This window comes from Pseudomonas sp. 31 R 17, from assembly GCF_900004915.1.
Lineage (GTDB): Bacteria > Pseudomonadota > Gammaproteobacteria > Pseudomonadales > Pseudomonadaceae > Aquipseudomonas > Aquipseudomonas orientalis_A.
Window position 1 is genome coordinate 8,121 of the sequence record NZ_CVTN01000088.1, and the last position, 54,220, is coordinate 62,340.

A 54,220-nucleotide genomic window follows, 5' to 3' on the forward strand; every position below is an offset into this window, starting at 1 on the left:
TTCAAAAGTGAGCCGCTGTAAAAGCGGAACCCATAGCAGCCGTTACCGCAGAAACGGATATGTACTCGGTCCAATCCAGCATCCTGGTCGGCCCCGAGGCCGCCATCGGGGGCAAGCCCCCTCCCACATTTGAAATGCATTCCCCTGTGAGAGCTGGCCTGCCATAGCGATGTCAGAGGCTAGGCGCAATCACCTGACACAACCGCGCCACCGCTTCCAGCATCTGCCCACTGGGCCGCTCCAGGCCCTTGTCCGGTACCAACCGCACGCGCTCGAACAGGCTCGGCCAGACCTTCCAGGCCTCCCGCTGCGCCTGATCGCCCACCAGGATCAGCTGCGGATCACGCTGCAACACTGACTCGATACTGACTTGGGGCGCCGGCAGCGTGAGGTCGTCGAACACATTGCGCGCCCCGCACACCTTCAACGCATCACTGATGATCTGCTCGCCGCCCACGGTGTACAGCGGCTGGTTCCAAACCTGGTAAAACACGCGCAACGGCTCGGCGCGCCGATAACGCTGGCGCAGTTCGGCGAGGCGCTGGCGCAGTTGATCGGCCAAGGCCAGGCCGGCGTCGGCACGCCCCAATTGCTCGGCAATGGCCTGGACCTGACGGGTCAATTGTTCAAGGTCATGGGGTTCGGCAACGTACACCGGGATATTCAGGCGCTGCAATTGCTCGCGCTGAGCCGGGCCGACGCTGCCGGGCCAGAGCAGGATCAGGTCGGGATTGAGGCTGAGCAAGCGCTCCATGTCCAACTGGCCGTAACGCCCGACCGATGGCACCTGCGCAAGGGCCGACGGCCGCTCGCCGCCATCGAGCACACCCACCAAGAGATCGGCAGCGCCCAGTTCGACGACGATTTCAGAAAGCGACGGCGCCAGACTGACAACGCGCTCGACCGCCAACACCTGAACGCTGAACCCGAGCAACAACGCCAGCCAGTAGCGTTTCATCCCAATTGGCGCGGAATGCGATAGAGGTAAAACAGCACCGTCGTCGACAGCGCCAGCAAGCACAGCGGCACCGCTTCCAGACCGACGAACACCGCCAACGCACCGATCCAGGCCGGCAGCGCAGCCACCAGCAAGGCTGTACGTCGACGCGCCGCCAGGGTGATCCAGGCGGCAGGTTCTTCGGCAGTATCGAGGGCCTTGGAGGTGGCGATCAACGCATGTTTATAGCCGTGAAAATAACGCAGGCTGAGAAACATCGAGGCCACGCCGGCGATAAACAACGGCATGGCCAGTACGGGAAGCAAGGACTCGGCGCGGCCGAACACCAGGTTGATCACAAACAACGGGAGCAATGCCAGGGCCAGGTACTGCCACCAGTTGAAGGACAGTCGCCGTTTCACCTGGCCGCGGGTCACGCGCGGTCGACCTCGCCCTGATGCTCGTTGCCCATCATGTGGTCGAGCTTGCTGGCTTTGGTGGCCAGGTACAGTTTGTTGTGCGGGTTGTGCCCGGTGTGCAGCGGCACACGCTCGGCCACGGTGATGCCCATTTCGGTCAAGGCTTTGACCTTGCGCGGGTTGTTGGTCATCAGGCGCAGCGACTTCACGCCCAGATGCTCAAGCATCGGCAGGCAGATGGCGTAGTCACGCTGGTCGGCAGCGAAGCCCAGGCGCTCGTTGGCTTCCACGGTGTCGGCACCGCCATCCTGCAATTCATAGGCGCGGATCTTGTTCAAAAGGCCAATGCCACGGCCTTCCTGACGCAAATACAGCAGCACGCCACGGCCCTCGCGAGCGATAGCCTGCAGCGCAGCTTCCAATTGCGAACCGCAGTCGCAGCGCTGGCTGAACAGCGCGTCGCCGGTCAGGCATTCGGAATGCACGCGGCCCAGCACCGGCGCACCATCAGCGATATCGCCCAGGCTGAGCACAACGTGCTCGCGCCCGGTGGCTTCTTCGAGAAAGCCATGCATGGTGAACGTGGCAAAGGGAGTAGGCAGCTTGGAAGCGGCGACGAAAACGACGGGCACCGTGTGCTCCTGATTTCAGATTTCACAGAGGCGGCCATTGTAACAGCCTGTTCCTACAGACGCTTAAGCTGAATGATCGCTGATAAAGATCAATAGGTTCGATTGGCCTTCGGCTTGGTTCTATGCAGGTCAGAACGGATACGGCTGCTTCCAGCGTTGAAAAATCGGCTTCAAGTCGCCGGTTTTCACCAGCACGGCCATGCGCTGGTCGTACAAGGTTCTCAGTGCACGCCCACGTTCGTTATCGGCAAAGCCCACGTAGAGCGGCAGTTCCGTGAGGTGGGTGAGTGTGAACCGCGACGGATCGTCGGCTTGACTGAGCACATACTCGGCTTCGGTGAGCGACTCGATGTAGAGGTCTGCATGGCCATGCTGCAGCATCGACAGGATACCGTCGCGGCGCTCGACCTGGTTGAACCGACGCACGTTCGGCAGGTATTTCTCGTATTTGTAGCCACGCACCCAGGCCAGGCGGTAATCACCGAGCGTCGCCAGGCTCGGCGTGGGCATCGTTGCCAGACCGAGGGCGTAGATATGATCGGAGTCAAAGTGCCAGTGCGGATAAAGCACGTGCTCGGCTTCGTCGCGGTAGGAACCGACCCAACCGTCCACCTCGCCACGCTGGGCCAGGCCGACCGAGCGGGTATAGGGCGCGCTGCGGACTTGCAGGGCGACGCCGGCCGGTTCGAACACCTGGCGTAACACGTCCCAGGCCAGGCCGCTGCCATCCCTGTTGGTGTAGTTGCTCCACTCCTCGCTGGCCAGGACGATCTTGCCGGGCAACCGGGCTTCGTCCGCCTCAAGCGCAGGGGTCATGACGCACAGCATGATCAGCAGCCAGCAGCGCACACTCATAAGGATGACTTCCTACGTGGAGATATTCATATGAAGGGTAACGCAGCAGCGCCGACTACGGCAGCTGATGAAAATGCTGATAGCCGTGCACGGCCGGAGTGATGTCTTGTCCGTTGGCGTCGAGCAGTGTCACGCCCTGCCCCGCTTGGACCCGACCGATTACATGGACCGGCCAGCCGCCCGCCCGCAACGGCGCCAGTTCGGCCGGCGGCAAGGTGAACACCAACACATAGTCATCGCCGCCGCTCAACGCGGCTACGTGCGCCTCGTCGCGACCGACAAACGCCAGCAACGCCGCCGACAACGGCAAGGTGTCGCGCTCGATCAACAGGCTGACAGCCGATGCCCTGGCGATATGCCCGCAATCGGCCAGCAGCCCGTCGGAGATATCCATGGCTGACGTCGCTTTGCCACGCAGCGCCAGCCCCAGGGCCAGTTGTGGTTGCGGTGACCAGTAGTGGGCGAGCAGCGGTTCTGCGATGGCCGCCTGCGCGCTGCGCTGGCCCAACACCAGCGGCAAGGCCCCGGCCGCGTTGCCCAATTCGCCACCGACACACAGCAGATCACCGGGCCGTGCACCGCCGCGCGTCAAGGCCAGCCCGGCGGGCACGCGTCCGAACACGGTCAAGGTCAGGCTCAGCGGCCCGCGCGTGGTATCGCCGCCCACCAGGCCCACGCCGCAGCGTTGCGCCATGGCGTTCAAACCCTGGGCATAGCGTTGCAACCAGTCGGCATCGACGGTCGGCGTGGTCAGGGCGAGGGTAAACGCGAGGGGATGGGCGCCCATGGCAGCCAGGTCGCTCACCGCCACGGCCAGCGAGCGCTGGCCGAGCAGGAACGGGTCACACGGGTCGGCAAAGTGTACGCCGGCCACTAAGGTGTCAGTGGAGACTGCCAGTTGCTCCCCGGCGGGGAGCGCCAGCAAGGCGCAGTCGTCGCCGATCCCCAGGGCAATGCCTTCGCCGCCTTGCGCGCAGGGCGCGGCGGCGAAATAGTTGCGGATCAGCTCGAACTCACCCATCAAGGCCCCAAGCGCGACTTAGCGCTTGTGTTCCTTCACTTCGGCTTCCCGCAGGCGCGGGGCCAGCTTGTCGAGCACGCCATTGACGAACTTGTGGCCGTCGGTCGAACCGTAGACTTTCGCCAGTTCGATGCCTTCGTTGATCACCACGCGGTACGGCACGTCGACGCGCTTGAGCAGTTCCCAGGTGGACAGGCGCAGCACGGCCAGTTCAACCGGGTCCAGCTCTTCGAGGGTCAGGTCCAGGCAGGGCGCCAAGGCCTTGTCGATCTCGTCCAGGTTGGCCGGAACACCGTGCAGGATGTCGTGGAAGTAGCTCTGGTCGGCGAAGGTGAAATCGTTATCGACGCGAAATTGCGCTTCGATTTCGTTCAGCGCAGTGCCGGCCATGTGGCGCTGGTACAGCGCCTGGGTGGCCAGTTGGCGCGCAGCACGACGCTTTTCGCTTTTCGAAGGCTTGCCGGCGTCGGCTGGACGCTCGTCGCGTGGGTTGAAACGATCGCTTTCGTCGGAAATCACTTGGCCTCCAACTGCGACAGCAGGCTGACCATTTCCAGGGCGGACAGGGCAGCTTCAGCGCCTTTGTTACCGGCCTTGGTGCCGGAGCGCTCGATGGCTTGCTCGATGGAGTCAACGGTCAGCACGCCGAAAGCGACGGGCACGCCGAACTCCATGGACACCTGGGCCAGGCCCTTGGTGCATTCGCCGGCCACGTATTCGAAGTGCGGGGTACCGCCACGAATGACCGCGCCCAGGGCGATGATTGCCGCGTATTCACCCTGCTGGGCAACCTTTTGCGCAACCAGTGGAATTTCGAAGGCGCCAGGGGCACGGATAATGGTGATGTCGCTCTCGCTCACACCGTGGCGAACCAGGGCGTCAACGGCACCGCTTACCAGGCTTTCAACCACGAAGCTGTTGAAGCGGCCAACCACCAGGGCATAGCGGCCTTTGGGGGCGATGAAGGTACCTTCGATGGTCTTCAGGGTCATTCGACAAATCTCTTAAAGAGCCGGGACGCGAAAAGTGCGTCCCTCAGTGATGATTTAACCGCGAACAAGGGGCAGCAATCGCCGGCCTTTATTCGGAGGGCACGTATTCTACAACTTCCAGATCGAAACCGGATATCGCATTAAATTTCATCGGTGCGCTCATCAAGCGCATTTTGCGCACACCGAGGTCGCGCAGGATCTGCGAACCGGCGCCGACGATGCTGTAGGTGGTCGGTTTTTTCACCGGCACGTGGTCGGCCGTTTCGCGGATATGCGCCAGCAGTACATCGCCATCCAGCGGGTGGCCAAGCAACAGCACCACGCCACTGCCCGCCTCGGAAACCGCAGCCATGGCCGCGCGCAGGCTCCAGCGGCCGGGCTGCTTGACCATCAGCAGGTCGCGCAGCGGGTCCATGTTGTGCACCCGCACCAGGGTCGGCTCTTCGGCGCAAATGGTGCCCAGGGTCAGCGCCATGTGCACGTCGCCTTCCACTGAATCACGGTAGGTCACCAGATTGAACTGGCCCAGTTCGCTGTCCAGCGGCTGCTCGGCAATCCGCTGAACGGTACGTTCGTGGATCATGCGGTAGTGAATCAGGTCGGCAATGGTGCCGATCTTGAGGTTGTGCTCGGCGGCAAACGCTTCGAGTTCACTGCGACGGGCCATGGTGCCGTCGTCGTTCATCACCTCGCAGATCACCCCGCTCGGCTCGAAACCGGCCATGCGCGCCAGGTCGCAGGCAGCTTCGGTATGACCGGCGCGCGCCAGGGTGCCGCCCGGCTGGGCCATCAGCGGGAAGATGTGGCCGGGGCTGACGATGTCTTCGGCCTTGGCGTCTTTCGCAGCAGCGGCCTGCACGGTGCGCGCACGGTCGGCGGCGGAGATGCCGGTGGTGACGCCGGTGGTGGCTTCAATCGATACGGTGAACTTGGTGCCGAAGCCCGAGCCATTACGCGGCGCCATCAACGGCAGCTTGAGCAATTCGCAGCGTTCACGGCTCATGGGCATGCAGATCAACCCACGGGCGTGCTTGGCCATGAAGTTGATGTGCTCGGCCTTGCACGCCTCGGCGGCCATGATGATGTCGCCTTCGTTCTCGCGATCTTCGTCATCCATCAGGATGACCATCTTGCCTTGGCGGATGTCTTCAACCAGTTCTTCGATGCTATTGAGCGCCACGCGGCACCCCCTTGGTCAGGATTTCAGGTAGCCGTTAGCGGCCAGAAAACTTTCGGTGATGGTGCCTGATGCAGGCTCTGCGGCCTTTTCGCCCAGCAGCAGGCGCTCCAGGTAACGGGCAAGCAAGTCCACTTCCAGGTTCACCCGCCGGCCTGGCTGGTAGGAGGCCATGATGGTTTCGCTGAGGGTGTGGGGAATGATGGTCAGTTCGAATTCGGCGCCATTCACGGCGTTCACGGTCAGGCTGGTGCCGTCGACGGTGATCGAGCCTTTATGGGCGATGTACTTGGCCAGCTCTTTCGGCGCGCGGATACGAAACTCCACGGCGCGCGCGTTCTCGCTGCGGGCCACGACTTCGCCGACGCCGTCGACATGCCCGCTGACCAAGTGGCCGCCCAGGCGCGTGGTCGGCGTCAGGGCTTTTTCCAGGTTGACCGGGCTGCCGGCCGCAAGATCGTTCATCGCGGTGCAGTCCAGGGTCTCGCGGCTCACATCGGCAGCGAAGCCGTTGCCCGGCAACTCGACGACGGTCAGGCACACACCGCTGACGGCGATGCTGTCGCCCAGCTTGACGTCGCCCAGATCCAGCTTGCCGGTTTCAACCAGCAGGCGAATATCGCCGCCTTTGGGGGTCATTGCACGGATGCTGCCGATGGACTCGATAATGCCGGTGAACATGTCGTTCTCCTGAAAACGGGGGCCTGACGCTCAAGCGCGGGCCGGGAATTATACGCTCGCCGCAGGCACGGGAATGGCAGTGACTCGCCAGTCGTCGCCCACGGCACGCATGTCAGTGATCTTGAGGTGGGGAGCGTCGGCCAGCTTCTCAAGCGGCCAGTCCAGCAAGGGTCGGGCAGCGGAACCGAGGAACTTGCCGGCGACGAAAATCACGTACTCGTCGACCAGCCCCTGCTGGGCAAACGCGCCCGCCAGGCTCGGGCCGGCTTCCACCAGCACTTCGTTGACGCCACGGTTGGCAAGCGCCACCAGCGCCGATCGCAGGTCGACCTGGCCCTCCACACCCGGTACCACCAGGCACTCGGGGCCACGGGGGAACTGGTTTTCCGGGGTTACGCAGGTGATGACCAAAGCCGGGCCCGCCTTGAAGAACGGCGCATCGAGCGGCACCCGCAGACGGCCGTCGATCAACACGCGCAACGGCGGGCGCGACATGGCCAGGGCGGTGGTTTCTGCATCCAGGCCCAGCTCGGCGGCGCGCACGGTCAGGCGGGCGCCGTCGGCCAGTACCGTATCGGCGCCGGTCAGTACCACGCTCGCTTCGGCGCGCAGGCGCTGCACGGCGGCACGGGCGGCAGGGCCGGTAATCCATTGGCTTTCGCCGCTGGCCATCGCGGTGCGTCCGTCCAGGCTCATCGCCAACTTGACCCGCACAAATGGCAGGCCGTGTTCCATACGCTTGAGAAAGCCCGGGTTCAGCGCACGCGCTTGAGCTTCCAGCACGCCGCTGCGAACCTCGATGCCGGCCTGGGCCAGGCGCTGCATGCCGCGCCCGGCCACTTCCGGGTTGGGGTCCTGCATGCCGGCCACCACGCGCGCCACACCGGCTGTCACCAGCGCATCGGCGCACGGCGGCGTACGGCCATGGTGGCTGCAGGGTTCGAGGGTGACGTAGACCGTAGCGCCACGGGCCTTGTCACCGGCGGCGCGCAAGGCGTTGGGTTCGGCATGGGGCTCGCCGGTGCGTTCGTGCCAGCCTTCGCCGACAATCTGCCCGTCACGCACAATCACGCAGCCTACCCGTGGGTTGGGGTGGGTGGTGTACAGGCCCTTGCGTGCCAATTCGAGGGCGCGCGCCATGTAGTGGGCGTCGAGGACTGCCTGTTCAGACGTCATTGTTTGGAGGGCTCACGGGCCAGGCGGTCGATCTCTTCGCGGAACTCATTGAGGTCCTGGAAGCGTCGGTACACCGAGGCAAAACGGATATAGGCGACTTCGTCGAGCTTTTGCAGCTCGCCCATCACCAGTTCGCCGACCACGAGGCTCTTGACCTCGCGCTCGCCGGTCGCGCGCAGCTTGTGCTTAATATGCGCCAGCGCCGCCTCCAGACGCTCGACACTCACCGGGCGTTTTTCCAGGGCGCGCTGCATACCCGCGCGCAGTTTTTCTTCGTCGAAGGGCTGGCGGCTGCCGTCGGACTTGATCAGGCGCGGCAATACCAGTTCGGCGGTTTCGAAGGTGGTGAAACGTTCACCGCAGCCAGAGGCCAGGCATTCGCGCCGGCGACGCACTTGATCGCCCTCGGCGACCAGACGCGAGTCAATGACCTTGGTGTCGTTGGCACCGCAGAAGGGACAGTGCATGGTTGGCAGGCAACAAATAATAGGGAGGGCCATGGTAGCGCATCCCCGTCGCAAGACAAGCCATAGCCTTTACGGTATATAGGCAGGCTTATATGTTTCTATTTTTTAAGCCACGGATTTTGTCCTTTCTGGAGCCGTACATGCAGTTACGACCACTCGTTCTACTCAGCCTGTTCAGTTTTCTGGTCGCCTGCAGCAGCGAAGCCCCCAAGCCGGCCGCACCTCAGCCAACGCCGGCACAAGAGAAAAAAGTCCCCGGCATCGAAGACCTCGGCCCCCTGCCCGCCTACCAGCGGGAAATCAGCGGCAACCTGACCAATGTGCCGGCCGGCGCCGAAGTCGAGTTGGCGCTGCTGGTGATCGACGAGCGCTCGCGCCCGCAGCAACTGCTCGCCAGCAGCGTATTGACCGGCAACGGCAAGCCCCTGGCCTTTCGCCTGCGCTTCAACCCCGAAGCGTTCCCGGCCGGTGCGCGAGTTGAATTGCGCGGTCGCGCCAGCCAGTCCGGCCAGTTGATCCTGCACCTGCCCGCCGTGCGCATTACCCAGGCGATTACCCAGACCACCGGTCCCCTGCAACTCGTCAAGGCGCCATGACACCACCGCTGCACCTGCAACGCGCCCTGAGCGAACTGATTGGCGACGCACACCTGGTGCCCTGCCCGCTGCCGGGCACCGAGCTGTGGTTGTGGTTGCTCGACGCCGACAATATGGACCGTGCCTTCAGCCAGGAAGAAACCCGGCGCATCCTACATGAGCCTCCCTACTGGAGCTTCTGCTGGGCCAGCGGCCTGGCGCTGGCGCGCTATCTGGCGGCGAACCCGGCGTGGGTAGCGGGCAAGCGCGTGCTGGATTTCGGCGCCGGTTCCGGCGTGGCCGCGATTGCGGCCGCCAAGGCGGGGGCCTTGGAGGTGGTGGCGTGCGACCTTGATCCGCTGGCACTGGCGGCTTGCCGGGCAAATGCCGAACTCAACGACGTGCAGCTGGGTTATTCAACCGACTTCTTTGCAGAGGCCGATCGTTTCGACCTGATCCTGGTGGCCGACGTGCTTTACGATCGCGCCAACCTGCCACTGCTGGATCAGTTCCTGACCCGAGCCCGCGAAGCGCTGGTGGCGGACTCGCGGGTGCGCGACTTCCATCATCCGGATTATCAGCGGCTGGACATCCTCGAGGCGCTGACCCTGCCGGACCTGGCCGAGCCGTGGGAGTTTCGCAAGGTGAGCCTGTACCATTCGCGGCGATAACCGTCCACGTTACAAATTCCCGGCAATATATTGATTGAGACAAGAAAAGCCGCGGTATGGAAAATGCCAGTCCTCGCCCGCAGCTCTGGCAATCGACTGCAATGTCTTCGTATTCAAACTCACTGATGTCCAACGAAGCGCAGGCCTTGCCAAACGCTGGGCATCTGCCTAACCTTTGCGCTAATACACCCGCCATGCCTCTGGTTACTTCAGTAACCAAGCACAAATTGTGCGGGTTTTTTATGCCCGGCGCTTTTGGGGCATGAGGTCATTCAGCAAGCCAGCCATAGATGTTCCCGCTCAACTGGAACTGCTCAAGCTACGCGGACTGATCATTCACAATGAAGCTCGCGCTGAGCGCTTCCTGCAGGCCGTCAGTTTCTTTCGACTTAGCCCTTATATGCGACCCTTCCAGCAGCCGGAAGATATCGATCATCGCTTTCGTGAAGGCAGCCAGTTTGGTCAGTTGACCCGCCTTTACGACTTCGACCGGCGGCTTCGTTTACTGACTATGGATGCCATCGAACGCGTCGAAATTGCCTCGCGTTGCGTTATCAGCAACCACATGGGACCCACGCATGGCAGTCATTGGTATACCAACCCGCTGCTGTTTCACCCCACCTTTGATCATCAGCGCCTGCTGACAACACTCTGCGGCAAACAAGACACGGCAACGCGTGAGTACATGCGCGAATGTGACCGGATCGACAGGTCGCACGCGAGCGATGCGAGAAAGGCGCTGCTCAAACGCCAACGGTCAAAAGAGAGCTACGCCCGCCATTACCCCGCGACCTATGACCACCCAACGCTGATGCCTGGCTGGGCGATGCTCGAAGAACTTACGCTGGGGGACCTGTCCCACCTGTACAAAGGCTTGGCCAGGGACGCCGATAAAAAAGCCGTCGCCAAGCGCTTGCTGCTCCCGGCGCCACTGATGCAGTCCTGGCTGCACACGCTGACCACCATCCGAAATATGTGCGCCCACCATTCGCGAATGTGGAACCGGCAATTGGGTGTTCGACCCGAATTACCCAGGAAGGCCACCTTTGCATGGCCCGGACATTTGCTTGAACCAGGGCCACATAGTCGAATGTTCGCGGTTCTTTGCATGCTCAATCATCTGATGCGCCAAGTGAGTCCACAGACTCCCTGGGGCCACAGCCTGCATGTGCTTATCCGTGAATTTCCCGAGGTCAGTCTCAAAGCAATGGGTTTTCCTCAAGACTGGTACCTCGATCCGTTTTGGCATGCGCCTGAACACTAATCCCCATACGGCTTCCGATAGCCAGCGCCAGCCCTTATAGTTGCCCCCATTCCCGCTTTATTCGAGACGCCTCATGAGTGAGCCCACGCCGTACATCTTCGACGTCACTGCCGCCAACTTCGAGCAGGCAGTGATTCAGAACTCTTTCGAAAAACCTGTGCTGGTGGACTTCTGGGCCGAGTGGTGCGCGCCGTGCAAGGCGCTGATGCCGATGCTGGCGCAGATTGCCGAGAGTTATCGCGGTGAGTTGCTGCTGGCCAAGGTCGATTGCGAAGCCGAGCAGGACATCGTTGCGCGTTTCGGTATCCAGAGCCTGCCGACGGTGGTGTTGTTCAAGGACGGTCAGCCGGTGGATGGGTTTGCCGGGGCGCAGCCGGAGTCGGCGGTGCGGGCGATGCTCGAGCCCCATGTGCAGATGCCGCCACCGGCTGCGGCCGATCCGCTGGAGCAGGCACAAGCGTTGTTTGCCGAGGGCCGCATCAGCGATGCCGAGGCCATGTTGGTTGCGCTGCTGGGCGAAGACAACACCAACGCCGCCGCGCTGATCCTGTACGCGCGTTGCCTGGCCGAGCGCGGTGAACTGGATGAAGCCCAAACCGTGCTGGACGCCGTAAAAGGCGATGAGCACAAGGCCGCCCTCGCCGGGGCCAAGGCGCAAATCACCTTCCTGCGCCAGGCTGCCGACCTGCCGGACAGCGCCGACCTGAAAAGCCGCCTGGCGCAGAACCCGCAGGATGACGAAGCGGCCTATCAGTTGAGCATTCAACAACTGGCGCGCCAGCAATACGACGCCGCCCTGGAAGGCCTGCTCAAGCTGTTCGTGCGCAATCGCAGCTACAGCGAAGGCTTGCCACACAAGACCTTGCTGCAGGTGTTCGAACTGCTGGGCAACGATCACCCGCTGGTCACGGTGTATCGCCGCAAATTGTTTGCCGCGCTGTACTGACCCTCACCCTGTAGGAGCGAGCTTGCTCGCGAAGGCCGTCAACGATAACGCGGGCATCCTGAATGAACGCGGCGCCTATGCGTTTTTCGCGAGCGAGCTCGCTCCTACGAAGCGTCGATCCAGGTGTACAGCGGCGTGTCTGCGCCGCTGGTCACTTTCACTTTGGCGCTGTGGCGCAGGCGCACCAGCAGGCGCTTGCCCGCGGCGGCATCGCCGGCCAACCCTTCCAGTTGATCGAGCAATTCCAGGCCGCTGAGCTGCCCGGCGTTGCGCAACAGATCCTGGGCGTTCTGCCATAGATCCTCACTTTGCCTGACCGGTACCGCCGTCGACTCGGCCGGCACCGGGGCGGCCTGCAAGTGTGCGCCCAGCCGCGCCCAATCGCCGTCGTCCAGTTCCAGGGTCAAGTCCACCGGCAGGTCGCCGACGGTTCCACGAATTCGCAACATCGTCTTTACTCCCGCATTTTTCTGACGGACATGCTCCCATGCAGCTTGCGCAACGCCAAGCGGACGGTCAAACTCTCGGCACTATTGTTATAAGATCACATAACAAAACTTTCATCTGTGGAGTCCTGTCATGCGCCGTCTGCTGCTTGCTTTGCCGTTTGCCCTGCTGCCTCTGGCTGTCGCTCACGCCCATGAAGATCACGATCATGAGCATGGCAGCCTCGGCGCTCACGAACACGGTGTGGGCCGTCTCAATGCAGTGCTGGACGGCCAGAGCCTGGAGCTTGAGCTGGACAGCCCGGCGATGAACCTGGTGGGTTTCGAACACGTCGCGACCAGTGCCGCCGACAAAGCCAAAGTCGCCGCCGCGCGCAAACAGCTGGAAAGTCCGCTGGCGCTGTTCAACGTACCCAAGGCCGCCGGTTGCGTCGTCAGCACCCAGGAACTCAACAGCCCGCTGTTCGGTGACAAGCCCGAAGCCGATCACGATGATGACGATGACGATGACGATGACAATGACCACGCCACCGACGGCAAAGGCGCTGCCGCCCATGAGCATCATCATGACCACAGCGAAATCCATGCCCACTACCAGTTCACCTGCGCCAAGCCAGAGGCACTGAGCAACCTGGATCTGAGCCAAGTATTCAAGACCTTCCCCGCCACCCGGAAAATTCAGGTACAACTGATCGGCCCGAGCGGCCAGCAAGGTGCTGACGCGACCGCCACTGCAGCCACCCTGAAGTTCTGAGTTCACATGACCCCTGCATTGATCGAACTGTCCGACCTGGGCTTCAACTGGCCCGGTCACCCCCAGTTGCTGGACATCCCCGCGTTCCGCCTGGAGCCGGGGCAAACCCTGTTCCTCAAGGGCCCCAGCGGCAGTGGCAAAACCACCTTGCTCGGGTTGCTTGGCGGTGTGCACAAACCCAGCCGAGGCAGTATCCGCCTGCTCGGCCAGGAGCTGACCGAACTGTCTGCCGGTGCACGCGACCGTTTTCGTGTGGACCACACCGGCTACATCTTCCAGCAGTTCAACCTGCTGCCGTTTTTGTCGGTACGTGAAAACGTCGAGCTGCCTTGTCACTTTTCCAAGCTGCGGGCCCGGCGCGCGGCCCAGCGTCACGGCAGCGTCGACCAGGCCGCAGCGGCCTTGCTCGCGCACCTGGGTCTGAACGACCCGGACTTGCTCGAGCGCCGTGCCGACGCGCTGTCCATCGGCCAGCAACAACGGGTGGCCGCCGCCCGTGCGCTGATCGGTCAACCGGAACTGGTGATCGCCGACGAGCCCACCTCGGCCCTCGACTACGACGCCCGCGAAGCATTCATTCAGCTGCTGTTCGCCGAATGCCGCGAAGCGGGCGCCAGCCTGTTGTTTGTCAGCCACGACCAAAGCCTGGCCCCGCTGTTCGACCGCAACCTGTCGCTGGCCGAACTCAATCGCGCCGCCACGCCCGCAGAGGTTTGAGATGTATTTGTTTCGTCTGGCCATGGCCAGCCTGGCCAACCGCCGCTTTACCGCGATCCTCACCGCCTTCGCCATCGCGCTTTCCGTCTGCCTGTTGCTGGCGGTGGAGCGCGTGCGCGTTGAAGCGCGCAACAGCTTCGCCAGTACCATCAGCGGCACCGATCTGATCGTCGGGGCGCGCTCGGGCTCGGTGAACCTGCTGCTGTACTCGGTGTTTCGCATCGGCAACGCCACCAATAACATCCGCTGGGACAGCTACGAGCACTTCGCCGCCAACCCCCAGGTGAAATGGGCGATTCCGATTTCCCTCGGCGATTCCCATCGCGGTTACCGGGTGATGGGCACCAACGAATCCTACTTCGAGCATTACCAGTACGGCCGCAAACAGAACCTTGAACTGGCCAGCGGCCGCGCCTTTGCCACCGACCCGTTCGAAGTGGTGCTCGGCGCCGAGGTCGCCGATGCCCTGCACTACAAGCTCGGCGACAAGCTGGTGCTGGCCCATGGCGTGGCGGTGGTCAGCCTGGTCAAGCACGATGACAAGCCCTTCACCGTGGTCGGCATCCTCAAGCGCACCGGCACGCCGGTAGACCGCACGCTGCATATCAGCCTCGGCGGCATGGAGGCGATCCACATCGACTGGCACAACGGTGTCCCGGCCCAGGGCAAAGGCCGTATCAGCGCCGATCAGGCGCGCAATATGGACCTGACCCCGCAAGCCATCACCGCGTTCATGCTCGGTTTGAACAACAAGATTTCCACCTTCGCCCTGCAACGGGAAATCAATGAGTTCCGTGGCGAGCCGATGCTGGCGATCCTGCCGGGCGTGGCGTTGCAAGAACTGTGGAGCATGATGGGCACGGCCGAGAAAGCCTTGTTCGTGATCTCGTTGTTCGTGGTGCTGACCGGGTTGATCGGCATGCTCACGGCGATCCTCACCAGCCTCAACGAACGCCGCCGCGAGATGGCGATCCTGCGCTCGGTGGGCGCACGCCCGTGGCATATCGCCACGCTTTTGATTTTCGAGGCCTTCGCGCTGGCCCTGTCCGGCGTGGTGGCAGGTCTTGGTTTGCTGTACCTGTGCATCGGCGCATCGCGCGGTTATTTGCAGGCCAACTACGGGCTGGACCTGCCGATGGCATGGCCGAGCGAATATGAATGGACGTTGCTCGCCGGTATCCTGGCGGCGGCACTGTTGATGGGCAGCGTGCCGGCCTGGCGTGCCTATCGCCAGTCGTTGGCCGATGGCCTGTCCATTCGTTTATGAGGAAGCTGTCGATGCGTCGTGCCCTGTTTGCCCTGTTGCTGCTGGTGGCCGTACCTGCCTGGGCCGAGGAGCAGCCCCGGGATTTGTCGTGGCAGGAAATGATCCCACCGGATGCGCCACCGGAAGTGCCCAATATGAAACCGCTGCACGACCTGTCGAACATGGCCGATGCCTTGTCCGTCGAGGCCGCGCCCGCCGCCAAACAGGACTTGCCCAACGCGCCGGTGGTGCAGAGCCTCAACGGCCGGCACATTCGTTTGCCGGGGTACATCGTGCCGCTGGAAGTGAGCGAAGAGGGCCGCACCACCGAGTTCCTGCTGGTGCCGTATTTCGGCGCGTGCATCCATGTGCCGCCACCGCCGTCGAACCAGATCGTGCATGTGAAAAGCGAAGTCGGGGTGAAACTCGACGAGCTGTACCAGCCGTACTGGATCGAAGGCGCGATGCAGGTCAAGCCGTCGTCCAGTGAGTTGGCTGACGCCGGTTACCAGATGGATGCCGAAAAGATCTACATGTACGAGCTGGAAGAATAATCACCGCCTGCGAACACACCGAAGATCAAATGTGGGAGGGGGCTTGCCCCCGATAGCGGTGGACCAGTCAATAAATCTTTGACTGACACTCTGCTATCGGGAGCAAGCCCCCTCCCACAGTTTTTTGCGGCGTGGTTAGCCTTTCATTGAGCTGAGTCAAAAGATCGTGCGGAACGATCTTTACCATTGGACGTACAACTTTTAACGTCCTTTTGGAGCTCCCATGAACAAGTCTCTGCTCGGCGCGTCCCTCTTCGCGCTCGCCCTCGTCGTCCCTGTCGCTCACGCCCACCAGGCGGGCGACATTCTGGTTCGCGCCGGTGCAATCACCGTGAACCCGAAGGCCGACAGCAGCAGCGTCAAGGTTGACCAGGGCCCATTGGCCGGCGCCAACCTGGGCGGCAAGGCGACCATGAGCAGCGACACCCAACTGGGCTTGAACTTCGCCTACATGATCACCGATCACGTCGGTATCGAACTGCTGGCCGCCACGCCGTTCGAGCACGATGTAAAGATCAAGAACACCGCCCTCGGCGCCGCCAACGGCAAGCTCGGCACACTCAAACACTTGCCGCCGACCCTGAGCGTCGTGTACTACCCGCTGGACCACCAGTCCGCGTTTCAACCCTATGTGGGCGCCGGTATCAACTACACCTGGATCTACGACGAGCACGTCGGCAGCCGCGCCGAGCAAGCCGGCTTCAGCAACTTCAAGGCCGAGAACTCCTGGGGCTGGGCCGCGCAGATCGGCGCCGACTATATGATCAACGACAAATGGATGATCAACGCCCAGGCGCGCTACATCGACATCAGCACCAAGGCGACTGTGGATAACAACGCCTTGGGCCAGGGCACTCGGGCCAAGGTCAATGTGGATGTCGACCCGATGGTCTACATGGTGGGTATTGGCTACAAGTTCTAAATAACACGGCATAACAATGTGGGAGGGGGCTTGCCCACGATGGCGGTGGACCAGTCAATAAATCTTTGACTGACACTCTGCTATCGGGGGCAAGCCCCCTCCCACATTGGGTTCTGTGTTGTTTTCAGAAGTGGCGGTAGAACCGGTCTAGCAACGCCGGCAAGCCTGCCCGCCATGCCCGTGGCTTGATGCCAAAGGTATGCAGGATTTTCTTGCAGGCCAGCACCGCGTGCTGTGGCTCGTCCGCCGCATCCGGCCGCGCGGCGTGGGCCTGGGCGGTGGGCGACTCGATGACCAGGGCGTGGAAGTTGCGGGCTTCGGTGATGATCGCCTGGCCCAGCGCCAGCGGTGTGGTCGCCTCGTGACCGGCGTAGTGGTAGGTGCCCCACAGCGGCGCGGCGCAATCGAGTTGCTTGAGCACGGAAATAATCACCCGCGCCGCATCGTCCACCGGCGTCGGGTTGCCGCGACGGTCGTCAGCCATCAACAACTCATCCGGCTGTTCGGCCCGGGCCAGGAAGCGCCCGAGGGTACCGTCGACGCTGTCATCCAGCAGCCAGCCAAACCGCAGCAGCACATGCTGCGGGCAGGTGGCGCGTACGCTTTGCTCGATACGCCACAACGCCTGGCCGCGCAGGCCCAGGGGCACCGGCTCGTCCTTTTCGCTGTAGGCGGTGGCACGTGAACCGTCGAACACGCGGTAGCTGGACGGTTGCACCAGGGTAATGCTGTGGTGCTGGCACAGTTCGGCCAGGCGTTCGATGGCGAATTCCTGGGAAGCCAGGCGGGTTTCGCTGACGGCTTCGGCCTGGAACCAGTCGAAATAGTAGGCGAGGTTGATCAAAGCATCGGGACGAGTGTCGTCGAGCAATTGGGTGAGGCTCGCGGCATCCCAGCCGTCTTGGGGGGGTTTGGGGGCGAGGAAACCGATGTCTTCCTCTGCACCGAGGCGAATCAGCGCCTGCCCGAGGGCATTCCCGCCGCCCAGTAACATAAGGCGCATTCGCATAGATTGAGCAGGCCCGGTCTGTTTGGAACGATGGTTGTTGTCGGCAGGCGCGTGAGCCTTGCCGTAGGTTTATTCCAGAATCGTTGCATTTTGCGGGTTTGTAGCGCAACCGTCACGGACAAAGTAGGTGTTTGCAACTTGTTGGAGCGGCGGGTATCAATCACTACATGAACCTTCCCGACTCAACAGACGAGGCATTGGACGGCTTCCACCCCGCCGTCAGTACCTGGTTTCGCAACACCTTCCCCTCGGTGACCGACGCGCAGGCGCGGGCGTGGCCGCTGATCCGTCAACGCCGCTCGACGCTGATCGCCGCGCCGACCGGTTCGGGCAAGACCCTGACTGCCTTTCTCGCGGTGCTGGACGACCTGGTCCACCAGGGTCTGGCCAACGGCGGCCAACTGCCCGATGAAACCCTGGTGGTCTACATTTCGCCGCTCAAGGCGCTGTCCAACGACATTCAACTCAACCTGCAAAACCCGCTGGCCGGCATCACCGAGCATCTTGAAAAATCCGGCCTGCCGCCGTTGGTGATCCGCACCGCAGTGCGCACCGGCGACACTCCGCAAAAAGACCGCGCGCAGATGCGCAAGCGTGCGCCGCACATCCTGGTCACCACCCCGGAATCGCTGTATGTGCTGCTGGGCTCGGACTCGGGCAGGCAGATGCTCGCCAGCACGCGCACGGTGATCGTCGATGAGATCCACGCGATTGCCGCCGGCAAGCGCGGCAGCCACCTGGCGTTAAGCCTGGAGCGCCTGCAAGCCTTGTGCGCCGAGGCGCTGACGCGCATCGGCCTGTCGGCCACGCAAAAGCCTATCGATGCGGTGTCGCGGTTTTTGGTCGGTAGCGGCCGCGAGTGCGCCATTGTCGACATCGGCCACGCCCGCCCGCGCGACCTGGCTATCGAAGTGCCGCCAGTGCCGCTCTCGGCGGTGATGGCCAATGATGTGTGGGAGCTGGTCTACGACCGCCTCGCCGAGCTGGCACGCGAACACCGCACCACGCTGATATTCGTGAACACCCGGCGCCTGGCCGAACGCCTGGCGCGGCATCTGAGCGAGCGTTTGGGCAAGACGGCGGTGGCCGCCCACCACGGCAGCCTGGCCAAGGAAATGCGCCTGGACGCCGAGCAACGCCTCAAGGCCGGTGCGCTGCAGGTGCTGATCGCTACCGCGTCGCTGGAGCTGGGCATTGATATCGGCGATGTGGACCTGGTCTGCCAGATCGGCTCGCCCGGCTCGATCAACGGGTTTCTGCAACGGGTCGGACGCTCCGGGCACCAGGTCGGCGGCACGCCCAAGGGCCGCCTGTTCGCCACCACCCGCGACGACCTGATCGAATGCGCCGCCCTCCTCGACTGCGTGCGCCGTGGCGAGCTCGACACCCTGCATATCCCCGTGGCGCCGCTGGACGTGCTGGCCCAGCAGATCATCGCCGAAGTCAGCGCGCGCGAATGGTCGGAAGCTGCCCTGCTGACGCTTATCCGCCGCGCCGCCCCTTATGCCGCGCTGGACGAGCGCCATTACCAGGCGCTGTTGCACATGCTCGCCGACGGCTACAACGGCCGCCAGGGCATGCGCAGCGCTTATCTGCATCGGGACGCCGTGACTCACACCCTGCGCGGCCGCCGTGGCGCTCGGCTCACGGCCGTGACCAGCGGCGGCACCATCCCCGACAACGCCGACTACAGCGTGCTGCTCGAGCCCCAGAGCCTGAACATCGGCAGCGTCAACGAAGACTTTGCGGTGGAAAGCATCGCCGGCGATATTTTCCAGCTCGGCAATACGTCCTACCGCATCCTGCGGGTGGACGCCGGCAAGGTGCGCGTCGAGGACGCCCACGGTCAGCCGCCGACCATTCCGTTCTGGATGGGCGAAGCGCCGGGGCGCAGCAACGAGTTATCGGCGGCCGTGGCCCGTTTGCAGGGGCAGTTGGATCACCTGCTCGGCGCCAGCCCCGGTGACCTGCAGCCGGCGCAGGCGTGGCTCACCGACACCCTCGGCCTGAGCCGCGCCAGCGCCGAGCAACTGCTGGATTACCTGGCCCGCACGCGCCTGGCCCTCAGCGCCTTGCCGTCGCAGGACACCTTGATCATGGAGCGGTTTTTCGACGCGTCCGGCGGCACCCAGTTGATCATCCACACGCCCTTTGGCAGCCGCATCAACCGCGCCTGGGGCCTGGCCCTGCGCAAACGCTTTTGCCGCACCTTCAACTTCGAGCTGCAAGCGGCGGCCAGCGAAAATGCGATTGTGCTGTCGCTGTCCACCAGCCACAGCTTTGCGCTGGATGACGTGTGGCGCTACCTCAACAGCAACAGCGCCGAACACCTGCTGATCCAGGCCGTGCTGGATGCGCCGCTGTTCGGCGTGCGCTGGCGCTGGAACGCCGGTGTGGCCCTGGCATTGCCGCGCTACACCGGCGGGCGCAAGGTGGCGCCGCAGATCCAGCGCATGAAAAGCGAAGACCTGATCGCCAGTGTGTTTCCCGACCAGATTGCCTGCCTGGAAAACCTCGCCGGCGAACGCGAAGTGCCCGACCACCCGCTGGTGGAACAAACCCTCGATGACTGCCTGCACGAAGCCATGGACAGCGAAGGCTGGCTGGCCCTGTTGCGACGCATGGAAGCAGGCGACGTGCGCATGGTCAGCCGCGACCTACCCGCACCCTCGCCGATGGCCGCCGAAATTCTCAGCGCGCGCCCCTACACCTTTCTCGATGACGCGCCACTGGAAGAACGCCGCACCCAGGCGGTGCTCAACCGCCGCTGGAGCGACCCGCAGAGTACCGACGACCTCGGCGCACTGGATGCCGAGGCGATCGCCGGGGTACGCGAGGAGGCCTGGCCCGCGCCCCAGGGGCCGGATGAAATGCACGAAGCGCTGATGAGCCTGGCCTGTATTGCAGAGCAGGAGGTCACGCCAGAATGGGCCAAGTGGTTGCGGGCTTTGCACAAGGCCGGACGCGCCTATCCGTTGCCCAACGGCCTGTGGGTGGCCGTGGAACGCTTGAGCTGTTTGCAGGCAATCTACCCGCACAACCTGCCGCTGCTGCCCGGTTTCGATGAGCCGTGGACATCCGATGAGGCCTTGGTGGAAGTGCTGCGCGCGCGCCTGGGCGGTTTCGGCCCATTGACGCTGCCCGAGATTGCCGCGCCCCTGGCGCTGCCGCCCGCTACCGTGGCCCAGGGGTTGGCGCGGCTGGAGCAGGAAGGCTACGTGCTGCGCGGGCACTTCAGCCCAGGCTGTAGCGCTGAGCAATGGTGCGAACGGCACCTGCTGGCGCGTATTCATCGCTACACGGTCAAGCGCCTGCGCCGGGAAATCGAACCGGTGGCGCTGCAGGATTTCATGCGTTTTCTGTTCGACTGGCAGCACTTGTCCGACAGCACGCGCGGCCAGGGCAGCGCGGTGTTGCCGCAGATAGTCGCCCAGTTCGAAGGCTACGCCGCCGCCACGTCGGCCTGGGACAGTGACCTGCTCAGTGCGCGTATCAAGGATTACGCCTCGACCTGGCTCGACGACCTGTGCCGCAGTGGCAAGCTGGTGTGGACGCGCCTGAGCCACAAAGCCGGCGCCATTGCCTTGCGCAGCACGCCAATCGTGCTGTTACCGCGCAGCCAGGTGCCGTTGTGGAGCGGGCTGACCGAACAGACCGACAGCACGACGCTGTCGCCCAAGGCGCAGAAAGTCCATTTGGCCCTGCGTGAACAGGGCGCGTTGTTTTTTGATGAGCTGGTGCATGAAGCCCATCTGCTGCGCAGCGAATTGGAAACCGCGTTGCAGGAGCTGGTCGGCGCGGGGTTGGTGAATGCCGACAGCTTCGCCGGGCTGCGCGCCCTGACCACGCCCGCCAGCAAACGCCAGGCGCGCAGCAGCCGGCGTGGACGCGGCGCCTTTATCGGCGGCATGGACGATGCAGGGCGCTGGGCCTTGATTCGCCGCGCGCCAGGCGAGCCCGGTGCGCATTCGGCCGAGACGCTGGAGCATGTCGCGATGACCCTGCTGCGCCGCTATGGCGTGGTGTTCTGGCGCCTGCTGGAGCGCGAAGCGGACTGGTTGCCGAGCTGGCGCGAATTGCTGCGCACCTACCACCGCCTCGAAGCGCGGGGCGAGATTCGCGGCGGGCGGTTTGTCAGTGGCCTGGCGGGGGAACAGTTCGCACTGCCGGAGGCGATCCCGTTGCTGCGTGAAGTACGGCGTCGCCCCCATGACGGCAGCTTGATCGCAGTGTGCGGGGCAGACCCGCTGAACCTTGTCGGCACACTGCTGCCGGGAAGCAAAGTGCCGGCGGTGAGTGGCAATCGGATTGTGTACAAGGATGGCGTGCCGGCGGGGGTGATGGTGGGGGGTAAGCAGCAGGTGCTGCTGGAGGTGGATCAGCAGGCGATTCAGGAGAAATTGCTCAGGCGGTGAGCGGCGGTGAGTTTGAGGGCCTCATCGGGGGCAAGCCCCCTCCCACACTGGATCTGCGAACACCGTTCAAATGTGGGAGGGGGCTTGCCCCCGATAGCGCCGGTTCAGCCGCCACAATCATTCGGCACGCGGCTGCTCGGTCATCTCCACCTCATGCTCCTGCCCCACCCGCTTGGGCAACACAACCTGCTGTGGATAAGTCTGCGCGAAATGCACGTCGTCGCAGTTATCCACAAGCTTCTTCAAGCGCTGGTTAAACGCGCGGCTCACCGCATACTGCCCACCCGACACGGTACGGAACTGCGCCGTCAGCACCACGCCGTTGAGGTCCATCTTGTCGACGCCGAACACCTCCAGAGGCCCTTGCAGGTTGTACTTGAGGAACACGTCGTCGCGGATCGACTGGCCGGCCTCGCGGATCAGCTCCACGGCTTTGTCCACATCGGTGTCATAGGTGAACTGCACCGAGAAGAACGCATACGCAAACTGGCGCGACTGGTTGGTGACCGCCTTGATCTGCCCGAACGGCACCGAATGCACAAAGCCCTTGCCGTCGCGCAAGCGCAGGGTGCGAATGGTCAGGCCCTCGACCGTGCCGGCATGGCCGGAGTCGAGTACCACCCAGTCGCCGATCGACAGGGTGTCTTCGATAATGATGAACAGGCCGGTGATCACGTCCTGCACCAATTGCTGTGAGCCGAAACCGATGGCCAGGCCGACCACACCCGCACCCGCCAGCAGCGGCGCGACGTTGATGCCCAGGTTGGCCATGGTGGTGATGGCACAAATCACCACCAGGATGATTTTCACCGCGTTGCGCAGCAGCGGCAGGATGGTTTTCACACGGGTACTGGGCTGGCGGCTGGAGCGCTTGTTCACCGGCGGTTTGAGCGCTTCCTGAATCGCCGTATCGAGCACCACCCAGAACAGCCAAGTCATCAGCAGGATGAGGCCGATGCTGCTGAGGGAATCGCTGATTGCCCGGCCCACCGAGTTGCGCTGGGCAAACTCGAACAGCGACACGCCCCAGATACGCCCGAGGATTTCGATAAAGGCCACCGCCATGACGATGCGCAATATCGCGTGCAACAGGCTGAGGAAGCGCTCCTTGTAGGCGCTGCTGCGCTGAATCGCCACTTGGCTGCGAGACTTGAACAGGTGTTGCAGCACGGTGCTGAGAAACACCGTGCCGATCAGCAGAATGGTGGTGAACAAGGCACAGCGCAGGGCCTTCTGATTATCGTCGCCGGCACCGATCAGGTTGATCGCCGAGACCAGCACCATCAGCAGAATCGGCCAGTACCAGAGCCCGGAAAATACTCGCAATGACTGCTGCAACGCCGGATGCCTGAGACGCTGGGCCAGCGGCCGATTGCGGATCAGGTGCGCCACCGGACGGCGCAGACGCACCACCAGCACGCCAAAGATCACCGTCGCGAACAGCCCGGTAAACACCGCGATACTGCTGGTGATATTGCCGCCGAGCTGACGGGCGATCTGCGGGCTGGTCAACGCGTCACTGAGGGCGGCGAGGAAGCCGATCAGGAACAGCGGTTTGGGGCAATAGTCGCGGATCAACCGCACCGCCGGGCGCTTGTGGCCGAGGTTGAACATGACAATGACGCACAGCAGCATCGAGGTGGAGAAGATGCCGCTGCTGGTGGCGTAGGCAAAACACAGCGCCAGCGCCCGGCCCACGGAGGTGGCTAAAAAATGGCTGACATACAGCGTCAGCGGCAGGCAAATAATGGCCGGGAGGGTGTAGGGCACCACATACCCCAGCACCGCCAGCAGGCGCGCCCGGCGCTGGAAAAAACCTCGCAGGCCCAAGCGCCGCACGATAAGGCGACCCACCAGCGTCAGCACCGCAAAGGCACCGATCCACACGGCCGACAGCAACAGAAAATCGCCGGCCACGCTCCATGGCGAGCGCGCCGCCGTCTGGTCGACCAGACGCCCGACTTCATTCGCGGCCCGGTCGGCACGCAGGCGCCACTCGTCGATGAAATTCTGGTTGAGGTCCAGCTTCTGTTGCACATCATCGATGCTGGAGCTGATGGCCCCGAGCAGGCCACCCTCCACCAGCAATTCCGGCTTGGCCGGGGCTTCGGGTTCAGGCGCGGTGGCCGCGGCTTGCAGTGCGCCGTTGCCGCATAGCAGCAGCGCGACGAGCAGTAATGCAGTCTTTAAATTCAGCAAAACACCGGGCTCCTTCTGGGGGTCTGTAAGGAACTGACGGGTTTGAGCCGTGATCGTTCCCCTGATTCGCCCGGCCCGTCCCCCACCTCCTGCCCCTCTACCGCCTGTAGGAATGTGGAAACTTTCGGCCAAAGATCGTAGTCATCCCAAAACGCGGGGCAATCGACCCTGGATCAACGGGAGTAAGCATGGCGGCGATTCACATCGGCATTTCCGGCTGGCGCTATACGCCCTGGCGGGGCGATTTCTACCCCGAAGGCTTGACCCAGAAACGCGAGTTGCAGTTTGCCTCACGCGCCGTCAATGCGATCGAAATCAACGGTTCGTTCTACGCGCTGCAAACCCCCAAGCGCTACGCCGAGTGGTATGCCGACACGCCCGAAGGGTTCATGTTCAGCGTCAAGGCCCCGCGTTATATCACCCACATTCTGCGCCTGCGCGATGTACACAAGCCCTTGGCGAATTTCTTCGCGTCCGGGGTATTGGAGCTCAAGGACAAGCTTGGGCCGATCCTCTGGCAGTTCCCGCCTAGCTTCAAGTTCGATCCGCCCCTATTCGAAGCCTTCCTGGCCGAACTGCCCACCACCACCTTGCAGGCCGCCGCCCTCGCCCATCAGCATGAGCCACGTCTGAATGGCAAGGCGAGCATGAAGGCCTACGGCAAGCAGCCGTTGCGCCATGCGGTGGAAATTCGCCACAAGAGCTTTGCGGTGCCTGAGTTTGTGCAGTTGCTGGACAAGTACGGCGTCGCCCTGGTGGTGGCCGACACTGCTGGCAAGTGGCCGTATGTCGAAGACGTCACCGCCAACTTCCTGTACCTGCGCCTGCATGGCGACAAGCAGTTGTACGCCAGTGGCTACACCGACGATGCCCTCGCACGCTGGGGCGAGCGCATCGAGCGCTGGCGTCACGGCAAGCAGCCTGCGGATGCGCAGTTGATCGACCCGCAACACAAGCCACGCGCGCGCAAACAGCGCGACGTGTTCTGCTTTTTCGATAACGACATCAAGGTGCGTGCGCCTTTCGATGCCCGCCAATTGTTGCAGCGTTTCGGTCTGGACAAGCACTTGGCGACAGCGCCGGGGCAACTGCCGGAACCTGGAGTGCTGCCATGACACAGCCGGAGTTGATTCCCATCACACCCACTGCCCCCATTACTCGCTTTACCGTGCTGACGGTCAATATCCACAAGGGTTTCACCGCCTTGAATCGGCGTTTCATCCTGCCCGAACTGCGCGAAGCCGTGCGCAGCGTGGGCGCCGACATGGTGTTCCTGCAGGAAATCCATGGCACCCACGAGCAGCATCCACAGCGCTACAGCGACTGGCCGAAGATGCCGCAGTACGAGTTTCTCGCCGACAGCATCTGGCCGCAGTTCGCCTACGGGCGCAACGCGGTCTACCCCCATGGCGACCACGGCAACGCGTTGCTGTCGAAATTCCAGATCATCCGTCACGATAACCTAGACATCTCCCAGAGCGGCCACGAAAACCGCGGCCTGCTGCATTGCGTCCTGCGCCTGCCGGGCAGCGGGCAGGAAGTGCATGCAATCTGCATCCACCTGGGCCTGCGTGAAGTGCATCGCCAGCAGCAATTGCGCTTGCTGGAGCAACGCATCAGCGAGATCCCGGCCGATGCGCCGGTGGTGGTCGCCGGCGATTTCAACGACTGGCGCCAGCGTGCCGACCTGAGCCAAAGCGGCCTCGAGGAAGTGTTCGTGCAGACCCAGGGCAAACCGGCACGCACCTTTCCCGCGCGCCTGCCGTTGTTGCCGCTGGACCGCATCTACGTGCGCAATCTGAAGGTGCATAACCCCCGGGTGCTGACCACGCGCCCCTGGTCCCATTTGTCTGACCATGTGCCGCTGTCGGTGGAGATTGAGCTATGAACGTTGCTGTAGAACATATCGCCACCGACCAGCCGCCGGATGATGCCAAGGCGCGTGACCTCGATTACGGCTGGCAGAGCGGCAACCGCATCGAGTTGCTGGAAAATGGCGAGGCCTACTTTCCCAAGGTGTTCGAGGCCATGCGCGCGGCGCAGCGCGAGATTCTGCTGGAGACGTTTATCCTCTTCGAAGACAAGGTCGGCTTTGAACTCAAAGCCATCCTGATCGAAGCCGCGCAGCGCGGAGTGAAGGTGGTGGCCAGCCTGGATGGCTTTGGTTGCGGCGAACTGAGCACGGCATTTTTGCGCGAGCTGGCCGAGGCCGGGGTGGTGGTGCAGATGTTCGATCCGGCCTCGAAGACGCTGGGTATCCGCACCAACTGGTTTCGTCGCCTGCACCGTAAAATCGTGGTGGTGGATGCCAGCGTGGCGTTCATCGGCGGTATCAACTTTTCCGCCGACCATCTGGGTGACTTCGGCCCTGAAGCCAAGCAGGACTATGCGGTGCAAATCGTTGGCCCGGCGGTGGCCGACCTGCACCACTTCGCCCTGGCGCAAAGTGGTCGCCAGGTGCGCACGCGGCGTGGATGGCGGCGCCGCCAGCAACGTCCTACGCCATGGGCAACGTCTGACGAAGACGGTCTGGTACGCCTGATTTATCGCGACAACGTGCAGCATCGCGATGACATCGAGGAAGCCTATATTCACGCCTTGAGCAAAGCGCGTACGCGCGCCGTGATTGCCAACGCGTATTTCTTCCCCGGTTACCGTCTGCTGCGTGAAATCCGCAACGCCGCGCGCCGTGGCGTGCACGTGCAATTGATCATGCAGGGCCAGCCGGATGTGCTGCTCGCCAAGCTGGCGGCGCGCATGCTGTATGACTATCTGCTCAAGGACGGCGTGGTCATTCACGAATACTGCCAGCGCCCGCTGCACGGCAAGGTCGCCTTGATCGATGATGACTGGAGCACCGTAGGCTCAAGCAACCTGGACCCGCTGAGCCTGGCATTGAACCTTGAAGCCAATGTGCTGATTCGCGACCGGGCGTTCAATCATCAGTTGTACGAAAGCCTGGAAGCGCTCGCCAGGGACCATTGCCAGACCATGCCGGCAAAACGCAAACCGCGCCTGTGGTTGTGGCGCCTGACCGTGGGCTTCCTGGTCTTTCATGTGATGCGTCACTTCCCCGCCCTGACCGGCTGGCTGCCGGCACACAAGCCGCGTTTGAAACCCATTGAGAGTCCGGCCCATGACGTCTGAAAAAAACGGCTCGCGGTTCCAGCGCTGGAAGAAGCCCCTGACCCTTGCGTTCTTTGTGCTGCTGATCGTGTTGTTCACCTTGCTTGCCCGACGCATCGACTGGAGCGAAGTGCTGCAGACGTTGAGCGAATTCAAGGTGCGCACCCTGCTGATCGCCGGCGCGCTGACGGTGTGCAGCTTTATTGTGTATGCCTGCTTCGACCTGATCGGCCGCACCTACATTCGCCAGCCCTTGCGCTGGAAGCAGATCCTGCCGGTGGGCATCATCAGCTACGCGTTCAACCTCAACCTGAGCGCGTGGGTAGGCGGCATCGCCATGCGTTATCGGCTGTATTCGCGACTGGGGGTGAGCACCGGCAATATCGCCAAGATCCTGGGGCTGAGCCTGGCAACCAACTGGTTCGGCTATATGGCGATCTCGGGGGTGATCTTCAGCAGCGGCCTGGTCACCATGCCGCCGGGCTGGAAGGTGAGCACCACGGCATTGCAAGGCATCGGTGCGCTGTTGGTGCTGGCGAGCCTCGGTTACCTGGTGGCCTGCCAGTTTTCGAAAAAACGTGCGTGGACGATTCGCGGCATGGAAATCAACCTGCCGTCGCTGCGCATGGCGTGCTTGCAATTGATGTTGGGCGCATTGAACTGGTCGCTGATGGCGGCGGTGATTTTCACGCTGTTGCCGGCGAAACTGGATTATCCGCTGGTGCTGGGGGTGCTGCTGATCAGCGCGATTGCCGGAGTGCTCACGCATATTCCAGCGGGCCTTGGGGTGCTGGAAGCGGTGTTTATCGGGCTGCTGCAGCATGAGGCGTCGCGCGGCAGTCTGCTGGCCGGGTTGATTGCCTATCGGGCGATCTATTTCATTTGCCCGTTGTTGATCGCGCTGGTGATGTATTTGGGGGTGGAAGCGAAGGCCAAGGCGTTGCGGGTGAAGAAAACACCCGCTTAGCGCACTAGCGGGATTGAATGATGCTCAGCCGTTCACCCACTACCATCTCGGTGATCCAGTCCACCAGGATCGAGGTGTAGGCCTGTTGCGACACCGGGTCACTCAACGAATGGTCGGCGCCATCGATGATGCGGTGGGTCAGGGAATGGGTGTTCTGGCAGGCCGCGCGGTAACTCATGATGGTGGCGTGGGGCACGTGGTCGTCGGTCTCCGATTCGACGATCAGCACATCACCGCTGAATTTTGCGCAGGCATGCAGGGCCCGGTTGGTTTCGGCCTGCACCAGCGTACTGCGGTAATCCATCAGGTCGGCTTTATCCAGGTCACGCTTGGGCTTGAGCCATTCCTGGTCGCGGTAAAGCGCAGGCACCCGCAACGCCAGCCAGCGCACCGGGCGCAATGAGGTGAGGATCGCCGCCAGGTAGCCCCCATAGCTGGTGCCCACGACCGCCACCGCCGAGGTGTCGATGGCCGGGTGAGACAACAGGCGGTCGTAGGCGGCCAACAGGTCGCGCAGGTTGTCTTCACGGGTCACTCGCGAAAGCGGGATACCCGTGCCTGCATGGCCGCGCAGGTCGAAGGTCAGACACACGCAACCTAGCCCCGCGATGCCTTTGGCGCGCTCCAGGTCGCGCTCCTGGCTGCCGCCCCAGCCGTGCACGAACAACACGCCTGGCACTTTGGATTTGGGGCAGAGGAAGGTCCCGCTCATCTGTTCGTCATCAATGTCGATTGCGATGCTCTCGCTTCTAGCCGTCATAAGCGTTAACCGTCACATATTTGAGGAGAAAGTCGCTGTTTTCAGCCGGGCCGCGGTACACCTCGATGGCGTCTGCCGGTAACGTCCGGTCCACATAGGTTTCCACCGAGGCCACGCGGATCGCGCGCAAGCCGGGGTGGTTGACGAAGCTTTGCAGCGCCGCGACTTCCGCGCTGCTGGCCCCGCCCATGCGCCAGGACTGTTCGAGCACGCCACTGCGGCGTTGGCCGTCGCTGTCCAGCCCCTGGGCGATGTCGTAGTTGCGGCGCGAGGCGTAGAAGCCGGGGTAGGCTTCATCGGCAGCCTTGTCGAAAACCTGCGCTTGCCTGACGGCTTCGCGCACATCGTCAGGCAGAGCCAGCGTGAGCAAGTCGTCGTAGCCGCCGGGCACCACCAGCAGCCTGGAGCCGCCGTAGACCTCTTCGCCCTGCCCGTCCCGGGTCAGGTATTGCTCGCCGCAGTAACTGATGACGTGATCGCCGATAAAGCTTTGGCCCACACTGTGAGTGACTACGTCCTGCAGGTCTTGTTCCAGCACCACCCCATCGTTGAACATTGCGGCAGCTTCGGGACGCGCCAGCAGGGCATCGAATTCGTCGAGGCTGCGGATCACCTCTTGCCCGCGTCCCGCGCAGGCGTTTACGGGCTTCAAGCGAATCGGCCCGCTGTAGAGCAAACGGGTCGCGGCTGGCCGTGCATCTTCCAGCGCGAAGACACTCAAGCCATCGAGGACTACGTCGCGCACGCGCTCGCAAAACAGCGGCGACCAGCCATCGGGCGCCTGGGCTTGCGGGCTCAATAGGCCATGAGTGATGGCTTTGGTACAGATGAACGCATGATCGACATAACCGCCCCACAGGTCTTGCGGGCCCTTGATATTGAGCGCTTGTGCCTGGGCGGCCCCCACCAGCGTTTGTGTGGGAAGCAGATACAGATCGTGGCCGGCGTGCTTGAGCGGGTCGTAGCTGCCGCCGAATTTTAGCCCCAGTATCTGCGCGAGCCAGCGCGCCAGGGCGCGATTGGTCTCCACTTCATGCTGGGGTGCGCCGCTGCGCGTTGAATGAGAGAGCACCAGCTTTTTACGTGAAATCGGGGTCATGCATCCCCCTTGGCATCCGGCCATGTGTGTAAAAGAAGCGTAGCAGGGATCAGGCCAAGGTCGCGCTGAGCAGGAGCGCTTTAAAATCAATCAGTTGCCGGACACGCAATAGCAGTTAGCCTGCGCCATTCTGCACGATGCAGCCTCGGGCACGCGGCGTTCTGCACGATTCACGTGTATGGCAGCCGATATCCGATGGCGGCGCCAGCTAAGATACTGGACCTATCAACCCATCACGAGGCAACCCACATGGCCAAGCAAGCACTCATCCTGATCGATATCCAGAACGACTACTTCCCCCAGGGCAAGTGGCCGCTTGACGGTGTGGAGGCCGCTGCGGACAACGCCGCGCAGGTGCTGAAGGCCTTTCGTCAGGCCGGCGATGCGGTGATCCATGTGCGTCACGAGTTCGCGGACGATGACGCGCCGTTCTTCACGCCGGGCTCCGAAGGCGCGCAGCTGCATGCCAACGTGCTGAACCAGGGTAACGAGCCGGTGGTGCTCAAGCACTTTGTGAATGCCTTTCGCCAGACCAACCTGCGCGAGTTGCTGGAACGGCGCAGCATTACCGACGTGGTCGTGGTCGGCAGCATGAGCCATATGTGCATCGACGCTGTGGCGCGGGCGGCGGCAGACTTGGGCTACAAGGTCACGGTCATTCATGACGCCTGCGCTACCTGTGACCAGGACTTCAATGGGCAGGTGATTCCCGCCGCGCAGGTGCATGGCGCCTACATGGCCGCGCTGGCCTTCGGCTATGCGAGTGTGGTGTCGACGGAAGACTATTTGAAAGCCCAAGCGGCGGTGGCTTGACCGCCGCTCGGCGCGGTCAGCGGGTGGCGATGATAAACAGGCGCGGGAATGGCAGCAGTACCGTGCCATCCGCCAGGGCTGGATAAGCCTGGGTAATCCGTGCCTGGTACGCCTGCAGGAAAGCGGCTTTTTCGTCATCGTTCAGTGGCGCCAGGAAAGGCCGCAGCGCTGAACCCTTGAACCACTCCACCACTGCCCCGTGGTCTGCCAACGGATGGTGGTAGGTGGTACGCCAGACATCGACGGTGCTGCAATGCCGGTTCAGCAGTTCGAAGTAATAGCTCGCCGAATGCCGCTCGTTATGCTTGACCGCGCCGATCTTCGCGTCCCATGGCCCCTGCGCTGCGACCTCACGGGCGAGCCGGTGGGCAGGCTCGTCGAGGTTGTCCGGCGTCTGCACCGCCAGCGTGCCGCCAGGGGTCAGTTGGTTGACCAGGTGCGGATAGAGCGAGGCGTGGTCAGGCAGCCATTGCAGGGACGCATTGGCGAGAATCACGTCGATGGGCTGCGCCGGACGCCAGGCGCCGATATCCGCCAGTTCGAAGCTCAAGGCCGGCAGGCGCTTGCGGGCGTCGCGCAGCATGTCATCGGAGCTGTCCATGCCGGTAACGTGGGCGTGTGGAAAGCGTTCGGCCAACACCTGGGTGGAATTGCCGGGACCACAGCCCAGATCGACGGCCGTGCCCACATCGGTATTGGGAATCGCGGCCACCAGGTCGCGGACGGGGCGAGTGCGCTGCTGCTCGAACATCGTGTACTGCTTGGCGGACCAGGTCATCGGGTTCTCCTCTCTTGGTGGTTAAGCATCGCCCATAAAAAACCCCCGACGCCAGGGCTATCGGGGGTTTTGTTGTGTCTGGAGGTTTAGGCCTCAGAACGGGATATCGTCATCAAAGCTGTCGAAATCCGGAGCCGGCTGCGGGGCGGCCTGTTGTGGCGCTGGACGCGACTCACGCTGAGGCTGCTGGCTTGGCTGCGGACGCGATTGCTGTGGACGCGGCGCCGAGTTGGACATGCCGCCCTGGCCCTGTTGGTCGCCCTGTGGACGGCCGCCCAGCAATTGCATGGTGCCTTGCATGTCGACCACGATTTCAGTGGTGTAACGCTTGATGCCGTCTTTTTCCCACTCGCGGGTTTGCAGTTTGCCTTCGATGTAGACCTGCGAACCTTTGCGCAGGTACTCACCGGCGATCTCGGCCACTTTGCCGAACATCGACACGCGGTGCCATTCGGTTTTCTCGACCTTCTGGCCGGTCTGCTTGTCGGTCCACTGTTCGCTGGTCGCCAGACTCAGGTTGGTCACGGCGTTACCGTTAGGCAGGTAGCGAACTTCGGGATCCTGGCCGCATGTACCGACCAATATGACTTTGTTAACCCCACGGGCCATAACGTTCTCCTAGGCTGGGCGCGCTGTCGGCACTGGGTTGACCAGGTGCTCGAGCGTCGCGCGATCCAATAATTCGGTGTCCAATTTGATGTAAATCGCAGTTTCTTCTGCGACCACTACTGCGTCCGTTACTCCAACGACGGCCTTCAGGCGCTCGGCCAAGCCGGCTTCGCGCATCGCTTCAGGCGATAACGGCAGGCGTAGGCTCGTCACATACGGAGGTTCGCGCATGGTAACAGCAAAGACCAGCCAAAGTGCAGCCAGCCCGGCGCATCCGAGGAACACAACCGACAAACCGCCATGCTGGAACATCCAGCCGCCCATGATCCCACCCAGCGCCGAACCGAGGAACTGGCTGGTGGAATACACGCCCATCGCCGTGCCCTTGCCGCCGGCCGGTGAAACCTTGCTGATCAGCGACGGCAATGACGCTTCCAGCAGGTTGAACGCGGTGAAGAACACCACCGTGCCGATCACCAGCGCCCGCAGGCTGTCGCCGAACTTCCAGAAGAATAGTTCAGTGAGCATCAATGTCGCGACGGCACCGAGCAGAACTCGTTTCATTTTGCGTTTCTTCTCGCCGTAGATGATGAACGGGATCATGGCGAAGAACGAAACCAACAGTGCGGTCAGGTAGACCCACCAGTGCTGCTCCTTGGGCAAACCGGCTTTCTGCACCAGCGCCAGGGGCAAGGCGACGAAGCTGCACATCAGCATTGCGTGCAACACGAAGATACCTAAATCCAGGCGCAGCAGGTCCGGGTGCTTGAGCGTCGGCAACAGCGCCTTGCGCGCGACGCCGGACTCACGGTGCTGCAGCGTGCCGGTCGAGCGCGGCACCATGAAGGCCACGATCACGATACCGATCAACGCCATGCCGCCGGTGGCCAGGAACAACCCGTGCAGGCCGAAGGCGCGAGTCAGCAGCGGGCCGACCACCATCGCCACGGCAAACGACAAACCAATGGTCATGCCGATCATGGCCATGGCCTTGGTGCGATGTTGTTCGCGGGTCAGGTCCGACAGCAACGCCATCACCGCAGCGGAAATCGCCCCGGCGCCTTGCAGGATACGTCCGGCGATCACGCCCCAGATCGAATCGGACTGCGCCGCGAGCACACTGCCGAGGGCGAACACGATCAGCCCCAGGTAAATCACCGGGCGACGGCCTATACGGTCGGAAATGATGCCGAACGGTATCTGGAAGATGGCCTGGGTCAGGCCATAGGCGCCAATCGCCAGGCCGATCAATGCGGGGGTCGCGCCTGCGAGATCCATTCCATAGGTCGCCAGCACCGGCAACACCATAAACATGCCCAGCATACGGAATGCGAACACCAGGGCCAGACCGCTTGCCGCTCGGGTCTCGCCGCTACTCATGCGTTCGCTGTGGGGATCGTGCATGGAAAAACCTCGTGTGAACCGGCGGCGATTCTACCAGTCCCATCGATTGAGAGGGTATATGCGGCGCTTTGCCGCGCAGCTTTCATGTAAGGCTGCAAGCGGCCTTTTGACAGTGTATATTCATCCAGTCTTTAGCCGTATACTCCGGCATTATTTACGCCCGCCGTGCGAGGCCATCTTGGACAAGATCCTGATTCGTGGGGCTAGAACCCACAACCTGAAGAACATCGACCTGACCCTGCCCCGGGACAAACTGATCGTCATCACCGGCCTGTCCGGTTCGGGCAAATCGTCCCTGGCGTTCGACACGCTGTATGCCGAAGGCCAGCGCCGCTATGTGGAATCGCTGTCGGCCTATGCCCGGCAGTTCCTGTCCATGATGGAAAAGCCCGACGTCGACACCATCGAAGGTTTGTCGCCGGCCATTTCCATCGAGCAGAAATCGACGTCCCATAACCCACGCTCCACCGTGGGCACCATTACCGAAATCTACGATTACCTGCGTCTGCTGTATGCACGCGTGGGCATTCCACGCTGCCCGGACCACGATATTCCGCTGGAAGCCCAGACCGTCAGCCAGATGGTCGACCTGGTGCTGGCCCAGCCGGAAGGCGCCAAGCTGATGCTGCTGGCGCCCGTCATCCGCGAGCGCAAGGGCGAACACCTGTCGGTCTTTGAAGAGCTGCGGGCGCAAGGTTTCGTGCGCGCCCGCATCAACGGCAAGCTTTATGAGCTGGATGAAGCGCCCAAGCTCGACAAGCAGAAGAAGCACTCCATCGATGTGGTGGTCGACCGTTTCAAGGTGCGTGCCGACCTGCAGCAGCGCCTGGCGGAATCCTTCGAGACCGCGTTGAAGCTGGCCGACGGTATTGCCCTGGTCGCGCCGATGGACGACGAGCCTGGCGAAGAGATCATCTTCTCTGCGCGCTTTGCCTGCCCGATCTGCGGCCATGCCATCAGCGAGCTGGAACCCAAGCTGTTTTCCTTCAACAACCCGGCCGGCGCCTGCCCGACCTGTGACGGTCTGGGCGTCAAGCAGTTCTTCGACATCAAGCGCCTGGTCAACGGCGACCTGACGCTGGCTGAAGGGGCGATTCGTGGCTGGGACAGGCGCAACGTCTACTACTTCCAGATGCTGGGGTCGTTGGCGTCGCACTACAAGTTCAGCCTCGAAGTGCCGTTCAACCAACTGCCGGCGGACCAGCAGAAGGTCATCCTCAACGGCAGTGGCTCGCAGAACGTCGACTTCAAGTATCTGAACGACCGTGGTGACATCGTCAAGCGCTCCCACCCGTTCGAAGGCATCGTGCCGAACCTGGAGCGCCGTTACCGCGAGACCGAATCGGCCAGCGTGCGCGAAGAGCTGGCGAAATTCCTCAGCACCCAACCTTGCCCTGATTGCCGTGGCACTCGCCTGCGCCGCGAAGCTCGGCACGTGTGGGTTGGCGAGAAGACGTTGCCGGCGGTGACCAACCTGCCAATCGGCGATGCCTGTGAGTACTTCGGTGTGCTCAAGCTGACCGGCCGCCGTGGGGAGATTGCCGACAAGATCCTCAAGGAAATCCGCGAGCGCCTGCAGTTCCTGGTCAACGTCGGCCTGGACTATCTGTCGCTGGACCGCAGCGCCGATACCCTGTCGGGCGGCGAAGCCCAGCGGATTCGCCTGGCCAGCCAGATCGGCGCGGGACTGGTGGGCGTGTTGTACATCCTCGATGAGCCTTCGATCGGCTTGCATCAACGCGACAACGATCGCTTGCTGGGTACGTTGAAACACCTGCGGGATATCGGCAACACGGTGATTGTGGTCGAGCACGACGAGGACGCGATTCGCCTGGCGGATTACGTGGTCGATATCGGCCCTGGCGCGGGTGTGCATGGCGGACATATTGTCGCCGAGGGCACGCCTGCGGAAGTGATGGCGCATCCGGATTCACTGACCGGCAAGTACCTGTCGGGCCGCGTGAAAATTGCGGTGCCGGCCAAGCGCACGCCGCGCAACAAGAAGATGGCGTTGCACCTCAAGGGCGCTCGTGGCAACAACTTGCGCAATGTGGATCTGGAAATCCCCCTGGGCCTGCTGACCTGTGTGACCGGGGTTTCCGGCTCGGGCAAGTCGACGCTGATCAACAACACGTTGTTCCCACTCAGTGCCACCGCCCTGAACGGCGCCACCACCCTGGAAGCGGCGGCCCACGACAGCATCAAGGGCCTGGAGCATCTGGACAAGGTGGTCGACATCGACCAGAGCCCGATTGGCCGTACGCCGCGGTCCAACCCGGCGACTTACACCGGGCTGTTCACGCCGATCCGCGAGTTGTTCGCCGGTGTTCCGGAATCCCGCTCACGCGGCTATGGGCCGGGCCGGTTCTCGTTCAACGTCAAGGGCGGTCGCTGTGAAGCTTGCCAGGGCGATGGCTTGATCAAGGTCGAGATGCACTTCCTGCCGGATATCTATGTGCCGTGCGATGTGTGCAAGAGCAAGCGCTATAACCGTGAAACCCTGGAAATCAAATACAAGGGCAAGAACATTCACGAAACCCTGGAGATGACCATCGAGGAAGCTCGGGTGTTCTTCGACGCGGTTCCGGCGTTGGCGCGCAAGCTGCAGACGTTGATGGATGTCGGCCTGTCTTATATCAAGCTGGGGCAGTCGGCGACCACGCTGTCGGGTGGTGAAGCGCAGCGGGTGAAGTTGTCGCGTGAGTTGTCCAAACGGGATACAGGCAAAACCTTGTATATCCTTGATGAGCCAACCACTGGCCTGCACTTTGCGGATATTCAGCAACTGCTGGACGTGCTGCATCGCTTGCGTGATCACGGTAATACGGTGGTGGTGATTGAACACAATCTGGATGTGATCAAGACCGCCGACTGGCTGGTGGACCTGGGGCCGGAAGGCGGTTCCAAGGGCGGGCAGATCATTGCTGTGGGTACACCGGAGCAAGTTGCCGAGATGTCGCAATCCCATACTGGCTACTATCTGAAGCCATTGCTGGAGCGCGACCGGGCCTGATTTACCGGGCCCGATAAAAAGCCCCTGTCACCTCATCGGTGGCAGGGGCTTTTTCGTAGCCGGAATCAGAACTGCGATTGCAGGTAGTTTTCCAGGCCAATCAGCTTGATCAGACCCAACTGCTTTTCCAGCCAGTAGGTATGATCTTCTTCGGTGTCATTCAACTGCACGCGCAGGATCTCGCGAGTGACATAGTCGTTGTGCTGCTCGCACAGCTCAATGCCCTTGCAGAGCGCGGCACGGACCTTGTATTCGAGACGAAGGTCGGCAGCGAGCATGTCAGGCACTGTGGTGCCCACATCCAGGTCGTCGGGACGCATGCGCGGCGTGCCTTCGAGCATGAGGATACGACGCATCAGTGCGTCAGCGTGCTGCGCCTCTTCTTCCATCTCATGGTTAATACGTTCATAGAGCTCGGTAAAGCCCCAGTCTTCGTACATACGCGAATGGATGAAATATTGGTCACGAGCTGCCAGTTCGCCCGTCAGCAACGTGTTGAGGTAATCGATTACGTCGGGGTGACCTTGCATCGCCCTACATCTCCCTGCTTGAAAGTCTGTAGTTTGAACCATGCTGACCTGAAGGTCACGGGATCAACGGCAGAAAAGCGAAGATTTCCGGAGAAAAGTAGCTGAAATAACGCAAAAACCGCCCAAATGAGGGCGGTTCTGCTTATCGTTTAGAGTCAGTTAAGCGATACACCCAGTGCATTTGCGATTGCTTCTCCATAAGCGGGATCCGCTTTGTAGAAGTGCTGCAACTGACGCTGGACAACATCACTGGAAACACCGCCCATCGCACCGGCGATGTTGCTGGTCAGCAGCGCTTTCTGCTCGTCATTCATCAAGCGGAACAGTGCACCGGCGTGGCTGTAGTAATCAGTGTCTTCGCGGTGATCGTAGCGATCAGCTGCGCCGCTCAAGGCCAGTGCAGGCTCCGCGTACTGTGGCGCCTGCTTTGGCGCATCGGCGTAGCTGTTTGGCTCGTAGTTAGGCGCAGCGCCACCATTACTGCCAAAGGCCATCGAACCGTCACGCTGGTAGCTGTTGACCGGGTTACGTGGAGCATTCACCGGCAGTTGCTGGTGATTGGTGCCAACACGGTACCGGTGAGCATCTGCGTAGGCAAAGACGCGACCTTGCAGCATACGGTCCGGCGACAGGCCAACGCCTGGAACCATGTTGCTTGGGCCGAACGCGGCCTGTTCCACTTCGGCGAAATAGTTCTGCGGGTTGCGGTTGAGCTCCAGCTCGCCCACCTCGATCAGTGGGAATTCTTTTTGCGACCAGGTCTTGGTGACGTCAAACGGGTTTTCGTAGTGAGCGTTCGCTTGAGCCTCGGTCATGATCTGGATGCAAACGCGCCATTTTGGGAAATCACCACGCTCAATGGCGCCAAACAGATCGCGCTGGGCATAGTCGGGATCGGTACCCGCCAGGCGCGCCGCTTCAGCCGGGGCCAGGTTCTTGATGCCTTGCTTGGTCTTGTAGTGCCATTTCACCCAGTGACGCTCGCCGTTGGCGTTGATCAGGCTGTAGGTGTGACTGCCGAAGCCGTGCATGTGGCGGTAGCCGTCCGGGATGCCACGGTCCGAGAACAGGATGGTGACCTGGTGCAGCGCCTCTGGGGAGTGCGACCAGAAGTCCCACATCATCTGTGCGCTTTTCAGGTTGCTTTGCGGCAAGCGCTTTTGGGTGTGGATGAAATCCGGGAATTTCAGCGGGTCACGGATGAAGAACACAGGCGTATTGTTGCCGACGATGTCCCAGTTGCCTTCCTCGGTATAGAACTTCAAGGCGAAGCCGCGTGGGTCGCGCTCAGTGTCAGCCGAACCGCGCTCACCACCTACAGTGGAGAACCGCAGAAACGTCGGGGTTTGCTTACCCACTGACTCGAACAGCTTGGCGCTGGTGTATTGAGTGATGTCGCGGGTGACGGTGAACGTACCGTAGGCGCCCGAACCTTTGGCGTGTACACGGCGCTCCGGAATATTTTCACGGTTGAAGTGAGCGAGCTTCTCGATCAGGTGGAAGTCGTCGAGCAGCAGCGGGCCACGGGGGCCGGCAGAACGGGAATTCTGATTATCCGCAACGGGTGCACCGCTGGCGGTGGTAAGGACTTTATTCTGGCTCATGCGCAATTTCCTCAGGTCTGGCTTGGAACTGCCGGCTAATCGGCTTGGAGGGAGTATCAATCAACAACATGACACCTACAAATTTATTAAATTGTAGACTTCAATAGAAAATTACTACCAATCGAGCCAACATCCATCTCGCTCACCGTCCCCGGGAAACGTGGACCTAATGCGCTTTTATTACGCGCACAAAAAACCGGGCGCCAGGCCCGGTTCTTTGTTGCAGACTGTCGTGTTACTCGGCGCTTACAGCTTCGCCGGCAGTAGCACGATCAACCAACTCGACGTACGCCATAGGCGCGTTGTCGCCAGTGCGGAAGCCGCACTTGAGGATGCGCAGGTAGCCACCCTCACGGGTAGCATAACGCTTGCCCAGGTCGTTGAAGAGCTTACCAACGATAGCTTTCGAACGAGTACGGTCGAAAGCCAGACGGCGGTTAGCCAGGCTGTCTGTCTTGGCCAAAGTGATCAGCGGCTCAGCAACGCGACGCAGTTCTTTAGCTTTCGGCAGTGTAGTTTTGATCAGCTCGTGCTCGAACAGCGACACCGCCATGTTTTGGAACATGGCCTTGCGGTGCGAGCTGGTACGGCTCAGGTGACGACCACTTTTACGATGACGCATGGTTCATTCCTTACCAAACTCACGTTCGGTGATTACGACGATCAGGCAGTCGCCTTGTCGTCCTTCTTAAGACTTGCAGGCGGCCAGTTGTCGAGGCGCATGCCGAGGGACAGACCGCGGGAGGCCAGAACGTCCTTGATTTCAGTCAAGGATTTCTTGCCAAGGTTCGGAGTCTTCAACAGCTCTACTTCGGTACGCTGAATCAGGTCGCCGATGTAGTAGATGTTTTCCGCCTTAAGGCAGTTAGCCGAACGTACAGTCAGTTCCAGATCGTCAACCGGGCGAAGCAGGATCGGATCGATCTCGTCTTCCTGCTCGATTACCACTGGTTCGCTGTCACCCTTGAGGTCGACGAACGCAGCCAACTGCTGTTGCAGAATGGTTGCAGCGCGGCGGATAGCCTCTTCAGGATCCAGAGTACCGTTGGTTTCCAGATCAATAACCAGCTTGTCCAGGTTAGTACGCTGCTCGACACGGGCGTTTTCCACCACGTATGCGATACGGCGAACCGGGCTGAACGAAGAGTCAAGCTGCAAGCGACCAATGCTGCGGCTTTCGTCTTCATCGCTCTGACGCGAGTCGGCCGGTTCATAACCACGACCACGAGCTACGGTGAGCTTCATGTTCAGGGCGCCGTTAGACGCCAGGTTAGCGATTACGTGATCGGGATTAACGATCTCGACATCATGATCCAGCTGAATATCGGCAGCGGTAACCACCCCCGAACCCTTCTTCGACAAGGTCAGCGTAACTTCGTCACGGCCGTGCAGCTTGATAGCCAGACCTTTAAGGTTCAACAGGATTTCAATTACGTCTTCCTGTACACCTTCGATGGCGCTGTACTCGTGGAGCACACCGTCAATCTCGGCCTCGACTACTGCACAGCCGGGCATTGAGGACAACAGGATGCGGCGCAGCGCGTTGCCCAGGGTGTGGCCAAAACCACGCTCGAGAGGCTCGAGAGTAATTTTAGCGCGGGTTGGACTGACAACCTGCACATCAATGTGGCGGGGTGTCAGGAACTCATTTACCGAAATCTGCATGGATGCACCTATTTTCTAGCCCTTACTTGGAGTAGAGCTCGACAATCAGGCTTTCGTTGATGTCGGCGGACAGATCACTGCGAGCAGGAACGTTCTTGAAAACGCCCGACTTCTTCTCAGTGTCTACTTCTACCCATTCTACGCGGCCACGTTGGGCACACAGATCGAGAGCTTGGACAATGCGAAGTTGGTTTTTTGCTTTCTCGCGAATCGCGACCACGTCACCAGCACGAACCTGGTAAGACGGTACGTTAACGGTTTGGCCGTTTACGCTGACGGATTTGTGCGATACCAGCTGACGGGATTCGGCGCGAGTCGAACCAAAGCCCATACGGTATACAACGTTGTCCAGACGGCATTCGAGCAGTTGCAGCAGGTTTTCACCGGTTGCACCTTTCTTGCCAGCAGCTTCTTTGTAGTAGCCGCTGAACTGACGCTCGAGAACGCCGTAGATACGACGGACCTTCTGCTTTTCACGCAGTTGGGTGCCGTAATCGGACTGGCGACCGCGGCGTTGGCCGTGGATACCAGGTGCTGCTTCAATGTTGCACTTCGATTCGATCGCGCGCACGCCGCTCTTCAAGAAGAGATCGGTGCCTTCACGACGAGCGAGTTTGCATTTTGGACCAATGTAACGAGCCATTCTTTACAATCTCCTGGATTACACGCGGCGCTTCTTCGGCGGACGGCACCCGTTGTGCGGGATTGGCGTCACGTCGGTGATGCTGGCGATCTTATAGCCACAGCCGTTCAAAGCACGGACAGCAGACTCACGACCTGGACCTGGACCTTTGACGTTAACGTCGAGGTTTTTCAGGCCGTATTCCAGCGCAGCTTGGCCAGCACGTTCAGCAGCTACTTGAGCAGCAAACGGGGTGGACTTGCGGGAACCGCGGAAACCCGAACCACCGGAGGTAGCCCAAGAAAGCGCGTTACCTTGACGGTCGGTGATGGTCACGATTGTGTTGTTAAAAGAAGCATGGATGTGGGCGATGCCATCAACCACTGTCTTTTTAACTTTTTTACGAGGACGAGCAGCAGGTTTTGCCATGATAATTTTCCTGTCGATTCGCGTGGGCGATTACTTGCGGATCGGCTTACGCGGACCTTTACGGGTACGCGCGTTAGTCTTGGTACGCTGACCGCGCACTGGAAGACCACGACGATGACGCAGACCACGGTAGCAACCGAGGTCCATCAAACGCTTGATTTTCATGTTGATTTCGCGACGCAGGTCACCTTCAGTGGTGAACTTCGCCACTTCGCCACGCAACAGCTCAATCTGCTCGTCGCTCAGATCCTTGATCTTTGCGGCTGGGTTTACCCCAGTGTCTGCGCAAATTTTCTGCGCAGTAGTGCGACCAACACCATAGATGTAGGTCAGCGAGATAACAGTGTGCTTGTTATCTGGAATGTTAACGCCTGCAATACGGGCCATTCAGTGGGACTCCAATTGACAGCTACCTACGCCCCGGAAGCCAAGAAATAGGGCGCGAGATAATATCGCTGTAATAACAAATAATCAACCCGGCAGCGCACTAGCTGCCGGGCTTCAAGCGGATCACACTCAGCCTTGGCGCTGTTTGTGACGCGGTTCCGCGCTGCAAATTACTCGAACAACACCTTCGCGGCGAATAATCTTGCAGTTACGGCACAGCTTTTTCACCGATGCACGAACTTTCATCACCAACTCCTCGAACCTTATGGGGTACTCAGCGCAACATGCCGCTGCCGTAGCCCTTCAGGTTGGCTTTCTTCATCAGGGATTCGTACTGGTGCGAAACGAGGTGCGATTGTACTTGGGACATGAAGTCCATCACAACCACGACCACGATCAGCAACGAGGTCCCGCCAAGGTAGAACGGAACGTTTGCCGCAACCACCAGGAACTGGGGAAGCAAACAGACGGCCGTCATATATAGAGCACCGAACAGGGTCAAACGAGTCAGAACGCCATCAATGTAGCGCGCAGACTGCTCACCCGGACGAATACCCGGAATAAAGGCACCGGACTTCTTCAGGTTTTCCGCTACGTCTTTCGGATTGAACATCAACGCCGTATAGAAGAAGCAGAAGAAAATAATCCCTGCACTAAACAGCAGAATATTCAACGGCTGACCAGGAGCGATCGACTGAGAGAGGTCCTGCAGCCAGCCCATATTTTCAGACTGACCAAACCAGGTACCCAACGAAGCCGGAAACAGCAAGATGCTGCTCGCGAAAATTGCCGGAATAACGCCGGCCATATTCACCTTCAGCGGCAAGTGGCTGGTCTGCGCAGCAAACACCTTACGGCCCTGCTGACGCTTGGCGTAGTGAACAGCAATACGACGCTGACCACGCTCAATGAACACCACAAAACCGATAATCGCTACTGCCAGCAAACCGATAGCAACCAGGGCGAAGATATTGATATCCCCCTGACGCGCAGACTCGAAAGACTGCCCAATTGCTCTCGGAAGACCGGCGACGATACCTGCGAAAATCAACATCGAGATACCGTTACCAACACCACGCTCAGTAATCTGCTCACCCAGCCACATCATGAACATCGCACCAGCCACAAACGTGGATACCGCGACGAAATGGAAGCCAAAGTCACCAGTGAACGCAACGCCCTGCCCTGCCAGGCCAACGGACATGCCGATAGCTTGAACCAGAGCGAGGACGACAGTGCCGTAGCGGGTGTACTGGCTAATCTTGCGACGGCCAGCTTCACCTTCCTTCTTCAACTGCTCCAGCTGCGGGCTGACGGCGGTCATCAGTTGCATGATGATCGATGCCGAAATGTACGGCATGATCCCCAGTGCAAAGATGCTCATCCGTTCCAGCGCGCCGCCGGAAAACATGTTGAACAAGCTAAGAATGGTCCCCTCATTCTGTCGAAACAGGTCTGCGAGTCGGTCCGGGTTGATACCTGGAACCGGGATGTGTGCGCCTATTCGGTAGACGATAATCGCCAGGAACAGAAAACGCAGACGAGCCCAAAGTTCAGACATACCGCCTTTGCCGAGCGCTGAGAGAGCACCTTGCTTAGCCATTTATTCCTCGAACTTGCCGCCAGCTGCTTCGATAGCCGAACGCGCACCTTTGGTGGCGCCGATTCCCTTGCCGATAGTGACAGCGCGAGTCACTTCACCGGACAGCATGATTTTCACACGCTGTACGTTGACGTTGATCACGTTGGCATCTTTCAGGGTCTGCACAGTAACGATGTCGCCTTCCACTTTAGCCAGCTCGGACAGACGCACTTCTGCGCGGTCCATGGCTTTCAGGGATACGAAACCGAACTTAGGCAGGCGACGATGCAGCGGCTGTTGACCGCCTTCAAAGCCTGGAGCGATGGTGCCACCGGAGCGGGAGGTCTGACCCTTGTGGCCACGGCCACCAGTCTTACCCAAACCGCTACCGATACCACGGCCCGGACGATGCTTTTCGCGACGGGAACCCGGCGCTGGACTCAGATCATTGAGTTTCATCGATTAACCCTCTACACGCAGCATGTAGTAAGCCTTGTTGATCATCCCGCGATTCTCGGGAGTATCCTGGACTTCTACAGTGTGACCGATGCGACGCAGACCCAAACCCTTAACGCACAGTTTGTGGTTAGGAATGCGGCCGGTCATGCTTTTGATCAGCGTTACTTTAACGGTAGCCATGATCAGAAGATCTCCTTCACAGTCAGGCCACGCTTGGCAGCGATGGACTCAGGAGATTGCATAGCTTTCAAACCCTTGAAAGTGGCGTGAACCACGTTTACCGGGTTAGTCGAGCCGTAGCACTTGGCCAGAACGTTCTGAACGCCAGCAACTTCGAGGACAGCACGCATAGCGCCGCCAGCGATGATACCGGTACCTTCAGAAGCAGGCTGCATGTACACCTTCGAAGCGCCATGGGCGGACTTCATTGCGTACTGCAGGGTGGTGCCGTTCAGATCAACCTGGATCATGTTGCGACGAGCAGCTTCCATTGCCTTCTGGATCGCAGCAGGCACTTCACGTGACTTGCCACGGCCGAAGCCAACACGCCCTTTACCATCACCCACCACGGTCAACGCGGTGAAAGTGAAGATACGGCCGCCTTTAACGGTTTTGGCTACGCGGTTAACTTGAACCAGCTTCTCAATGTAGCCTTCGTCGCGCTTTTGGTCGTTATTTGACATAACTTAGAACTCCAGCCCAGCTTCACGAGCAGCATCAGCCAGCGCTTTAACGCGGCCGTGGTACTTGAAGCCAGAGCGGTCGAAAGCCACTTGCGAGACGCCCACGGCCTTAGCACGTGTAGCGACCAGCTGGCCAACCTTTGTGGCCGCGTCGATGTTGCCGGTGGCACCATCACGCAGTTCTTTATCCAAAGTCGAGGCGCTTGCCAGGACTTTGTTGCCGTCGGCCGAGATGACCTGGGCGTAGATGTGCTGCGACGAGCGATACACGCAGAGACGCACGACTTCGAGTTCGTGCATTTTCAGGCGTGCTTTGCGAGCGCGACGCAGTCGAGTAACTTTTTTGTCGGTCATTTGCTATGCCCTACTTCTTCTTGGCTTCTTTACGACGGACGACTTCGTCCGCGTAGCGCACACCTTTGCCTTTGTACGGCTCTGGTGGACGGAAGTCGCGGATCTCAGCGGCCACCTGACCTACCAGCTGCTTATCGATGCCCTTGATCAGGATATCGGTTTGGCTAGGGGTCTCAGCGGTGATGCCTTCCGGCAGTTCGTAATCCACTGGGTGCGAGAAGCCAAGGGCCAGGTTCAAAACCGTGCCTTTTGCTTGCGCTTTGTAACCAACACCGACCAGCTGGAGCTTACGCTCGAAGCCTTGGCTTACGCCTTGGACCATGTTGTTTACCAACGCACGCGTGGTACCGGCCATTGCGCGAGTTTGTTGATCGCCATTGCGAGCAGCGAAACGCAGCTCACCAGCTTCTTCAACGATCTCAACGGACGAATGGATGTTCAGTTCAAGAGTGCCCTTGGCACCCTTCACCGAAAGCTGTTGGCCTGCGAATTTGACTTCGACACCGGCTGGCAGCTTAACGGGGTTCTTAGCGACGCGAGACATGCTTATCCCCCCTTAGAACACAGTGCAAAGAACTTCGCCGCCGACACCGGCAGCGCGCGCAGCACGATCCGTCATCACACCTTTGTTGGTGGAGACGATAGACACGCCCAGACCGCCACGAACTTTCGGCAGATCTTCAGCGGACTTGTACTGACGCAGGCCTGGACGGCTAACGCGCTTCACTTCCTCGATGACCGAACGGCCTTCGAAGTACTTCAGCTCGATGGACAGCAGTGGCTTGATTTCGCTGCTGATCTGATAACCCGCAATGTAGCCTTCGTCTTTCAGGACTTTGGCAACAGCTACCTTCAACTTGGAAGATGGCATGCTTACGACGGACTTTTCAGCCATCTGGGCATTACGGATACGAGTTAGCATGTCCGCTAACGGGTCCTGCATACTCATGGGCTAGACGCTCCTAATACAAAAAAATTAGCCTTGCGGCTACATATGTCGCCGAGAATCTTCCGAGCGTAAAAAACACGGGCTCAGGCGAGCCGCGTATTTTAGACACAGTCCGGAAATGAAACAAGCCCCAAAAGGGGCTTGTTCCAGATTCAAGGCCACCGGCGGTCAGTATCTTGCGAAACCGACCACCCTGGCGTTGAAAGTACTTACCAGCTGGCTTTAACCAGACCTGGTACGTCACCACGCATTGCCGCTTCACGCAGTTTGTTACGGCCGAGGCCGAACTTGCGGTAAACGCCGTGTGGACGACCGGTCAGGCGGCAGCGGTTACGCATGCGCGAAGCGCTTGCGTCACGTGGCTGCTTCTGCAGAGCAACTGTAGCTTCCCAACGCGCTTCTGGACTTGCGTTCAGATCAACGATGATTGCTTTCAGTGCTGCACGCTTCTTGGCGTACTTGGCAACCGTGAGCTGACGTTTCAGCTCGCGGTTTTTCATGCTCATCTTGGCCATGGTCCTACTCCAATCAGTTGCGGAACGGGAATTTGAAAGCACGCAACAGGGCGCGACCTTCATCATCGTTCTTGGCAGTGGTGGTCAGGGTGATGTCCAGACCGCGGAGAGCATCGATCTTGTCGTAGTCGATTTCCGGGAAGATGATCTGCTCTTTCACGCCCATGCTGTAGTTACCACGACCATCGAAGGACTTGGCATTCAGGCCGCGGAAGTCGCGGACCCGAGGCAGGGAGATCGACAGCAGACGATCCAGGAATTCGTACATACGCTCACGGCGCAGAGTCACTTTGACGCCGATCGGCCAGCCTTCGCGGACTTTAAAGCCAGCGATGGATTTCCGAGCGTAAGTCACAACGACTTTTTGACCGGTGATCTTTTCCAGGTCAGCAACAGCGTGCTCGATGACTTTTTTGTCACCGACCGCTTCGCCCAAACCCATGTTCAGGGTGATTTTGGTAACGCGTGGAACTTCCATCACATTCGAAAGCTTAAGTTCTTCCTTAAGTTTCGGTGCGATTTCTTTCCAGTAAATCTCTTTTAGTCGTGCCATGGTCTTCTACCTAGCAGTGTTCAAGCATCAACCGCTTTTTGGGTCGACTTGAAGACACGAATTTTCTTGCCATCTTCTACTTTGAAACCAACGCGGTCAGCCTTGTTGGTTTCGCCGTTGAAAATGGCGACGTTAGAAGCGTCCAGTGGAGCTTCTTTTTCGACGATACCGCCTTGCACGCCCGACATCGGGTTAGGCTTGGTATGACGCTTGACCAGGTTCAGACCACCGATAACCAGACGGTTATTAGCGAGAACCTTAAGCACCATACCGCGCTTACCTTTGTCTTTGCCGGCGATCACGATGATCTCGTCGTCACGACGAATCTTTTGCATGTCGGATCTCCTTACAGCACTTCTGGGGCGAGCGAGACGATCTTCATGAACTTCTCAGTACGAAGTTCACGGGTCACTGGCCCAAAGATACGGGTGCCGATAGGCTCTTGCTTGTTGTTCAGAAGAACAGCAGCGTTGCCATCAAAGCGGATAATGGAGCCATCAGCACGGCGTACGCCGTGACGAGTGCGGACTACAACAGCAGTCATCACTTGGCCTTTTTTCACTTTACCGCGAGGAATTGCTTCCTTGACGGTAACCTTGATGATGTCACCGATACCAGCGTAACGACGATGGGAGCCACCCAGCACCTTGATGCACATAACGCGGCGAGCGCCGCTGTTATCGGCCACATCGAGCATGGATTGAGTCTGAATCATATAATTTCTCCGACCCCTAGTCCTTAGACTTCCACAGCGCGTTCGAGAACATCAACCAGCGCCCAAGACTTAGTCTTGGCCAGCGGACGAGTTTCACGAATAGTGACTTTGTCGCCGATGTGGCACTGATTGGTTTCGTCGTGCGCGTGCAGCTTAGTCGAACGCTTAACATATTTACCGTAGATCGGGTGCTTAACGCGACGCTCGATCAAAACGGTGATGGTTTTGTCCATCTTGTCGCTGACAACACGGCCAGTCAGCGTACGGACAGTCTTTTCGGCTTCAGCCATGATCACTTACCTGCCTGCTGGTTGAGCACAGTCTTCACGCGAGCGATGTCACGCTTAACTTGCGAGAGCAGATGAGACTGCCCCAACTGGCCAGTTGCTTTCTGCATACGCAGATTGAACTGGTCGCGCAGCAGGCCGAGCAGTTGCTCGTTCAGCTGCTGTGCGGATTTTTCACGAAGTTCATTCGCTTTCATCACATCACCGTCCGTTTAACAAAGGCGGTGGCGAGCGGCAGCTTTGCAGCAGCCAGGGCAAAAGCCTCACGCGCCAGCTCTTCAGTTACACCCTCGATTTCATACAGGACTTTGCCTGGCTGAATCTGGGCTACCCAGTATTCCACGTTACCCTTACCTTTACCCATACGAACCTCGAGAGGTTTTTTGGAGATCGGCTTGTCCGGGAATACACGGATCCAGATCTTGCCACCACGTTTTACGTGACGGGTCAGTGCACGACGCGCTGACTCGATCTGACGAGCGGTGAGACGACCACGAGCTACAGACTTCAGCGCGAACTCGCCGAAGCTGACTTTGCTACCGCGCTGAGCCAGACCACGGTTGTGGCCTGTCATCTGCTTGCGGAACTTCGTACGCTTTGGTTGCAACATTTGGCGTACCCCTTACTTAGCAGCTTTTTTACGAGGCGCTGGTGCTTGTGGTTTCAGTTCTTCTTGGCGACCACCAATTACTTCGCCTTTGAAGATCCAAACCTTTACACCGATCACACCATAAGTGGTGTGAGCTTCGTAGTTGGCATAGTCGATGTCGGCACGCAGGGTGTGCAGTGGCACACGACCTTCGCGATACCATTCAGTACGTGCGATTTCAGCACCGCCGAGACGACCGCTCACTTGGATTTTGATGCCTTTGGCACCAATGCGCATGGCGTTCTGTACAGCGCGCTTCATAGCGCGACGGAACATTACACGACGCTCCAGCTGCTGAGCTACGCTCTGCGCAACCAGCATACCGTCGAGCTCCGGCTTGCGGATCTCTTCGATATTGATGTGCACAGGCACACCCATTTGCTTGGTCAGGTCCTGACGCAGTTTCTCAACATCTTCACCTTTCTTCCCGATAACAATACCTGGACGAGCGGTGTGGATGGTGATACGTGCGGTTTGCGCCGGGCGATGGATATCGATACGGCTTACGGACGCGCTTTTTAGTTTGTCTTGGAGATACTCACGCACCTTCAGATCAGCGAACAAATAGTCCGCATAAGTCCGGCCGTCTGCATACCAGACGGAGGTGTGTTCCTTGACGATTCCCAGGCGAATGCCAATGGGATGTACTTTCTGACCCATCTCTTCGACTCCGTTACTTGTCAGCAACCTTGACAGTGATATGGCAAGACCGCTTGACGATGCGATCAGCACGGCCTTTGGCACGTGGCATGATTCGCTTCAGCGAACGCCCTTCGTTGACGAAAACGGTGCTGACCTTCAGGTCATCAACGTCTGCGCCTTCGTTATGCTCGGCGTTGGCTACGGCCGACTCCAGCACTTTCTTCATGATCTCGGCGGCTTTCTTACTGCTGAAAGCCAACAGGTTGAGCGCTTCGCCCACCTTCTTCCCGCGGATCTGGTCGGCGACCAAGCGGGCTTTCTGGGCGGAGATTCGAGCGCCCGACAACTTAGCGGCTACTTCCATTTCCTAACCCCTTAACGCTTGGCTTTCTTGTCTGCCACGTGCCCACGATAAGTGCGGGTACCGGCAAACTCGCCCAGTTTGTGGCCGACCATGTCTTCGTTAACGAGAACTGGGACGTGTTGACGACCGTTGTGTACTGCGATGGTCAAACCGACCATTTGTGGCAGGATCATCGAACGACGCGACCAGGTTTTAACTGGTTTGCGATCGTTCTTTTCCGCCGCCACTTCGATCTTCTTCAGTAGGTGAAGATCAATAAAAGGACCTTTTTTCAGAGAACGTGGCACTGTCGTATCCCTCTATTTACTTGCGACGACGGACGATCATTTTGTCGGTACGCTTATTACCACGAGTCTTCGCGCCCTTAGTCGGGAAGCCCCATGGCGATACCGGATGACGACCACCAGAGGTACGACCTTCACCACCACCGTGTGGGTGGTCAACCGGGTTCATGGCAACACCACGAACGGTTGGGCGAACGCCACGCCAGCGTTTGGCACCAGCTTTACCCAGCGAACGCAGGCTGTGCTCGGAGTTCGAGACTTCGCCCAGGGTCGCACGGCATTCAGCCAGCACTTTACGCATCTCACCAGAACGCAGACGCAGGGTCACGTAGACACCTTCACGAGCGATCAGCTGAGCCGAAGCACCAGCGGAACGAGCGATTTGCGCGCCTTTACCTGGCTTCAATTCGATGCCGTGTACGGTGCTACCAACTGGAATGTTGCGCAGTTGCAGAGCGTTGCCCGGCTTGATCGGTGCCAGGGCACCTGCGATCAGCTGGTCACCAGCACTCACGCCTTTAGGGGCGATGATGTAGCGACGCTCGCCATCTGCGTACAGCAGCAGAGCGATGTGAGCAGTACGGTTTGGATCGTATTCAATACGCTCGACAGTGGCGGAGATGCCATCTTTGTCGTTGCGACGGAAATCGACCAGACGATAATGCTGCTTATGGCCACCACCGATGTGACGAGTGGTAATGCGACCATTGTTGTTACGACCACCAGTCTTCGATTTTTTCTCGAGCAGCGGTGCGTGAGGAGCGCCTTTATGCAGCTCCTGGTTGACCACCTTGACCACAAAACGGCGGCCAGGGGAAGTCGGTTTGCATTTAACGATTGCCATGATGCACCCCTTCCTTACTCAGCACTGCTGCTGAAATCGAGATCTTGGCCTGGCTGAAGGGAGATAACCGCCTTCTTCCAGTCATTACGCTTGCCCAGACCGCGAGCAGTGCGCTTGCTCTTACCCAGAACATTCAGGGTAGTAACACGCTCTACTTTCACGCTGAACAGGCTTTCGACGGCCTTCTTGATTTCCAGCTTGGTTGCGTCAGTTGCAACCTTGAAAACGAACTGGCCTTTCTTGTCAGCCAGAACCGTAGCCTTTTCGGAAACGTGCGGGCCAAGCAGAACTTTAAATACGCGTTCCTGGTTCATCCCAGCAGCTCCTCGAATTTCTTCACGGCCGACACGGTGATCAACACCTTGTCGTATGCGATCAGACTAACTGGATCGGAACCTTGCACGTCACGTACATCAACGTGTGGCAGGTTGCGAGCAGCCAGGTACAGGTTCTGATCAACAGCTTCGGACACGATCAAAACGTCGGTCAGGCTCATGTTGGTCAGTTTGCCCAGCAGTTCTTTGGTTTTTGGACTTTCAACAGCGAAGTCCTGAACCACGACCAGACGATCGGTACGCACGAGTTCAGCAAGGATGGAGCGCAGTGCTGCGCGGTACATCTTCTTGTTGAGCTTCTGCGAGTGATCCTGTGGACGAGCTGCGAAAGTGGTACCGCCGCCACGCCAGATTGGGCTACGGATAGTACCGGCACGAGCACGGCCAGTGCCTTTCTGACGCCAAGGGCGCTTACCGCCACCACGTACGTCGGAACGGGTCTTTTGCTGCTTGCTACCTTGACGGCCGCCGGCCATGTAGGCCACGACTGCTTGGTGAACGAGCGTCTCGTTGAATTCGCCGCCAAATGTCAGTTCGGAAACTTCGATCGCTTGAGCGTCATTTACATTTAATTGCATGTCAGCTTCCCCTTAACCGCGAGCCTTGGCCGCTGGACGTACAACCAGGTTGCCGCCAGTAGCGCCAGGAACAGCACCCTTGACCAACAACAGATTGCGTTCAGCGTCGACGCGCACTACTTCGAGGGACTGCACGGTCACGCGCTCAGCGCCCATATGACCGGACATTTTTTTGCCCTTGAATACACGACCAGGAGTCTGGCACTGGCCAATAGAGCCCGGGACGCGGTGGGAAACGGAGTTACCGTGAGTGTTGTCTTGACCACGGAAATTCCAACGCTTGATCGTACCCTGGAAGCCTTTACCCTTGGACTGACCGGTTACATCAACCAGTTGACCAGCGGCGAAGATTTCAGCGTTGATCAGATCGCCAGCCTGGTAGTCGCCGTCTTCAAGACGGAACTCCATGACGGTGCGACCAGCTGCAACGTTTGCTTTAGCGAAGTGACCTGCTTGAGCAGCAGTCACGCGCGAAGCACGACGCTCGCCGACAGTGACTTGCACTGCACGATAGCCATCGGTTTCTTCAGTTTTGAACTGGGTGACGCGATTCGGTTCGATCTCAATGACCGTGACCGGAATGGAGACACCTTCTTCGGTGAAAATACGGGTCATACCGCATTTACGACCGACTACACCAATAGTCATGTTGTAAACCTCATGAGTGTACGGGGCTTTCACCCGCTATGGCCGCCCATTTCAGAGCGTTACACGACTAAGACCCAAGTCTTAGCCGAGGCTGATCTGTACTTCCACACCGGCCGCCAGATCAAGCTTCATAAGTGCATCAACGGTTTTATCCGTTGGCTGGACGATGTCCAGTACGCGCTTATGAGTGCGGATCTCGTACTGGTCACGCGCGTCTTTGTTGACGTGCGGGGAGACCAGAACGGTGAACCGCTCTTTACGGGTAGGCAGTGGAATTGGACCACGCACTTGAGCACCAGTACGTTTCGCGGTTTCCACGATTTCCTGGGTGGATTGGTCGATCAGGCGATGGTCAAAAGCCTTCAACCTGATACGGATTTGCTGATTTTGCATTGGATTTCAGACTCCGGCTGCTATTCCCAGCGAGCGCAATACGCCCGTTAAAAGGAGGCGCAATTCTATAGACGGCCCTGATAGGTGTCAACCCAATAAAAAAGGCCCCCGCTGAGCGGGGGCCTTTTCAAAACATCAGAGCTATCTCAGAAGAGATAATTACTCGATGATTTTAGCTACAACACCAGCACCAACGGTACGGCCGCCTTCACGGATTGCGAAACGCAGACCGTCTTCCATAGCGATGGTTTTGATCAGGGTGACAACCATTTTGATGTTGTCGCCTGGCATTACCATTTCTACGCCTTCCGGCAGTTCGCAGTTACCGGTTACGTCGGTAGTACGGAAGTAGAACTGTGGACGGTAGCCTTTGAAGAACGGAGTGTGACGGCCGCCTTCTTCTTTGCTCAGCACGTACACCTCAGCTTCGAACTTGGTGTGCGGCTTAACCGAACCTGGCTTGACCAGAACCTGGCCACGCTCAACGTCGTCACGCTTGGTACCACGCAGCAGAACGCCGCAGTTCTCGCCAGCACGACCTTCGTCGAGCAGCTTACGGAACATTTCAACACCGGTGCAGGTGGTGACGGTAGTGTCACGCAGACCAACGATTTCCAGTGGATCCTGAACCTTGACGATACCGCGCTCGATACGACCAGTTACAACAGTACCGCGACCGGAGATCGAGAATACGTCTTCGATTGGCATCAGGAACGGCTTGTCGATAACACGGACTGGATCTGGGATGTAGCTGTCCAGAGTCTCAACCAGTTTACGAACGGACGTAGTGCCCATTTCGTTATCGTCTTTGCCTTCCAGAGCCATACGAGCAGAACCGATGATGATCGGAGTGTCGTCACCTGGGAAGTCGTAAGTGCTCAGCAGATCGCGCACTTCCATCTCAACCAGTTCCAGCAGCTCAGCGTCGTCTACCAGGTCAGCCTTGTTCAGGTAAACCACGATGTACGGAACGCCAACCTGACGGGACAGCAGGATGTGCTCACGGGTTTGTGGCATCGGACCATCAGCGGCCGAGCAAACCAGGATTGCGCCGTCCATCTGGGCAGCACCGGTGATCATGTTCTTCACATAGTCAGCGTGACCTGGGCAGTCAACGTGAGCGTAGTGACGGATCAGCGAGTTGTATTCAACGTGCGCGGTGTTGATGGTGATACCACGAGCTTTCTCTTCTGGTGCGCTGTCGATTTTATCGAAATCAACGATTGCGGAACCGAATACTTCGGAGCAAACGCGAGTCAGAGCAGCAGTCAGAGTGGTTTTACCGTGGTCAACGTGACCGATGGTGCCAACGTTGACGTGCGGTAGGGAACGATCAAATTTTTCTTTAGCCACGACAATTAACTCCTTGCCTAAAGGACTGAATCAGCCTTGTTTTTTGGATACAGTTTCAGCGATGTGCGCCGGAGCTGTGTTGTATTTTTTGAATTCCATAGAGTAGCTTGCGCGACCCTGGGACATGGAGCGAACGTCGGTCGCATAACCGA

At 60.0% G+C, this 54,220-nt stretch carries 67 protein-coding genes (1 of these 67 running past the window's edge); 16 read left to right on the forward strand and 51 right to left on the reverse strand.

Annotated features, from left to right (window positions below; translation table 11 throughout):
• Positions 1 to 172: 172 nt before the first annotated feature.
• The 11 genes from BFP89_RS26420 to nrdR form a co-directional block, all read right to left on the reverse strand.
• Entirely contained in the window at positions 173 to 958 is a 786-nt protein-coding gene (locus tag BFP89_RS26420) for a cobalamin-binding protein (RefSeq protein ID WP_065888381.1), read from the reverse strand.
• Positions 955 to 1,374: a nuclear fragile X mental retardation-interacting protein 1 gene (locus tag BFP89_RS26425; protein ID WP_065888382.1), complete on the reverse strand. Its 420-nt coding sequence runs from the start codon at positions 1,372 to 1,374 to the stop codon at positions 955 to 957. The genes BFP89_RS26420 and BFP89_RS26425 overlap by 4 nt, the downstream gene beginning before the upstream one ends.
• Positions 1,371 to 1,988 carry a GTP cyclohydrolase II gene (ribA, locus tag BFP89_RS26430; protein ID WP_057724861.1) on the reverse strand — a complete coding sequence of 206 codons (618 nt, stop codon included), beginning with the start codon at positions 1,986 to 1,988 and terminating at the stop codon, positions 1,371 to 1,373. Before ribA ends, BFP89_RS26425 begins: the two co-directional genes overlap by 4 nt.
• 129 nt (positions 1,989 to 2,117) lie before the next feature.
• Positions 2,118 to 2,843: a substrate-binding periplasmic protein gene (locus tag BFP89_RS26435; RefSeq protein WP_065888383.1), complete on the reverse strand. Its 726-nt coding sequence runs from the start codon at positions 2,841 to 2,843 to the stop codon at positions 2,118 to 2,120.
• A gap of 55 nt (positions 2,844 to 2,898) precedes the next feature.
• Positions 2,899 to 3,864 carry a thiamine-phosphate kinase gene (gene thiL, locus BFP89_RS26440; protein WP_065888384.1) on the reverse strand — a complete coding sequence of 322 codons (966 nt, stop codon included), beginning with the start codon at positions 3,862 to 3,864 and terminating at the stop codon, positions 2,899 to 2,901.
• 18 nt (positions 3,865 to 3,882) lie between these two features.
• Positions 3,883 to 4,383: a transcription antitermination factor NusB gene (gene nusB, locus BFP89_RS26445; protein ID WP_065888385.1), complete on the reverse strand. Its 501-nt coding sequence runs from the start codon at positions 4,381 to 4,383 to the stop codon at positions 3,883 to 3,885.
• Positions 4,380 to 4,856, reverse strand: coding sequence for a 6,7-dimethyl-8-ribityllumazine synthase (gene ribE / locus BFP89_RS26450; protein WP_003176356.1), 477 nt, complete (start codon positions 4,854 to 4,856; stop codon positions 4,380 to 4,382). Before ribE ends, nusB begins: the two co-directional genes overlap by 4 nt.
• Positions 4,857 to 4,944: 88 nt before the next feature.
• The gene (gene ribBA / locus BFP89_RS26455; RefSeq protein WP_065888386.1) at positions 4,945 to 6,036 is read right to left on the reverse strand and encodes a bifunctional 3,4-dihydroxy-2-butanone-4-phosphate synthase/GTP cyclohydrolase II; all 1,092 of its coding nucleotides are present in this window, start codon (positions 6,034 to 6,036) and stop codon (positions 4,945 to 4,947) included.
• Between the two features lie 15 nt (positions 6,037 to 6,051).
• Positions 6,052 to 6,714, reverse strand: a complete 663-nt coding sequence (locus tag BFP89_RS26460; protein WP_065888387.1) for a riboflavin synthase — start codon at positions 6,712 to 6,714, stop codon at positions 6,052 to 6,054.
• Positions 6,715 to 6,762: 48 nt separating this feature from the next.
• Positions 6,763 to 7,890: a bifunctional diaminohydroxyphosphoribosylaminopyrimidine deaminase/5-amino-6-(5-phosphoribosylamino)uracil reductase RibD gene (gene ribD, locus BFP89_RS26465; RefSeq protein WP_065888388.1), complete on the reverse strand. Its 1,128-nt coding sequence runs from the start codon at positions 7,888 to 7,890 to the stop codon at positions 6,763 to 6,765.
• Positions 7,887 to 8,357 carry a transcriptional regulator NrdR gene (nrdR, locus tag BFP89_RS26470; protein WP_065888389.1) on the reverse strand — a complete coding sequence of 157 codons (471 nt, stop codon included), beginning with the start codon at positions 8,355 to 8,357 and terminating at the stop codon, positions 7,887 to 7,889. Before nrdR ends, ribD begins: the two co-directional genes overlap by 4 nt.
• Before the next feature lie 140 nt (positions 8,358 to 8,497).
• On the opposite strand from nrdR, the gene BFP89_RS26475 reads away from it, so the two are divergent.
• From BFP89_RS26475 to trxA, 4 genes are all read left to right on the forward strand, one after another.
• Positions 8,498 to 8,953 (forward strand): YbaY family lipoprotein, encoded by a 456-nt coding sequence (locus BFP89_RS26475; RefSeq protein WP_065888390.1) that lies wholly within the window; start codon positions 8,498 to 8,500, stop codon positions 8,951 to 8,953.
• The gene (locus tag BFP89_RS26480; RefSeq protein ID WP_065888391.1) at positions 8,950 to 9,603 is read left to right on the forward strand and encodes a class I SAM-dependent methyltransferase; all 654 of its coding nucleotides are present in this window, start codon (positions 8,950 to 8,952) and stop codon (positions 9,601 to 9,603) included. The genes BFP89_RS26475 and BFP89_RS26480 overlap by 4 nt, the downstream gene beginning before the upstream one ends.
• Before the next feature lie 262 nt (positions 9,604 to 9,865).
• Entirely contained in the window at positions 9,866 to 10,867 is a 1,002-nt protein-coding gene (locus BFP89_RS26485) for an Abi family protein (RefSeq protein WP_065888392.1), read from the forward strand.
• 73 nt (positions 10,868 to 10,940) lie between these two features.
• On the forward strand, positions 10,941 to 11,813 hold the full coding sequence (gene trxA / locus BFP89_RS26490; RefSeq protein WP_065888393.1) for a thioredoxin: 873 nt from the start codon (positions 10,941 to 10,943) through the stop codon (positions 11,811 to 11,813).
• A gap of 104 nt (positions 11,814 to 11,917) precedes the next feature.
• Here the strand turns inward: trxA and BFP89_RS26495 are convergent, their stop codons facing one another.
• Positions 11,918 to 12,262 (reverse strand): hypothetical protein, encoded by a 345-nt coding sequence (locus tag BFP89_RS26495; RefSeq protein WP_065888394.1) that lies wholly within the window; start codon positions 12,260 to 12,262, stop codon positions 11,918 to 11,920.
• Between the two features lie 130 nt (positions 12,263 to 12,392).
• Here BFP89_RS26495 and BFP89_RS26500 point away from each other — a divergent pair, with 130 nt between their 5' ends.
• The 5 genes from BFP89_RS26500 to BFP89_RS26520 all read left to right on the forward strand — a co-directional run bounded on the left by BFP89_RS26500 (position 12,393) and on the right by BFP89_RS26520 (position 16,452).
• Positions 12,393 to 13,013 (forward strand): DUF2796 domain-containing protein, encoded by a 621-nt coding sequence (locus BFP89_RS26500; protein WP_065888395.1) that lies wholly within the window; start codon positions 12,393 to 12,395, stop codon positions 13,011 to 13,013.
• A gap of 6 nt (positions 13,014 to 13,019) precedes the next feature.
• Positions 13,020 to 13,730, forward strand: coding sequence for an ABC transporter ATP-binding protein (locus BFP89_RS26505; protein WP_065888396.1), 711 nt, complete (start codon positions 13,020 to 13,022; stop codon positions 13,728 to 13,730).
• Between the two features lies 1 nt (position 13,731).
• Complete coding sequence (locus tag BFP89_RS26510; RefSeq protein WP_065888397.1) at positions 13,732 to 14,997, forward strand: ABC transporter permease; 1,266 nt, start codon at positions 13,732 to 13,734, stop codon at positions 14,995 to 14,997.
• 11 nt (positions 14,998 to 15,008) lie between these two features.
• A complete protein-coding gene (locus BFP89_RS26515; protein ID WP_065888398.1) occupies positions 15,009 to 15,530 on the forward strand; it encodes a DUF3299 domain-containing protein in 522 nt (173 codons plus the stop codon).
• A 223-nt stretch (positions 15,531 to 15,753) separates the two neighbouring features.
• Positions 15,754 to 16,452 (forward strand): OmpW/AlkL family protein, encoded by a 699-nt coding sequence (locus tag BFP89_RS26520; protein WP_065888399.1) that lies wholly within the window; start codon positions 15,754 to 15,756, stop codon positions 16,450 to 16,452.
• Between the two features lie 124 nt (positions 16,453 to 16,576).
• On the opposite strand, the gene BFP89_RS26525 is transcribed toward BFP89_RS26520, so the two are convergent.
• Positions 16,577 to 17,461 carry a sugar nucleotide-binding protein gene (locus BFP89_RS26525; RefSeq protein WP_065888400.1) on the reverse strand — a complete coding sequence of 295 codons (885 nt, stop codon included), beginning with the start codon at positions 17,459 to 17,461 and terminating at the stop codon, positions 16,577 to 16,579.
• Positions 17,462 to 17,628: 167 nt separating this feature from the next.
• Between BFP89_RS26525 and BFP89_RS26530 the strand changes: the two genes are divergently transcribed.
• Positions 17,629 to 21,876 carry an Lhr family helicase gene (locus tag BFP89_RS26530; RefSeq protein WP_065888401.1) on the forward strand — a complete coding sequence of 1,416 codons (4,248 nt, stop codon included), beginning with the start codon at positions 17,629 to 17,631 and terminating at the stop codon, positions 21,874 to 21,876.
• Positions 21,877 to 21,993: 117 nt separating this feature from the next.
• Here the strand turns inward: BFP89_RS26530 and BFP89_RS26535 are convergent, their stop codons facing one another.
• Positions 21,994 to 24,075 carry a mechanosensitive ion channel family protein gene (locus tag BFP89_RS26535; protein WP_065888402.1) on the reverse strand — a complete coding sequence of 694 codons (2,082 nt, stop codon included), beginning with the start codon at positions 24,073 to 24,075 and terminating at the stop codon, positions 21,994 to 21,996.
• Positions 24,076 to 24,263: 188 nt separating this feature from the next.
• Here BFP89_RS26535 and BFP89_RS26540 point away from each other — a divergent pair, with 188 nt between their 5' ends.
• The 4 genes from BFP89_RS26540 to BFP89_RS26555 are packed head-to-tail and all read left to right on the forward strand — an operon-like array spanning position 24,264 to position 28,168.
• Entirely contained in the window at positions 24,264 to 25,190 is a 927-nt protein-coding gene (locus BFP89_RS26540; RefSeq protein WP_065888403.1) for a DUF72 domain-containing protein, read from the forward strand.
• Positions 25,187 to 25,963: an endonuclease/exonuclease/phosphatase family protein gene (locus tag BFP89_RS26545; protein WP_065888404.1), complete on the forward strand. Its 777-nt coding sequence runs from the start codon at positions 25,187 to 25,189 to the stop codon at positions 25,961 to 25,963. Before BFP89_RS26540 ends, BFP89_RS26545 begins: the two co-directional genes overlap by 4 nt.
• Positions 25,960 to 27,222, forward strand: a complete 1,263-nt coding sequence (gene clsB / locus BFP89_RS26550; RefSeq protein WP_065888405.1) for a cardiolipin synthase ClsB — start codon at positions 25,960 to 25,962, stop codon at positions 27,220 to 27,222. The genes BFP89_RS26545 and clsB overlap by 4 nt, the downstream gene beginning before the upstream one ends.
• Positions 27,212 to 28,168, forward strand: coding sequence for a lysylphosphatidylglycerol synthase domain-containing protein (locus BFP89_RS26555; protein ID WP_065888406.1), 957 nt, complete (start codon positions 27,212 to 27,214; stop codon positions 28,166 to 28,168). The genes clsB and BFP89_RS26555 overlap by 11 nt, the downstream gene beginning before the upstream one ends.
• 4 nt (positions 28,169 to 28,172) lie before the next feature.
• Here the strand turns inward: BFP89_RS26555 and BFP89_RS26560 are convergent, their stop codons facing one another.
• Together BFP89_RS26560 and BFP89_RS26565 are read right to left on the reverse strand one after the other, a co-directional pair.
• Positions 28,173 to 28,928 (reverse strand): alpha/beta hydrolase family protein, encoded by a 756-nt coding sequence (locus tag BFP89_RS26560; RefSeq protein WP_065888407.1) that lies wholly within the window; start codon positions 28,926 to 28,928, stop codon positions 28,173 to 28,175.
• Positions 28,918 to 30,027 (reverse strand): DUF3182 family protein, encoded by a 1,110-nt coding sequence (locus BFP89_RS26565; RefSeq protein ID WP_065888408.1) that lies wholly within the window; start codon positions 30,025 to 30,027, stop codon positions 28,918 to 28,920. Before BFP89_RS26565 ends, BFP89_RS26560 begins: the two co-directional genes overlap by 11 nt.
• Positions 30,028 to 30,276: 249 nt before the next feature.
• Between BFP89_RS26565 and BFP89_RS26570 the strand changes: the two genes are divergently transcribed.
• Positions 30,277 to 30,840, forward strand: a complete 564-nt coding sequence (locus BFP89_RS26570) for a cysteine hydrolase family protein (protein ID WP_065888409.1) — start codon at positions 30,277 to 30,279, stop codon at positions 30,838 to 30,840.
• A gap of 16 nt (positions 30,841 to 30,856) precedes the next feature.
• Here BFP89_RS26570 and tam read toward each other — a convergent pair whose 3' ends face one another.
• The 3 genes from tam to BFP89_RS26585 all read right to left on the reverse strand — a co-directional run bounded on the left by tam (position 30,857) and on the right by BFP89_RS26585 (position 33,631).
• Positions 30,857 to 31,618 carry a trans-aconitate 2-methyltransferase gene (gene tam / locus BFP89_RS26575; RefSeq protein WP_065888410.1) on the reverse strand — a complete coding sequence of 254 codons (762 nt, stop codon included), beginning with the start codon at positions 31,616 to 31,618 and terminating at the stop codon, positions 30,857 to 30,859.
• Positions 31,619 to 31,711: 93 nt separating this feature from the next.
• Entirely contained in the window at positions 31,712 to 32,227 is a 516-nt protein-coding gene (locus BFP89_RS26580) for a single-stranded DNA-binding protein (RefSeq protein ID WP_003232445.1), read from the reverse strand.
• A 9-nt stretch (positions 32,228 to 32,236) separates the two neighbouring features.
• Positions 32,237 to 33,631, reverse strand: a complete 1,395-nt coding sequence (locus BFP89_RS26585; protein WP_065888411.1) for an MFS transporter — start codon at positions 33,629 to 33,631, stop codon at positions 32,237 to 32,239.
• Positions 33,632 to 33,809: 178 nt separating this feature from the next.
• Between BFP89_RS26585 and uvrA the strand changes: the two genes are divergently transcribed.
• Positions 33,810 to 36,644 carry an excinuclease ABC subunit UvrA gene (uvrA, locus tag BFP89_RS26590; protein WP_065888412.1) on the forward strand — a complete coding sequence of 945 codons (2,835 nt, stop codon included), beginning with the start codon at positions 33,810 to 33,812 and terminating at the stop codon, positions 36,642 to 36,644.
• Positions 36,645 to 36,709: 65 nt separating this feature from the next.
• On the opposite strand, the gene bfr is transcribed toward uvrA, so the two are convergent.
• The 32 genes from bfr to fusA form a co-directional block, all read right to left on the reverse strand.
• Positions 36,710 to 37,174 carry a bacterioferritin gene (bfr, locus tag BFP89_RS26595; protein ID WP_003176400.1) on the reverse strand — a complete coding sequence of 155 codons (465 nt, stop codon included), beginning with the start codon at positions 37,172 to 37,174 and terminating at the stop codon, positions 36,710 to 36,712.
• A 155-nt stretch (positions 37,175 to 37,329) separates the two neighbouring features.
• Entirely contained in the window at positions 37,330 to 38,778 is a 1,449-nt protein-coding gene (locus tag BFP89_RS26600; protein WP_065888413.1) for a catalase, read from the reverse strand.
• A 235-nt stretch (positions 38,779 to 39,013) separates the two neighbouring features.
• Positions 39,014 to 39,400, reverse strand: a complete 387-nt coding sequence (gene rplQ / locus BFP89_RS26605) for a 50S ribosomal protein L17 (RefSeq protein WP_007918448.1) — start codon at positions 39,398 to 39,400, stop codon at positions 39,014 to 39,016.
• A 41-nt stretch (positions 39,401 to 39,441) separates the two neighbouring features.
• The gene (gene rpoA / locus BFP89_RS26610; RefSeq protein WP_003176403.1) at positions 39,442 to 40,443 is read right to left on the reverse strand and encodes a DNA-directed RNA polymerase subunit alpha; all 1,002 of its coding nucleotides are present in this window, start codon (positions 40,441 to 40,443) and stop codon (positions 39,442 to 39,444) included.
• Positions 40,444 to 40,465: 22 nt separating this feature from the next.
• Positions 40,466 to 41,086, reverse strand: a complete 621-nt coding sequence (gene rpsD / locus BFP89_RS26615; protein WP_003210056.1) for a 30S ribosomal protein S4 — start codon at positions 41,084 to 41,086, stop codon at positions 40,466 to 40,468.
• A gap of 18 nt (positions 41,087 to 41,104) precedes the next feature.
• Positions 41,105 to 41,494, reverse strand: a complete 390-nt coding sequence (gene rpsK / locus BFP89_RS26620; RefSeq protein ID WP_002555466.1) for a 30S ribosomal protein S11 — start codon at positions 41,492 to 41,494, stop codon at positions 41,105 to 41,107.
• Between the two features lie 30 nt (positions 41,495 to 41,524).
• Positions 41,525 to 41,881: a 30S ribosomal protein S13 gene (gene rpsM / locus BFP89_RS26625; RefSeq protein ID WP_003210063.1), complete on the reverse strand. Its 357-nt coding sequence runs from the start codon at positions 41,879 to 41,881 to the stop codon at positions 41,525 to 41,527.
• Between the two features lie 129 nt (positions 41,882 to 42,010).
• Complete coding sequence (gene rpmJ, locus BFP89_RS28085; RefSeq protein WP_002555468.1) at positions 42,011 to 42,127, reverse strand: 50S ribosomal protein L36; 117 nt, start codon at positions 42,125 to 42,127, stop codon at positions 42,011 to 42,013.
• Between the two features lie 28 nt (positions 42,128 to 42,155).
• The gene (gene secY / locus BFP89_RS26630; protein ID WP_003194637.1) at positions 42,156 to 43,484 is read right to left on the reverse strand and encodes a preprotein translocase subunit SecY; all 1,329 of its coding nucleotides are present in this window, start codon (positions 43,482 to 43,484) and stop codon (positions 42,156 to 42,158) included.
• A complete protein-coding gene (gene rplO, locus BFP89_RS26635) occupies positions 43,485 to 43,922 on the reverse strand; it encodes a 50S ribosomal protein L15 (protein WP_003176407.1) in 438 nt (145 codons plus the stop codon).
• Positions 43,923 to 43,925: 3 nt separating this feature from the next.
• Entirely contained in the window at positions 43,926 to 44,102 is a 177-nt protein-coding gene (rpmD, locus tag BFP89_RS26640) for a 50S ribosomal protein L30 (protein WP_003176408.1), read from the reverse strand.
• A gap of 2 nt (positions 44,103 to 44,104) precedes the next feature.
• Positions 44,105 to 44,605, reverse strand: a complete 501-nt coding sequence (gene rpsE, locus BFP89_RS26645; protein ID WP_003176409.1) for a 30S ribosomal protein S5 — start codon at positions 44,603 to 44,605, stop codon at positions 44,105 to 44,107.
• A gap of 3 nt (positions 44,606 to 44,608) precedes the next feature.
• A complete protein-coding gene (gene rplR, locus BFP89_RS26650) occupies positions 44,609 to 44,959 on the reverse strand; it encodes a 50S ribosomal protein L18 (protein ID WP_017135964.1) in 351 nt (116 codons plus the stop codon).
• Between the two features lie 10 nt (positions 44,960 to 44,969).
• On the reverse strand, positions 44,970 to 45,503 hold the full coding sequence (rplF, locus tag BFP89_RS26655) for a 50S ribosomal protein L6 (protein WP_003176412.1): 534 nt from the start codon (positions 45,501 to 45,503) through the stop codon (positions 44,970 to 44,972).
• A 12-nt stretch (positions 45,504 to 45,515) separates the two neighbouring features.
• Positions 45,516 to 45,908: a 30S ribosomal protein S8 gene (gene rpsH, locus BFP89_RS26660; protein ID WP_003176413.1), complete on the reverse strand. Its 393-nt coding sequence runs from the start codon at positions 45,906 to 45,908 to the stop codon at positions 45,516 to 45,518.
• A gap of 209 nt (positions 45,909 to 46,117) precedes the next feature.
• Positions 46,118 to 46,423: a 30S ribosomal protein S14 gene (rpsN, locus tag BFP89_RS26665; RefSeq protein WP_003176414.1), complete on the reverse strand. Its 306-nt coding sequence runs from the start codon at positions 46,421 to 46,423 to the stop codon at positions 46,118 to 46,120.
• A 13-nt stretch (positions 46,424 to 46,436) separates the two neighbouring features.
• A complete protein-coding gene (gene rplE, locus BFP89_RS26670; protein WP_003176415.1) occupies positions 46,437 to 46,976 on the reverse strand; it encodes a 50S ribosomal protein L5 in 540 nt (179 codons plus the stop codon).
• 20 nt (positions 46,977 to 46,996) lie between these two features.
• Positions 46,997 to 47,311, reverse strand: coding sequence for a 50S ribosomal protein L24 (gene rplX / locus BFP89_RS26675; protein ID WP_065888414.1), 315 nt, complete (start codon positions 47,309 to 47,311; stop codon positions 46,997 to 46,999).
• Positions 47,312 to 47,322: 11 nt separating this feature from the next.
• Positions 47,323 to 47,691: a 50S ribosomal protein L14 gene (rplN, locus tag BFP89_RS26680; RefSeq protein ID WP_002555479.1), complete on the reverse strand. Its 369-nt coding sequence runs from the start codon at positions 47,689 to 47,691 to the stop codon at positions 47,323 to 47,325.
• Positions 47,692 to 47,714: 23 nt separating this feature from the next.
• A complete protein-coding gene (gene rpsQ / locus BFP89_RS26685) occupies positions 47,715 to 47,981 on the reverse strand; it encodes a 30S ribosomal protein S17 (protein ID WP_003176419.1) in 267 nt (88 codons plus the stop codon).
• 2 nt (positions 47,982 to 47,983) lie between these two features.
• A complete protein-coding gene (gene rpmC / locus BFP89_RS26690; protein ID WP_002555481.1) occupies positions 47,984 to 48,175 on the reverse strand; it encodes a 50S ribosomal protein L29 in 192 nt (63 codons plus the stop codon).
• On the reverse strand, positions 48,175 to 48,588 hold the full coding sequence (rplP, locus tag BFP89_RS26695) for a 50S ribosomal protein L16 (protein ID WP_003232424.1): 414 nt from the start codon (positions 48,586 to 48,588) through the stop codon (positions 48,175 to 48,177). Before rplP ends, rpmC begins: the two co-directional genes overlap by 1 nt.
• Before the next feature lie 12 nt (positions 48,589 to 48,600).
• Positions 48,601 to 49,287: a 30S ribosomal protein S3 gene (rpsC, locus tag BFP89_RS26700; protein WP_003176422.1), complete on the reverse strand. Its 687-nt coding sequence runs from the start codon at positions 49,285 to 49,287 to the stop codon at positions 48,601 to 48,603.
• A 13-nt stretch (positions 49,288 to 49,300) separates the two neighbouring features.
• Complete coding sequence (gene rplV / locus BFP89_RS26705) at positions 49,301 to 49,633, reverse strand: 50S ribosomal protein L22 (protein WP_003103908.1); 333 nt, start codon at positions 49,631 to 49,633, stop codon at positions 49,301 to 49,303.
• An 11-nt stretch (positions 49,634 to 49,644) separates the two neighbouring features.
• Positions 49,645 to 49,920: a 30S ribosomal protein S19 gene (gene rpsS / locus BFP89_RS26710; protein WP_002555486.1), complete on the reverse strand. Its 276-nt coding sequence runs from the start codon at positions 49,918 to 49,920 to the stop codon at positions 49,645 to 49,647.
• A gap of 16 nt (positions 49,921 to 49,936) precedes the next feature.
• Positions 49,937 to 50,761 (reverse strand): 50S ribosomal protein L2, encoded by an 825-nt coding sequence (gene rplB / locus BFP89_RS26715; protein ID WP_003176423.1) that lies wholly within the window; start codon positions 50,759 to 50,761, stop codon positions 49,937 to 49,939.
• Between the two features lie 14 nt (positions 50,762 to 50,775).
• Entirely contained in the window at positions 50,776 to 51,075 is a 300-nt protein-coding gene (rplW, locus tag BFP89_RS26720; protein ID WP_002555488.1) for a 50S ribosomal protein L23, read from the reverse strand.
• Entirely contained in the window at positions 51,072 to 51,674 is a 603-nt protein-coding gene (gene rplD, locus BFP89_RS26725; protein WP_057014518.1) for a 50S ribosomal protein L4, read from the reverse strand. Before rplD ends, rplW begins: the two co-directional genes overlap by 4 nt.
• A gap of 12 nt (positions 51,675 to 51,686) precedes the next feature.
• A complete protein-coding gene (gene rplC / locus BFP89_RS26730; protein ID WP_003194649.1) occupies positions 51,687 to 52,322 on the reverse strand; it encodes a 50S ribosomal protein L3 in 636 nt (211 codons plus the stop codon).
• A gap of 81 nt (positions 52,323 to 52,403) precedes the next feature.
• Complete coding sequence (gene rpsJ, locus BFP89_RS26735; RefSeq protein WP_003186070.1) at positions 52,404 to 52,715, reverse strand: 30S ribosomal protein S10; 312 nt, start codon at positions 52,713 to 52,715, stop codon at positions 52,404 to 52,406.
• 159 nt (positions 52,716 to 52,874) lie between these two features.
• The gene (tuf, locus tag BFP89_RS26740; RefSeq protein ID WP_003176426.1) at positions 52,875 to 54,068 is read right to left on the reverse strand and encodes an elongation factor Tu; all 1,194 of its coding nucleotides are present in this window, start codon (positions 54,066 to 54,068) and stop codon (positions 52,875 to 52,877) included.
• Positions 54,069 to 54,098: 30 nt separating this feature from the next.
• Positions 54,099 to 54,220 carry the 3' portion of an elongation factor G gene (gene fusA / locus BFP89_RS26745; protein ID WP_015886136.1) on the reverse strand. 1,984 nt of this gene lie beyond the right edge of the window, so 122 of the gene's 2,106 nt are visible here — the last part of the coding sequence; its start codon lies off the right edge, out of view; its stop codon occupies positions 54,099 to 54,101.

Coding starts and splice junctions, on each gene's coding strand:
- BFP89_RS26460 (WP_065888387.1), bottom strand. CDS start 6,714: ATGTTCACCGGCATTATCGAGTCCATCGGCAGCATCCGTGCAATGACC.
- rplN (WP_002555479.1), bottom strand. CDS start 47,691: ATGATTCAGACTCAATCCATGCTCGATGTGGCCGATAACAGCGGCGCT.
- BFP89_RS26600 (WP_065888413.1), bottom strand. CDS start 38,778: ATGAGCCAGAATAAAGTCCTTACCACCGCCAGCGGTGCACCCGTTGCG.
- rplR (WP_017135964.1), bottom strand. CDS start 44,959: ATGACCGACAAAAAAGTTACTCGACTGCGTCGCGCTCGCAAAGCACGC.
- BFP89_RS26580 (WP_003232445.1), bottom strand. CDS start 32,227: ATGGCCCGTGGGGTTAACAAAGTCATATTGGTCGGTACATGCGGCCAG.
- BFP89_RS26560 (WP_065888407.1), bottom strand. CDS start 28,928: ATGACGGCTAGAAGCGAGAGCATCGCAATCGACATTGATGACGAACAG.
- clsB (WP_065888405.1), top strand. CDS start 25,960: ATGAACGTTGCTGTAGAACATATCGCCACCGACCAGCCGCCGGATGAT.
- rpsN (WP_003176414.1), bottom strand. CDS start 46,423: ATGGCCAAGATGAGCATGAAAAACCGCGAGCTGAAACGTCAGCTCACG.
- tam (WP_065888410.1), bottom strand. CDS start 31,618: ATGACCTGGTCCGCCAAGCAGTACACGATGTTCGAGCAGCAGCGCACT.
- BFP89_RS26540 (WP_065888403.1), top strand. CDS start 24,264: ATGGCGGCGATTCACATCGGCATTTCCGGCTGGCGCTATACGCCCTGG.
- rpsJ (WP_003186070.1), bottom strand. CDS start 52,715: ATGCAAAATCAGCAAATCCGTATCAGGTTGAAGGCTTTTGACCATCGC.
- rpsE (WP_003176409.1), bottom strand. CDS start 44,605: ATGTCAAATAACGACCAAAAGCGCGACGAAGGCTACATTGAGAAGCTG.
- BFP89_RS26545 (WP_065888404.1), top strand. CDS start 25,187: ATGACACAGCCGGAGTTGATTCCCATCACACCCACTGCCCCCATTACT.
- BFP89_RS26435 (WP_065888383.1), bottom strand. CDS start 2,843: ATGAGTGTGCGCTGCTGGCTGCTGATCATGCTGTGCGTCATGACCCCT.
- nrdR (WP_065888389.1), bottom strand. CDS start 8,357: ATGCACTGTCCCTTCTGCGGTGCCAACGACACCAAGGTCATTGACTCG.
- rplW (WP_002555488.1), bottom strand. CDS start 51,075: ATGAACCAGGAACGCGTATTTAAAGTTCTGCTTGGCCCGCACGTTTCC.
- BFP89_RS26555 (WP_065888406.1), top strand. CDS start 27,212: ATGACGTCTGAAAAAAACGGCTCGCGGTTCCAGCGCTGGAAGAAGCCC.
- rplP (WP_003232424.1), bottom strand. CDS start 48,588: ATGTTGCAACCAAAGCGTACGAAGTTCCGCAAGCAGATGACAGGCCAC.
- rpsH (WP_003176413.1), bottom strand. CDS start 45,908: ATGAGTATGCAGGACCCGTTAGCGGACATGCTAACTCGTATCCGTAAT.
- BFP89_RS26525 (WP_065888400.1), bottom strand. CDS start 17,461: ATGCGAATGCGCCTTATGTTACTGGGCGGCGGGAATGCCCTCGGGCAG.
- rplX (WP_065888414.1), bottom strand. CDS start 47,311: ATGCAAAAGATTCGTCGTGACGACGAGATCATCGTGATCGCCGGCAAA.
- thiL (WP_065888384.1), bottom strand. CDS start 3,864: ATGGGTGAGTTCGAGCTGATCCGCAACTATTTCGCCGCCGCGCCCTGC.
- rpsC (WP_003176422.1), bottom strand. CDS start 49,287: ATGGGTCAGAAAGTACATCCCATTGGCATTCGCCTGGGAATCGTCAAG.
- BFP89_RS26515 (WP_065888398.1), top strand. CDS start 15,009: ATGCGTCGTGCCCTGTTTGCCCTGTTGCTGCTGGTGGCCGTACCTGCC.
- rplE (WP_003176415.1), bottom strand. CDS start 46,976: ATGGCACGACTAAAAGAGATTTACTGGAAAGAAATCGCACCGAAACTT.
- rpmD (WP_003176408.1), bottom strand. CDS start 44,102: ATGGCTACCGTTAAAGTAACGCTGATCAAAAGCATGACCGGCCGCATT.
- rplB (WP_003176423.1), bottom strand. CDS start 50,761: ATGGCAATCGTTAAATGCAAACCGACTTCCCCTGGCCGCCGTTTTGTG.
- rpmC (WP_002555481.1), bottom strand. CDS start 48,175: ATGAAAGCGAATGAACTTCGTGAAAAATCCGCACAGCAGCTGAACGAG.
- rplO (WP_003176407.1), bottom strand. CDS start 43,922: ATGAAACTCAATGATCTGAGTCCAGCGCCGGGTTCCCGTCGCGAAAAG.
- rpsQ (WP_003176419.1), bottom strand. CDS start 47,981: ATGGCTGAAGCCGAAAAGACTGTCCGTACGCTGACTGGCCGTGTTGTC.
- BFP89_RS26565 (WP_065888408.1), bottom strand. CDS start 30,027: ATGACCCCGATTTCACGTAAAAAGCTGGTGCTCTCTCATTCAACGCGC.
- rpoA (WP_003176403.1), bottom strand. CDS start 40,443: ATGCAGATTTCGGTAAATGAGTTCCTGACACCCCGCCACATTGATGTG.
- BFP89_RS26520 (WP_065888399.1), top strand. CDS start 15,754: ATGAACAAGTCTCTGCTCGGCGCGTCCCTCTTCGCGCTCGCCCTCGTC.
- bfr (WP_003176400.1), bottom strand. CDS start 37,174: ATGCAAGGTCACCCCGACGTAATCGATTACCTCAACACGTTGCTGACG.
- BFP89_RS26495 (WP_065888394.1), bottom strand. CDS start 12,262: ATGTTGCGAATTCGTGGAACCGTCGGCGACCTGCCGGTGGACTTGACC.
- BFP89_RS26420 (WP_065888381.1), bottom strand. CDS start 958: ATGAAACGCTACTGGCTGGCGTTGTTGCTCGGGTTCAGCGTTCAGGTG.
- BFP89_RS26530 (WP_065888401.1), top strand. CDS start 17,629: ATGAACCTTCCCGACTCAACAGACGAGGCATTGGACGGCTTCCACCCC.
- BFP89_RS26510 (WP_065888397.1), top strand. CDS start 13,732: ATGTATTTGTTTCGTCTGGCCATGGCCAGCCTGGCCAACCGCCGCTTT.
- rpsD (WP_003210056.1), bottom strand. CDS start 41,086: ATGGCTCGTTACATTGGTCCAAAATGCAAACTCGCTCGTCGTGAAGGC.
- secY (WP_003194637.1), bottom strand. CDS start 43,484: ATGGCTAAGCAAGGTGCTCTCTCAGCGCTCGGCAAAGGCGGTATGTCT.
- rplD (WP_057014518.1), bottom strand. CDS start 51,674: ATGCAATTAAATGTAAATGACGCTCAAGCGATCGAAGTTTCCGAACTG.
- BFP89_RS26500 (WP_065888395.1), top strand. CDS start 12,393: ATGCGCCGTCTGCTGCTTGCTTTGCCGTTTGCCCTGCTGCCTCTGGCT.
- BFP89_RS26585 (WP_065888411.1), bottom strand. CDS start 33,631: ATGCACGATCCCCACAGCGAACGCATGAGTAGCGGCGAGACCCGAGCG.
- ribE (WP_003176356.1), bottom strand. CDS start 4,856: ATGACCCTGAAGACCATCGAAGGTACCTTCATCGCCCCCAAAGGCCGC.
- BFP89_RS26570 (WP_065888409.1), top strand. CDS start 30,277: ATGGCCAAGCAAGCACTCATCCTGATCGATATCCAGAACGACTACTTC.
- BFP89_RS26480 (WP_065888391.1), top strand. CDS start 8,950: ATGACACCACCGCTGCACCTGCAACGCGCCCTGAGCGAACTGATTGGC.
- rplV (WP_003103908.1), bottom strand. CDS start 49,633: ATGGAAGTAGCCGCTAAGTTGTCGGGCGCTCGAATCTCCGCCCAGAAA.
- trxA (WP_065888393.1), top strand. CDS start 10,941: ATGAGTGAGCCCACGCCGTACATCTTCGACGTCACTGCCGCCAACTTC.
- rpsM (WP_003210063.1), bottom strand. CDS start 41,881: ATGGCCCGTATTGCAGGCGTTAACATTCCAGATAACAAGCACACTGTT.
- BFP89_RS26485 (WP_065888392.1), top strand. CDS start 9,866: ATGAGGTCATTCAGCAAGCCAGCCATAGATGTTCCCGCTCAACTGGAA.
- rplF (WP_003176412.1), bottom strand. CDS start 45,503: ATGTCTCGCGTCGCTAAGAACCCCGTTAAGCTGCCAGCCGGTGTCGAA.
- rpsK (WP_002555466.1), bottom strand. CDS start 41,494: ATGGCAAAACCTGCTGCTCGTCCTCGTAAAAAAGTTAAAAAGACAGTG.
- ribD (WP_065888388.1), bottom strand. CDS start 7,890: ATGACGTCTGAACAGGCAGTCCTCGACGCCCACTACATGGCGCGCGCC.
- rpmJ (WP_002555468.1), bottom strand. CDS start 42,127: ATGAAAGTTCGTGCATCGGTGAAAAAGCTGTGCCGTAACTGCAAGATT.
- BFP89_RS26505 (WP_065888396.1), top strand. CDS start 13,020: ATGACCCCTGCATTGATCGAACTGTCCGACCTGGGCTTCAACTGGCCC.
- rplQ (WP_007918448.1), bottom strand. CDS start 39,400: ATGCGTCATCGTAAAAGTGGTCGTCACCTGAGCCGTACCAGCTCGCAC.
- BFP89_RS26475 (WP_065888390.1), top strand. CDS start 8,498: ATGCAGTTACGACCACTCGTTCTACTCAGCCTGTTCAGTTTTCTGGTC.
- rplC (WP_003194649.1), bottom strand. CDS start 52,322: ATGACTATTGGTGTAGTCGGTCGTAAATGCGGTATGACCCGTATTTTC.